A 54,080-nucleotide genomic window follows, 5' to 3' on the forward strand; every position below is an offset into this window, starting at 1 on the left:
CATCGGCGCGTCTCCTTGAGGTAGGTGGTACGGATCACGGTGGCCAGTTCCCAGGCGATCCGGCCGATACGGCGGGTGCCGATGACGGCGGTCACGTAGGCGTCGGCAGCGCCGAGCAGCAACAACGCGGTGTGACCGAGCAGGGCCATGGCCAGCATCAGCGCGGCCAGGGCGACCTGTAGGGCACGGCGGATACGGGCCTTCATCGGACTCTCCGGCGGGAGGCGCGCACGCCGTACCGACGCGACAGGCGCAACGCGGCAGATGACAGCGCGTAGGCGGTCACAACTCCGGCGGCGAACCCGCCGCCGAAGACGGTCACCGGCGGCAGGTCCGGCACGTCGCGGACCCACGCGGCCAGCGCCCACACGATCAGGCAGACCAGCGCGGCGCCGCGCCACCCGGACGTGCGGGCGCGCGGCCGGGCGGGGATGCGGCCGGTCATGGCCGCCGCCAGTAGGCCAGGATGAGCGCGCCGCCGGCGGCCACGGTCAACACCAGCCCGCACACGGTCAGCGCGACGGCGACGCCGAGCGGGACGGCGGGCAGGGCCAGGACGGCGGCCAGGGCCAGGGCGGCGCAGAACAGCGCGATGGCGGTCTTCACAGCACCCGCCCCCAGCAGTCCGGGCACCCCGGCCGGTCGCACATGGTCGCCGGGTCGTTCTGCCACGCGGCGAGCGCGTGTTCGATGCCGTCCGCCGCGCTCGGCGGCGGGCCGATGCCGCCGGTGTCGTTGTCGTGGGACATTGGTGATCCCTTCCTTCGCGGGTTGGGGCCGCCCCCGGGTACGGCTTCGCGGGCACAGGCCTGGGGGCGGGGTAGTGGGTCAGGACTTGGCCAGCCCTGTCAGGTACGCCCTGACCTGCTGCGCCTTGTCCTGGCCGATGCCGAGTTCGGCTTTGATGGCGCGTACTCCCGGCACGTCGCCGGTGATGACGTCGGGCAGGAAGCGGCTTGCGGCGCGGGTGGCGAGGGCTTCGGGTAGCGGCTCGGGTACGTACCCGGGGCTGTCGTGCGACAGGGGCGGCTCGGTGGTGTGGACCGTGGCCGTCACGTCGATGACCTCACCCCCGGCCCCGTTCCTGTCGTTGGCCGTGGTCGTGTCGTCGTCCGGCGGGCCGGTGTCCGGGCCTGTGCCTGCGGGCACCGGTGCGTGCGTGACGTCGCGGGCGAGCATGTGACCGAGCGCGGCGCCCATGCCGAGCACCAGCACCGGCAGGCAGGCCACCACGACCACCACGGCGGGCGGGGCATGCCGCAACTTCGCCGTCTCCAGCAGGTGATAGGCGATCTGGCCGAGCATGCCCAAAGCGAGCGAGCCCAGGGCCGACGTCTTGGCGAAACGGCGGGTGGACGGCGCGACATCAGCGGAGGTGAGCCACGCCGACAGGGCGAACGCCGCGTACGCCTCGACGCCGATCGGCAAGGTGATCGCGGTGTTCAGCTCGAAGTCCGTCAGCCCGGGCAGCAGCTTGACCATGCCGAAACCGGTCTTCTCACCCAGCCCGACCCAGCCTGACCAGGTGGCCACGGCGGCGGGCAGTGCCAGCAGCACCAGCGGCCAGCGTTTGATGCCGCCCGCCCGGCCGGGAGCATCCGGCGGCCGACGCGCCGCGCCCCCGGCGGGCGGTGTGGAAGCATGAGACCGCTCGGCGAAAGGCGGCGGTGCGGGATTCCGCGCCATCAGGACGTCACCCCCTTGCGGGAGTAGCCGCAGATGCGGACCTCGACCCCCCGGAAGGCGCCCGTGGCACACACGCGGGTGCCGCCGTCGTCCTCGCAGTCGGTCAGGGCCAGCTCCCACGCGCGGGCGTACTCGCGGACCTGTCCGGGGGTGTCGGCCGACCCGCGCAGCGTGCCCGGGTCGAAGGGGTGCAGCGTCCAGGAGATGCGCGGCAGGGCGCCGGTGGCCAGGATCGCGGCCAGCACGCGGGCGGCGGCGGCATCGGCCATCCGGTCCATGTCATCGGCGGTGACATCGCGCCAGCCGCCGAGATCGTCATCGTGGAACAGCGCTTGCAGGACCGAGCACGGGTAGGCCGCGTGCATCCGGTCCAGGACCTCACGCGTCTCGGTGAGCGTGGTGCCGGGCAGGTGCCCGAGGGTGGCGCCGTTGTCGTCGCGGATCGCCACGCGGAACGTACTCGGCGGCGAAACGTCGGCGGTGCCGGTGGGGATGACGGCCACCGGCAGGGAACGGGGGGTCATGCGGCCTCCTTGGCGCAGTCCAGGCAGGTCCCCAGGTGGCGGGGCAGTACGTAACCGGCGTCCCGGCCGCAGCCGGGGCAGGTGCGGCGGGCGGCGTTGGCCTTGCTCAGCGCGGCGCGCTGGGCCGGGCTCGGCGTGCGCTTGGGCAGCGCGAACCGCACGTCGTACAGGTAGGCGGCGCGCACGCCCGGCGCGCCGTGACGGCGCGAGCGCCACAGCACCTGCGCCTGCACGCCCTGACCGCCCGGCCGAAGCCCGGCGGCGGCCAGCTGGCGCATGGTGAGCAGATGCGGCGGCGACATCCGCCACGGGTAGGTGGGGACGCCATAGCGTGCCCCGGCCGGGTCCCAGAACGCGGCGCGGATCCGGCCCATCAGGCCACCTCACGCGGCGCGCACGCGGCAGCGTCGGCGGGGCCGGGCAGGGCGGCGATCTCGTCGGCGGTCAGCCCGGCCCACACCCCGGCGCCGGGGCGGACCGCGAGAGCGTGGAACAGGCAGGAGGCCCACACCGGGCACTCGGCGCAAACCTCGCGGGCGACCTGCACGCGCGCCGCGCGGTCCTGGTCGGACTCGGCGGTGAAGGCGTCGGGGCCGGTGTGCAACTCCGGATCGAACCGGCAGGCCGCATTGTCGGCCAGATGGCGCGGCAGGCCAGCCACGTTGCGAGCCAGGATGTTGACCAGCGCCCTGGGCGCGGCGCCGGGCGGTGTGAAAGCGTGGCGCATGGATCTCTCCTCGGGCAGGGGATGTGATCTGGAAAGGTCCCGGGCCGGTGTTGGTAACACCGGCCCGGGACGCGGGCGTAGCGGGGGATCAGTCGTCGCCGTTCGCGTGCGTCACAGCCAGGCGCACGCGAAGACGGGCGTTCCTAGTGGGCGGCGCCGACGCGGCCGGAGCCGCCGCAGGTGGGGCAGGTGTAGGAGACCTCCACCAGGCGCGGGTGACTGCCCGGCACCATTTCAACGGTCGTCTCGCGCACGGTGCCGTTGCCCTGGCACGGCGTGCAGTACTCAACGCGGCTCATCGCTTGCCACCCTTGCCCTGGTCGGCCTGGGCGGTGCGCTTCTGGGCGAGCAGCGTGTCGTACGCTTCCCGGCACCCGCCGGACTTCGCGCCCCACGCGGGCGGCTCGTCGTGCTGCCAGCCGGTCGGGGAGTCGGGCTCGGACTGGGCGTCCATCGTCTTTCGCGGCATGATGGGGGTACTCCTTTGTGATGGGAGTGGGGCGGCCCCGTGTCTTGGTGGATGGGGGGCCGCCCCGAATCGAACGGGTGGATGGAACGGTCAGGGCTGTACGTCCGGCCGGTGATCGCGCTCAGCGAGCCATGCGCGGATCTCCTCGGGAGTGTCGATACGGGCCGGGCGGCGGAAGCGCTCCTCTATACCGACAAGCAAGCGGGCAAGATCCACCGGATCGAAGTCCGGCAAGTCGTCGTCGTCCACGGTCGCCTCGTAGGGCATGGCGACCACTCCCTTCTACGGTGAAGTTCAGGAGTGAAGGCAGGGCCGTTCGCCCTGCGTGGCCGCCTTATTCGGCGCGAGGCGGCAAACACGGATGTGGGTCTCAAGCTTCAAGTGCGTTCGGCCCGTCGGCCGAAGCGGTCCTTGCGATGTCGACGCGCGATCCCGTCGGACCGCCTTCCGAGTAGTGCCGCGTTGGTGTACTAGTACGCAGAACATAGACGGTGTACTAGTACACCGTCAAGAGGGAGTGCCGGGGCGATTGTCATGCGTCATGCCAGGTGGACTAGGCTTATGGTGACCGGTGTACTAGAACGCCCGATTTGCCGGGAGAGGGGAACCGGATGTCGCCGAGCATTCAGCGCCAAGACCCGCCGTATGTGCAGGTCGTCACCCACATCCGCAACCAGATCCAGTCCGGCGAACTCAAGGATGGCGACGCTATCCCGTCTGCTCGCCGGATCGTTCGTGACTGGGGGATCTCATTGGCCACGGCCACGAAGGTCCTCGCCTCACTGCGCTCCGAGGGGCTTGTCAGGGCGGTGCCTGGAATCGGGACCGTCGTGACGGTGCTCAAGGAGCAGCACACTTCCGCGCGCGACCGCTTTCAAACGATTCGTCGTACCGGACGGATCTACCCGGCGAACGAAGCGGCTCGCATCAAGGCGTGTGAGGTGGTCAGCGCACCAGGTCAGGTAGCCGACGCGCTCGGATTGGAATCTGGTGCCAACGCCATCCGGCGCCACCGGATCACCATGAACACGGAGACGAACACGCCAGTGTCCGCATCTGTTTCGTGGTTCGATGCCGCCTTGGCTGAGCATGCACCCAGGTTGCTGACCGCCGAGCGTCTCATGCAGGGCACGCCGACCTACATAGCAGAGCAGACGGGACGAGTTGCCACCTCGGGACGTGACCAGCAGTGCGCCGCAGTAGCGACCGAGCAAGAGGCGGAGGACCTTGGTCTTCAGCCGGGGATGCCAGTTCTGAGGGGGCGGAACTGGTTGTATGACCAGGAAGGCGACGTCATCGAGTACGGCGAATCCGTGACTGTCTCGGGTCGCTGGTCTACGTACGAATACAGGCTCGCGGAAGATCAGGGAGCATAGTGAAGCTCATTCACTCCGGGAAGGTCCGGGATGTGTACGAGGATCGCGGCGACATCATCCTGGTGGCGTCGGACCGCGTGTCCGTCTACGACGTGATCCTTCCCACGCCGATCCCGGACAAGGGGAAGGTCCTCACGCAGCTTTCGCTGTGGTGGTTCGAGCAACTCGCGGACATCGTGCCGAACCATGTCGTCTCCGCCACCGACGTGCCGGCGGAGTTCGCCGGGCGCGCCGTACGATGCGCCAAGCTGAACATGGTGCAGGTCGAGTGCATCGCCCGCGGGTATCTCGCCGGTCTCGGGCTCAAGGAGTACGAACGCGATGGGGCCGTGTCGGGTGTGTCCCTGCCCGCTGGTCTGGTTGAGGGATCTCAACTCCCGGAGCCCATCTTCACCCCGACCACAAAGGCGGATATCGGGGCTCATGATGAGTTCATCACCTTGCGCGATGTAGTCGCTCAGGAAGGCGCAGAGGTAGCCGAAGATCTTCGCCGGATCACCCTTGATGTGTATGCGCGCGGAGCTGAGATCGCCCGGGAACGCGGCATCATCATCGCGGACACCAAGCTTGAGTTCGGCTGGGACGCGAACGGCGTGCTGACCCTGGGGGATGAAGTTTTGACTTCGGACTCGTCTCGCTTCTGGCCTCTGGAGGACTGGAATCCAGGGCGACCACAGTTCGCCTTTGACAAGCAGTTCGTCCGGGACTGGGCGGCCGGTACCGGATGGGACAAGAAGGCGCCGGCGCCCGAGGTGCCGCAGGCCATCGTTGACGCCACCCGCGCACGCTACATCGAAGCGTACGAACGCATCACCGAGAAGGCTTGGTAAAGGGGAGTTCTGATGAGTGGACAGCAGCACTACGACCCTTACCAGCTCATTCGCGAGGTCGGTTTCATGCTCAGTCATAACGGCCTGGAGGTGAATGAGTTGCCAGAGGGCAAGCTAGGGGAAGCCCTCGCCGGAGCCGGTCAACTCCTTCGGGCATATGGCATCACGCCGAGCATGGATGTCCGGGACACCTTCGATCGCCGTCTCCCGCCTTCCTGGTGAATCCCTGGATGCTCGCCAGCGGTCTGGTTGTGCCCGCCAAGGCGTGAGGACGGACGCCGTGAGTCACCTGAGACGGTTGGCGTCCTGCTCATAACCCAGAGGTCGCAGGTTCAAATCCTGCCCCGTCACGAGAGTAAACGCCCTCCGAGAGATGACTCTCGGAGGGCGTTTCGCATGTCTGGGAAACAGGGGCGAGAGAACGGCCTCAGGCTTGATCTTTGCCCAATTCTTGCCCAATAGAGAGGCTTCTAGATCGCGCTGTCGCCTTATGTGCAGCTCAGGGGCGTGATCCGCTCCTTTTGGCAAGCTGTCTTCTAATCCGACGGTCGGGGGTTCGAATCCCTCAGGGCGCGCAACCAATCCCACGCCGGTCGCACCCTGACCTTCTCCTTTCACGCCTGCGGCCCATTCCGGTGTCCTTCGCGGCACTGACGGCGGGCGAGTCGATCCCGGGCTGTCCCCCCGGAGGGGGGCGTTCGTCGGCTGGGTATGAGCGACAACTTTCCGGTCTTCCGCGTGGGCGGTGCGGCCGTGGCGACGTCGGGCTTCGGATCCGCGGCAGAGGGTGGGGCGCCCCGATGAACGTGCTTCTGTGGATCGTGCAGGCGCTGCTGGCCGCCTCGTTCGCCGCGTCGGGGCTGGCGAAGCTCACCCAGCCGAAGCCCGATCTGCCGGAGCCGCAGCGCCGTGGCGATCCCGCTGACGCCCAGCCCGACCACCAGAGCCCGGCGGCGACCACGGTGTGTCACGTCCATGGGTTCTCCGCGCGAAGGTGTTGGGAAAGGTCCGAACGACGAGCCGGCCGGGCGGGAGCGGTCGGCGTACGTCCCTCTCGCCCGGCGTGGATCACGGCCGTCAGCCCCACTGGCCCGGCGTGTAGTCGCCCGCCGGTTGCCGGGTGATGACGTTGAGCCGGTTCCAGGCGTTCATGAGGGCGATGTGGGACACGAGCGCGGCGAGTTGATCCTCGTCGTAGTGCGCGGAGGCGTTCGCCCAGGTCTGGTCGGGGACGCCGCCGGCGGCGTCCCCGACGCGGGTGCCCTGCTCGGCCAGTTCCAGGGCGGCCCGCTCGGCGTCGGTGAAGACCGTGGCCTCGCGCCACACCGCGACCAGGTTGAGCCGTGTCGGCGTCTCCCCGGCGTGCGCGGCGTCCTTGGTGTGCATGTCGACGCAGGCGCCGCAGCCGTTGATCTGGCTGATCCGCAGCGCCACCAGCTCCTGCGTCGAGGCGGGGAGACCCGAATCATGCACGATCTTGCTCGCCGAGACGAGGTACTTGCCGACCTTCGCGGCAACGGGGTTGTCCGCGTAGTAGAGGCGGGCTTCCATGGTGGGCTCCTTCTGCCGGTTTTGCAGTCACCCCATGGACGGCCCGCCCCGGCGTCACGGGACGGGCGCGAATGTGATCTGCGTCTCCCATGCCGCCCTTCGCGGGAACGCGTTTCGGAAATGGGCGCGCCGAGGCGTCCCTTCCGGGGCTGCTCGTTCGTCGGGAAAATGACAGTCCTATGACCTGGAGGTCGCGATGCAGTACGCCCTGCTGATCTATGCCGAACCCGGTTACCTGGAGGCGCTGCCGGAGGCGGAACGTGAGGCCGCGTACGAGGACCTGCTCGCGGTGAGCGTCGACGACCGGTTCGTCACCGGCGTCCGGCTCCAGCAGGTCGAGACGGCGACCTGTGTACGCGTGCACGGGGGGCGCACGCTGCTGACCGACGGCCCGTTCGCGGACACCAAGGAGGTGCTCGGCGGGTTCTGCGTGGTGGAGGCCGCCGACCTCGACGAGGCGCTGGAACTGGCGGCGCGCGTCCCCGCCGCGCGCTTCGGTGGCACGGTCGAGGTGAGGCCCCTGGAACGCAAGCGGGTGATGTGATTCCGATCGTGCTGGAGGACGTTTTCCGGGAGGAATGGGGCCGGGTGCTGGCCTCGCTGGTCGGCTTTCTCGGCGACTTCGATCGGGCCGAGGAGGCCGCGCAGGAGGCGTTCGCGGCGGCGGTGCGGCACTGGCCGGTGGCCGGCACACCGGACAAGCCGGGCGCGTGGCTGGTGACCACCGCCCGTAACCGCGCCATCGACCGGATCCGCAGGGAACGCACCCGGGCCGAGAAGATTCACCTGCTGGCGATACAGGAGCCGACCATGGACCCCTTCGACGACACCGCGATCAAGGACGAGCGGCTGGAGCTCATCTTCACCTGCTGCCACCCGGCGCTGCCGCTGGAGGGACAGGTGGCGCTCACGCTGCGGGCGCTCGGAGGGCTGGAGACCGCCGAGATCGCCCGCGCCTTCCTGGTGTCCGAGGAGACCATGAAGCGGCGCCTGACCCGGGCGAAGGCCAAGATCAAGGCGACCGGGATCAGGTTCGCGGTGCCCGACGCGCACCGGCTGCCCGACCGCCTGGACGCGGTGCTGGCCGTGCTCTATCTGATCTACAACGAAGGCTACCGGGGCCGCGTCGACCTCGCCGCCGAGGCCATCCGCCTGGGACGCGTGCTGGCCGGGCTGATGCCCGGGGAACCGGAGGCGTACGGGCTGCTGGCCCTGATGACGATCCACCACGCCCGGCGGCGGGCCAGGTTCTCCGGCGAGCGGGACGAGGACCTCGTACTGCTCGACGACCAGGACCGATCGCTGTGGGACCTGCGCCAGATCGACGAGGGACAGGCGGTGCTCGACATGGCGCTGGCGATGGGCGGGCGCGGCGCTTACGTGGTGCAGGCCGCGATCGCGTCGCTGCAGGCGCGGCGGCGCGTCGACTGGCCCCAGGTGGCCCGGCTGTACGGCCGGCTGTTCGAGCTCACCGGCTCGCCGGTGGTCGAGCTCAACCACGCGGTGGCGATCGCCCAGTCCGGCCGGCCCGCCGACGCGCTGCGCATCGTGGACGGCCTCGGCCTGGACGGTTACCTCTACTACCACTCCACCCGCGCCGACCTGCTGCGCCGTCTCGGCCGCCCGGCCGAGGCCAGGGCCGCCTACCGCCGGGCGCTCGGCCTGGCCACCTCCACGCCCGAGCGGCGATTCCTCAGCGGGCGGCTCGAACAGCTCTGAATCTCCGGCGCCGCGTTGTCCCCGGGGCGCTCGCCCGTTCGTCGCGTGGTCATGAGCGACAACCAAGGGGAAGGTCACATGTCAGCGGCCCGCAACAAGGAGATCCTCCGGCGCTTCCACGCCGCCATCAGCTCGGGCGACGAGCAGGTCATCGCCAAGACGATCGACGAGGTCATCGACCCCGACGTGCTGATCGGGACCCCGTTGCCACTCGGCAAGACGGGAAGGGAGGCGCTGAACGAGGTGCTCGTGACCCTCCATCGCGCCTTCCCCGACCTGCGCGTCGAGGTCGAGGACGTGATCGCCGAGGAGGACCGGGTCGTCACCAGGAACACCTGCACCGGCACGCACCTGGGCGACTACATGGGCCTGCCGCCCACCGGCAAGTCCGTCAGCTACAAGGAGGTCATCATCGCCCGTTTCACCAACGGCCGGATCGTCCAGACCTGGGCGGTCGTCGATGTCTTCTCACTGATGCGCCAGCTCGGCGCCATAGCGTCCTAGAAGGCCCCGAAGCACTTCACGAAACGCGGCGGCGACGTAAGGGGGCCAAACCGACCGGCCCCGCCAGCCGGTTGGGGCCGGTGAGCCGGGCCTGGGCCTGATGGCGGGAAACCTTCGGCTATCCACACCTTGGCGTGGTCGCTGGTCAGGTGGGGGTGTGGTCCCAGCGGTCCGACAGGAGGGCTGGGGCGGGGGTGTTGCCGGGGAGTTGGGAGTGGGTGGGGCGGAGGCCGTCCAGGGCGATGGTGATCGTTCGTTTTCTGGCCTCGCGGGCCGCGTCGAGGAGGTCGGTGCGGCCCTGGCGGTCGAGTTGCTCGATCAGGGGGGACTTGCCGAGCTGTTCGATCAGGAGGGAGATGTCCATGACCGCCGCGTCGGCCCTGAGCACACCCGCGCGGTGCGCCCGGTCTACCAGGCGCCGCAGCAGTTCGTCGGACCGGGTGAACTTGGCCGCCATCTCATCCGTGACGGCGATCGTCCCGGCCAGCGGCCCGAGTGAGCCGCCGCTGAACTCGACGCACGCGCCGATGTACGAGGCGAGCCCCTCCCACGGGTCGTCGTGCTCCAGCCCGTGTTCCGCGGCCCGGATCCACTGGTCGAGGGAGAGCGCGCACAGGTGCTGGAAGAGCTCGTCCTTGGACCGGTAGCGGCGGTAGAGGCTCGCGATGCCGACTCCGGCGCGGGCGGCGATCGCCGCCACGGACGCGTGCGCGCCGTCCACGGCCAGGACCTTCTTCGCGGCCTCCAGCAGGGCCTGGTCGTTGCGTTCCGCTTCTGCGTGCCTGGCGGCTTTGCGGGCCATGCCCCCACTGTAGCCGCCTTGCGAAGCGATTCACTCCGTTATAGCGTTCCCAAACGAAGTGTTTCTGTCCGTTTATGGGGGAGCGTCATGCGAGCAGTGGTGATGGAGGAGTTCGGCGGGCCGCGGGTCCTGAAGGTCCGGCAGGTGGCCGATCCGGTGCCCGGCCCGGGGCAGGTGGTCGTCGCCGTGGCGTACGCGAGCATCACGTTCGTCGAGACGCAGGTCCGCGCGGGCGACGGGCCGTTCGGCAGGCCGGCGCTTCCTCGCGTGCCCGGCAACGGCGTCGGCGGCCGTGTCGCCGCCGTGGGGCCCGGCGTGGATCCCGGCCTGGTCGGCACGGTCGTGGTCACCACCACGGGCGGCGAGGGCGGCTACGCCGAACGGGCACTGGCGCGGGCGGAAGACGCGGTTCCGGTGCCGGCGGGCCTGGCGCTCAGGGACGCGGTCGCGTTGCTGGCCGACGGGCGCACGGCTTTGCTGCTGCACCGGCAGGCGGACATCAAGCCGGGGGAGCGGGTCCTCGTGGAGGCCGCCGGCGGCGGCGTCGGCACCCTGCTGGTGCAGCTCGCCGCCGCGGCCGGCGCCCATGTGATCGGGGCCGCCGGGGGCGACGCCAAGGCCGAGCTGGTCACCTCCCTCGGCGCGGCCGCCTACGTCGACTACCGGCGCCCCGGCTGGCTGGAGCGCGTGCGCGAGGCGACCGGCGGCGCCGGGCTCGACCTCGTCTTCGACGGCGTCGGCGGCCGCATCGGCACCGAGGCGGTCGGAGAGCTGCGCGACGGCGGGCGTGTGAGCGCGTACGGCATGGCCGCCGGAGCCGACGCCGAACACGACGAAACCAGCCTCCGGTCCCGCTCCATCCAGGTCATCGGCCTCACCTCCGCGCCGACCCCGGCCCAGGCCCGCGCGCTCATCGCCGACGCGCTCGCCCTGGCCGCCGAAGGCGGGCTGCGACCGGTCATCGGCCAGACCTTCCCACTGGAGGAGGCCGCCGCCGCGCACCGGGCGATCGAGTCGCGCGCCACCTTCGGCAAGACCCTGCTCGTCCCCACCGGCCATGACGGCGACTGAGACCGAGGCCGGAGCGGGCGCCCGGGAGTGGATCGCGCTGGCGGTCCTCGGCGTCCCCGCCGTGCTGGTCATGATGAACATGTCGGTGCTCTACCTGGCGCTGCCCAGCCTGAGCGCCGAACTGGAACCCGACGGGCCCCAGTTGCTGTGGATCACCGACGTCTACGGGTTCATGGTCGCCGGATCGCTGGTCGCGATGGGGACGCTCGGCGACCGCCTCGGGCACCGCCGGCTGCTGCTCACCGGCGCCGTCGCCTTCACCTGCGCGTCCGTCGCGGCCGCCTACGTCCCGAGCGCGGAGGCGCTCATCGCGGCGCGGGCGGCCCAGGGCGTCGCCGCCGCCGCGCTCGCGCCCTCCTCACTGGCGCTGATCCGCGCCCTGTTCCACGACGCACGCCGGCGCGCCCTGGCGATCACGATCTGGATGCTGGCGTTCATGGGCGGCGGCGCGCTCGGCCCGCTGGTCGGCGGCGTGCTGCTGCAGTACTCCTGGTGGGGCGCGGTGTTCCTGCTCGCGGTCCCGGCGATGGCGTTGCTGCTGGTCACCGGCCCCTTCCTGATCCCCGAGCCGCGCGAGAGGACCGCCGGACGGCTGGACGCGGCCAGCGTGGCCCTGTCGCTGCTGACCCCGCTGACGATCGTGTACGGCGTCAAGGACCTCGCCGTCCACGGCCTCACCCCGCCCGGGGTAGCCGCCCTGCTCGCGGGGGCGGTGCTCGCCGCCGTCTTCGTGCGCCGCCAGCGACGGCTGCCCCACCCCCTCCTGGACCTGCGGCTCTTCGCCCTCCCCGCCTTCTCCGTGTCCGTCGCCGGCATGGTCGTCGTGGGGGTCGTGCTCTTCGGGACCAGCCTGCTGACCTCGCAGTACCTGCAACTCGTCCTCGGCCTGTCCCCGCTCGCGGCCGGGCTGTGGCAACTGCCCACCGCGATCGCCGGGACGGTGGTGGCCCTGGTCGTCTCCGGCCTCACCGGCCGGATCCGGCCCGTCGTCCTCATGAGTGCCGGGGCCGCGTTCGCGCTCATCGGCCCGGTCCTGCTCACGCAGGTGGACACCGATCCGGTCGTCCTGGTGGCCGGGTCCGTCTTCCTGTTCGCCGGACTGACCCCGTTCATGGCGCTCGGCACCGGCCTGATCGTCGCCGCCGCCCCGCCGGAACGCGCCGGAGCCGCGTCGGCGATCTCCGAGACCGGCGCCGAACTCGGGGGCGCGCTCGGCATCGCCGTACTCGGCGGCATCGCCACCGGCGTCTACGGCGGCCACCTGGCCCGCAACGCCCCCGAGGGCCTGCCCGTCGCGGTCGCCGAGGCCGCGCGCGAGACGTTGCCCGCCGCGCTCCGGGCGGCACGGCCGCTGCCCGAGGCCCTCGGCCGCCCGCTCGTCCAGGCCGCCCGCGACGCGTTCGCGCACAGCCTGCACGTGCACGCGCTCATCACGATCCCCCTGCTCGTCGCGCTCGCCGTGCTGACCCTTACCGTGCGGCGTACGACCACTCCGCCCGCCGACGCCCGCCGAAAGGACCACCGCCCGTGAACATCGAGGTGTACTTCGACCTGCTGTGCCCCTGGTGCTACATCGGCAAGCGACGCCTCTCCACCGCGCTGAAGGACCGGACGGACGCGCACGTCGTCTGGCGCAGCTTCGAACTCGACCCGGGCGGCGGCCGCACCCCGGGCCCGACCGCGGCGGAGGTCATCGCCCGGTATCAGAGCGATCCGGCCCGAGCCGCCGCACGCGTGGCGCTGATCCGGAGGCTCGGCCAGGCCGAAGGGCTCGAACTCAACCTGCACCTGGCCAGGCCGGTCAACTCCTTCGACGCCCACCGCCTGGTGCACCTCGCGGCGGACGAGGGCCGGGGCGACGCCGTACTGGAACGGCTCCTGCACGGCTACCACACCGAGGGCCGCGACCTCGCCGACCTGGACGTCCTGCGGACGCTGGCCGTCGAGGCCGGGCTCGCCCCGGGCTCCGTCGCCGACCTGCTGCAAGGCGACGCCTTCAGCGCCGAGGTACGGGCCGACGAGGACCGCGCCACGCGGACGGGCATCCGCGGCGTGCCCACCCTCGTGATCGACGGAGGGCCGCCGATGTCGGCGGTCCAGGATCCCGCCGCCCTGTCGGCCCTCCTCTCTATCTCGCCGGCGACTTCACGCTGGTGAAGAAGGGCAGGACCATGCGCTGCGCGGCGAGCACCGCCGCCGTCTGAGGCCGCGTCCGGGCGGTCTCAGACGGTCTTGCGGCGCTGGTAGTGGCGGGCGACGCGGACGCGGTTGCCGCAGCGGGCCGCCGAGCACCAGCGGCGGCGGGGGTGGGCGGGCAGGAAGAGCATGACGCAGTCGGCGGCCTCGCACTGGCGGATCTTGGCCACGTCCGGGTTCACCAGCAGGCCGGCCACCGCCTCGGCCAGCCAGGTGGTCAATCGGGAGCCGGGGGTGCCGTCGCGACGGCGGGCGGCCGTGATCGCCTCGCCGTTCCAGCTCAGCGCGCCGACGGCGGGGGCGGCGCGCTGAGCCTGGTTGAGGGCCTCCAGGTCGGCGGCCGGCGGCCGGGTACCGGCGCGGACGTGGTCGAGGACGCGCGCCGTGCGCTCGCGGAGGTCGCGCACGGCGGCCAGGTCGGCGGCGGTGAACTCGGCGTCGCGGAGGTCCCACGCGTCGGTGAACCGGTCGGCCTGCGAACCCAGCCAGGCGCGCAGGTGGCCGGGCGTGGTCAGCAGGTCGCCCGCGACCGGGCGGGTGTTGACCAGGTCCAGGGCAAGGGGTTCCCCGATCAGGGGGCCGGACTCGCTCATCCTCTAATGCTACATCGCCAAATTGACACATTAGATCGTCCGTGGCTATAACTAACGTGTCATCTATGGCGAAAGGCATTAGAAGTGGCGTTGCTCCAGGTCCCCCATACCGTTCACCAGCACCTCGACGTGGACGGTGTCCGCGTCTTCTATCGTGAGTCGTTGCCGAGGCGGTCCGATGTGCCGGTCATGCTGCTCCTGCACGGCTTCCCGTCCGCCTCGCACCAGTTTCGCCGTCTCATCGACGCGCTGGGCGGCGAGTATCGGCTTATCGCGCTCGACTACCCCGGTTTCGGGTACACCGAAGCCCCGGCCGACTTCACCTACTCCTTCGACCGGCTCGCCGACATCACCGAGGGCTTCGTCCGGAAGCTCGGCCTGACGAGCTTCGTGATGTACGTCTTCGACTTCGGCGCGCCCATCGGGTTCCGGCTCGCCGAGCGGCACCCCGAGTGGATCAAGGGCCTGGTCGTGCAGAACGGCAACGCCTACAAGGAGGGCCTGTCCGACGCGGCCCGCGACTTCATCGCGTTGCGCCCCGATCAGCCCGGCGCCGAGGACACCATCCGCGGGCTGCTCACCCTGCCCGGCACGCGCGGCCAGTACGAGACCGGCGTCGCCCACCCCGAACTCCTCGCTCCGGAGAGCTGGATCCTCGACCAGCACTTCCTCGACCTGCCGGGCCGCAAGGAGGCCCAGGTCGCGCTCGCCTTCGACTATCACTCCAACGTCGAGCGTTACGCCACCTGGCAGAAGTGGCTGCGCAAGCACACTCCGCCCACCCTCATCACCTGGGGTGGCGGCGACCCGTTCTTCACCGAAGCGGGCGCGTACGCCTACCGGCGCGACCTCCCCGACGCCCGAATCCACATCCTCGACACCGGCCACTTCGCCCTGGAAGAGGAGCTCCCGGGGATCGCCCCTCTGATCGCCGACTTCCTGGATCATGTGTGGGAGCGACCGTGAGCGGATCCGCTACCGTCACGTGCACGGACAGACGGTGAGGCGGCACTGAGGCGGCACTGAGGGAGCGCGTCTGATGGACTTCCGGTTCGACCGCGAGACCCAGGAGCTTCGCGAAGTCCTGCTGGACTTCATGGACGGTCACGTCTACCCGGCCGAGGCCGTCTTCCGCGACCAGCTCGCGGCGCTCCCGGACCGATGGTCGTGGGACTCGGTCCCGATCATGACCGAACTGCGCGCCGAGGCCCGGGCGCGCGGCCTGTGGAACCTGTTCCTGCCCGGTGACCACGGCGCGGGCCTGACCAACCTGCGATACGCGCCGCTGGCCGAGATCACCGGCCGGAGCGGGCACCTGGCCCCGGCGGCGCTCAACTGCGCCGCACCCGACACCGGCAACATGGAGCTTCTCGCGCGGTTCGGCACCGAGGCGCAGCGCCGCGAATGGCTGGAACCGCTGCTGGCCGGCGCCATTCGCTCGTCCTTCGCGATGACCGAACCCGGCGTGGCCTCCTCCGACGCCACGAACATCGCCACCAGGATCCGGCGGGACGGCGACGAATACGTGATCGACGGCCGCAAGTGGTGGATCACCGGGGCGATGAACCCGAACGCCCGGATCTTCATCGTGATGGGCAAGACCGACCCCGGCGGCGAGCGGCACCGGCAGCAGTCGATGATCCTGGTCCCGCGCGACACCCCCGGGCTGCGGGTGGAGCGGGCCATGGAGGTCTTCGGCTACGACGACCACGAGCACGGCGGGCACGCCGAGCTGACCTTCACCGGCGTACGCGTCCCCGCCGCCAACCTCATCGGCGGCGAGGGCGACGGGTTCGCCATCGCCCAGGCCCGGCTCGGCCCCGGCCGGATCCACCACTGCATGCGCGCCATCGGGCTCGCCGAGCGCGCGATCGAGCTGATGTGCGCGCGGGCGGACGACCGGGTCGCGTTCGGCCGGCCGCTGGCCGACCAGGGCGTGGTCCGTGACTGGATCGCCGAGTCGCGGGTCCGGGTCGAACAGCTCCGGCTGCTGGTTTTGAAGACGGCCTGGCTGATGGACACGGTCGGCAACAAGGGCGCCCACACCGAGATCCAGGCGATCAAGATCGCCACCCCCGCGGCGGTGCAGTGGATCCTGGACAAGGCCATCCAGGTGCACGGCGCGGCCGGGCTCTCGCAGGACTTCCCGCTGGCCGCCGCCTACGCGGCCGTCCGCACCCTGCGCTTCGCGGACGGCCCCGACGAGGTGCACAGGAACGCGCTGGCGCGCGCCGAACTACGCGACCAGCGCAGGGCACGAGGCGTGTCCCCGCGCTGACCGCCCCTTTGCCGCCTGTCACAGATCGGCGTGCTGTCCTGTCTTCAGACGGACCGTACGTTCTGAAGTGACAGGAGCGCGACGTTGCCACCAGCGGGTATCACGAGTCGCATTCGGGTGCGGATGAGCCCTCGGGCCATCGACGAGCCGCACCGGGCTTCTAGCCAGCTTGAGCTGCTGTTCGACCTGACCTTCGTGGTGGCGGTCGCCGCCGCCACCGCCCAGCTCGCGCACGGGATCGCCGAGGGGCACGGCCTCGCCGAGGTGGTGCCGTTCCTCCAGGTGTTCTTCGCCATCTGGTGGGCGTGGATGAACTTCACCTGGTTCGCCTCGTCCTACGACACCGACGACGTGCCGTACCGGCTGCTGACCATGGTGCAGATGGCCGGGGTGCTGGTGCTCGCCGCCGGGGTGCCCGTCGCCGCCGATCACTCCGACTACGGGATCATCACGCTCGGGTACCTGATCATGCGGGTCGGGCTCGTGGCGCAGTGGGTGCGGGCCGGGATCGAAGATCCGGCCGGACGGCGTACGGCGCTGCGGTACGCCGTGGGCATCACGGTCGCGCAACTGGGCTGGGTGCTGCGTTACTTCATCGCCGAGGCGGGCGTCCTGACCTGGACCTCCGGCCTGGTGTTCTTCTGCTGCCTGGTCGCCCTGGAACTCGCGGTGCCACGGTGGGCGGAACGCGCGCGGTCCACGAACTGGCACCCGTACCACATCGCCGAGCGCTACGGCCTGTTCACGATCATCCTGCTCGGGGAGAGCGTCCTGGCCGCGAGCCGGGGAGTGGCGGGAGCGCTCGAAGCGGGCCGGGTCGGCGGCCCCTTCGTGATCATCGCCGGGTCCGGCCTCGTCCTGCTGTTCGCCCTGTGGTGGCTCTACTTCCTGATCGAGGCGGGGGAGGGGCTCAGCAACCGCCGCCACCGGTCCTACCTGTGGGGATATGGGCATTACGGCATCTTCGTCACGCTGGCGGCGCTCGGCGCGGGGCTGGAGGTGGCGGTCGAGCAGAGCGGGCACGCCGTCGAGGCGTCGCCGTCGGCGCTCGGCTACGCGGTCGCCGTCCCGGTCGGGCTGTACGTCGTGCTGCTGTGGGTGGTGCACGCCATCGTGGCCGGCGAGCCGGTGCTCCACTTCGCCTCGGTGCTGGGCGGCGCCGTCGTCGTCCTGCTGCTGCCGCTCGCCGCCCCGTGGATCGGGGTGACCGGCGTGGTCGCGGCGATCGCGGCGCTCTGCGTGCTGCTCGTCGCCGTCACGATCACGACGGCCCGCGCACGCGGCGAGGTCATCCCCGACGGGTGAGGCCCGCCGGGCGGGCGGACGGCGAGGATGGATCAGCCCGCGCGGCCTCCCCGGCGTCCAAGCAGACCGTCCCGACCACGGAAGGCACACCATGAGCGAGCAGCCCGTCATCGTCCCGGTCCACGGGCCTTCGCCGAATCGGCGAGCTGGAACCGCGTCATCCACCGGATCCACGCCAGGGGGTACACCGCCGTCGCGGTGGCCAACCCGCTGCGCGGCGTGGAGGGCGACGCCGACTACGTGCGCGACGTGATCGGCGGCATCGGACGGCCGGTCGTCCTGGTCGGCCACTCCTACGGAGGCATGGTGATCACCCAGGCGGTTGGCGTCATCCTCACCACCGGACGGATCGGTGGTGAGGATGTTCCTGGGTGATCTCCTCGACCATCGCGCGAGGAATCTCGCGGTGGCTGTCACGGACCCGGGAGCTGCGCTGTCTTAGCTGGTGACCGAACGGCACACAGGGTGCTCGTGCGGACGGAAGGAACAGTGATGAAGATCGTCGTAGTCGGTGGGACCGGCCTGATCGGGTCGAAGGTGGTGAACAGACTGGCCGAGCAGGGGCATGACGCGGTGGTGGCGGCGCCGAGCACCGGCGTCGACACGCTCACCGGCGAAGGGCTGGCCGAGGCGGTGGCGGGCGCGCAGGTCGTGGTCGACGTGTCGAACTCGCCGTCGTTCGAGGCCGCCGCGGTGATGAAGTTCTTCGAGACCTCCACCGGGAACCTGCTCGCCGCGGAGGCGGAGGCCGGGGTCGGTCACCATGTCGCGGTCTCCGTGGTGGGCACGGAGCGGATGCCCGACAACGACTACTTCCGGGCGAAGATCGCCCAGGAGCGGCTGATCGAGGAGTCGCCGATCCCGTTCTCGCTGGTGCACGCGACGCAGTTCTTCGAGTTCGTCCGGCCCATCGCCGACGAGGCCACGGACGGCGACGTCGTGCGGATCCCGCCGGTGGCGTTCCAGCCCATCGCGGGCGACGAGGTCGCCGACGCCGTCGCCAGGGTCGCGGTGGGCACGCCGCTGAACGGCCGGATCGAGGTCGCCGGGCCGGACCGATACCGGATGGACGAGTTCTTCCGCGACGCGCTGGCCGGGTGGGGCGACCCCCGCCAGGTGGTCGCCGACCCGCACGCCCGCTACTTCGGCAGCGAGCCGGGCGAGCTGACGCTGGTGCCCGGTGACGGCGCCACCCTGGGCCGGATCGGCTACCGCGACTGGCCCGGCCGGGCCGCCACTGGCAGGTGATCCCCGATGTCCGCTGACGAGAAGCCGAGATCGACCGCCTGGCAGAGCGCGCCGACCGTGCCGCAGGAGGCCGAACCGCCGTTCATCCCACAGGGCGCGCACGTCATGACCGTGGTCGTCGAGTTCCCGCCGGGTACGGCCTGACGCGCGCCGCCACCGGGTGGTGACCGTTCTGTCGGTAGCGATCCCTACGGTGTGCGGCATGACGACGAATCCCCCGGACGGGGGCGCCTGGCCGCGCGTGCGTGCGGCCATCGCCCGAGGTCGCCTGGCCCGGCTCGCGAACACGGTGCTGACCCTGGACGAGGCCGAACGCCGTGCGGTCGCCGCCGAACTGCCCGGGCACATCGGCGCCGCCAGGCAGGCCCACCAGGAACGCGCCCGGCGCAGCCGCACCTGGAGCGACGGCGGGGAGTGGATCGAGCCCATGCGGGTCGCCGGCGCGGGGACGATCGGCGGGGCCGCGGCCGTCGCCACCTGGCTCTACCGGCGCGACTTCACCCGGTGGCGGCGCGGGCGCGACATCGCCCCGCTGCTGCAGGTGATCACCGCGCGCCCGCAGGAGTGGCAGGCCGACCTCGCCGTACGGCTGGCCCTGCGGCTGCGCGGCACCCCGGCCCAGGCCAGGGACGACAGCGTGCCGCTGGCCCTCGAACTGCTGCGCCGCACCGGAGTCGTCCCGCCCGAGCACGACCCCCTCGTAACCGCCTGGGTGTCCCAGCCGCCCGACCTGGCGAACGACCCGCTGACCCCCCACCTGGTGCCCCGGCTGTTCGAGGCCGAGGGCGTGGGCCGGGCGCTGCGCGAGGACACGCTCGAACCCCCCGCGTGGAACTCCGGCGGCCACACCTGGCTGGCCGCCCTGCGCGACGAGGTCGCCGCCGGACGGCTGGCCGCCGAGCCCCTCGTCGAAGGCTGCGTACGCCGCTTCCTGTACGGCGGAACCGGCCCCGACCTGCGCTTCTTCGTCCGCCTGCACGAGCTGCTCGCCCCCGAGCCGGACGGCGAGCACACCCGCGACTACCTGCGGCTGCTGCCCGCCGCGCCCGGCCCGGTGGCCGAGCTGGCGCTGCGGCGGCTGCGCGGCGCGGGCCGGCTGACCGGCGACGACGTCGAGGAGGCGGTGTCGGCGCTGCTGTTCCGCGCCGAGGGCAAACTGGTGCGGGCCGGGCTGACCCTGCTGGAACAGGCCGCCCGCGAGACCCCCGGCGACCTCGACCACCTGGCCGGGGCGCTCGGCTCGGCGTTCCTGTGCGAGTCGTACCAGGTGCGCGAGCGCGCGGTGCGGCTGGCCGTCAAGCACGCCGCGCGGTTCACGCCCGTCGGGGCCGAGGCCGTGCGGACGGCGGCCGAGGCGCTGCCCGCCGACCTGGCGGCACGGCTGTCCGAGGCGTACGGCGTGACGGCGGCGGAACCGGAGCAGGAGGCCGCCGACGCCTTCGAGCCCGGAGAACTGCCGCCGTTCGAGCCGCTCGCCCGCGACCCCTTCCCGCCACCGCTGACCGACCTGACCGCCACCTATGACCGGGTCGGCGACGGCGTCACCTTCGAACGGTGGCTCGACGCCTTCGTCCGCGACCCGTCCCCGCGCCCGTGCCCCGGCCAGGGCCGCATCTACCGGCGCCGGCACTGGAGTCGCCTGAAGGCGTGGACGGAGGCGCTGCTGCGCGAGGCCGCCGACCCCGGCGCGGAGCCGCCCCTTCCCGCACCCGAGCCGCCCCAGGTGGGCCAGGTGGGCCAGGTGGCCCAGCTGTGCGGCGTGCCGGTGATGGGCGTCGTCAGAAGATTTGTGGAGATCTCGCGGTATGAGAGGGGGGTACCCGGAGAGCAGGCGGGCGCGTCGGCCGACCGGCTGCCCGAACCCGGCTGGGTCTCCGCTCCCGTCCGCATCATGCTCGCGCGCTGCGCCGAGGTGCTCGCCGCGCTGAAGGCCGGGACGCTGCCGCCGTACCTGCTGGCCACCCCGACCCTGACCTCCGGCCACATCGACCCCGCCGTGCTGGTGGACCGCCTGGAGGGCTACGAGCGGGCCGGAGCCCTGGCCATGCCCGCAGACCTGGGGCAGGCACTGCTGCGGCTGCCGCGCGAGGCGGACCCGGAGGTGATCGGCCGCGCCGGGAGGCTGACCTCGGAGGCCGGTCTCGCGCTGGCGCGCTGGCTGGCCGACCGGCCGGAGCCGGAGACGCGCGTGGACTGGTCGCACGCGAACGGCAAGTACACGCACGACCGGCAGAAGGGCGAGCACGGCCCCCGGCTGCGTCCGCGTATCAAGGCCGAGCCGACGGGCTTCGCGATGCTGGACGAGCTGCTGTCCGATCCACCCTCGGCCACGGGCGACGACTACCGCGCCTACATGGAGTCCTGGCGGCTGACACTGCCCTCCGACCGCGAGGCCGTGGCCATGCACCTCATGCCGTACCTGCTGAACGTCTGGCCCCGGCCGGGCGGCTTCCACGAGTACGTGGCCGCGCTGTTCTCCCAGGACGGGCCGGTGGGCGAGGGGACGGCGCTGCTGATCGCCGTCCAGCTCACCGAGCACGGGATGTACGCCTGGCCGGAACGCGGCCTGCGGCTGCTGCTCGGCGCGGCGGCGACCGGCTGCCTGCCCGCCGCGGAAGTCGGGCGGCAGCTCGGGCTGTGCCTGCGCAGAGACGTGGCCAGGCTGCGCGACGTGCGCGCCGCGCTTGAGCAGTGCGCCGGGCAGGGCGCGCACCGCGAGGTGTGGCAGATCATGAGCGGGCTGCTGTCCGTCTACCTGCCGGGGCCGGACGAGCGGCCGAACACCTCCCACACCCAGGCGCTCGCGCTCGCGAGCGAGGCCGCCCACTGGGCGGGGGTGCGCGGCACCCTCCCCGCGATCGAGGAGGCGGCGGCCCGCAAGGGGACGAGCGGCTTCGTGCGCACCGCGCGTGCGCTGCACGAACGGCTGCTCGCCGTCTAGCATTTCGCGGGTGACCACCTTTGATGATCCTGACACGTTCGAACACCTGGACTTCTCGGCCCTGCCCCAGCGTCAGCAGCGGATACTGGCCACGATCCGGGACTGGGTGGTCAAGCACGGATACGCCCCGAGCACCAGCCAGATCGGCCGGGCGGTCGGGCTGCGCTCGTCCTCGTCGGTCTCCAGGCACCTGCGCAGCCTGGAGGAGAAGGGATTCCTCAGCCGGGGCACGGCGGTGACCCGCCCGATCGACGTGCGCCGGTTCCTGCGCGGCGCCGCGCAGGAACCGGCCGCCGACCTGGTGACCGTGCCCGTGGTCGGCGACATCGCCGCGGGCACGCCCATCCTGGCCGCCGAGCACCACGACGAGGCGATGACGCTGCCGCGCGGCCTCACCGGGCGCGGCACCGTGTTCGGCCTGCGGGTGCGCGGCGACTCCATGATCGACGCCGCGATCTGCGACGGCGACATCGTCGTGGTGCGGCAGCAGCCGGACGCGCAGTCCGGCCAGATCGTCGCCGCGATGATCGACGGCGAGGCCACGGTGAAGGTGTTCCGCAGGCGCGGCGGGCACATCCTGCTCGAACCGCGCAACCCCGCCTACGACGTCATCGACGGCGACGAGGCGGCGGTGCTCGGCATCGTGGTGTCCGTCCTGCGCAACGTGTGATCGATGTGTGAGCAGGGTGCGCGTGCTCGGGGTGAGTGTGAGCAGGGTGCGCGCGATCAGGGGGTTCGGTTCAGCTCGGCGAGGGTGATGAGGCCGTCGTCCAGGGCGCGGCCGATCAACTCGCTCTTGGTCCGGGCGGCCCGCCCCACGTTGGCGTACTTCACCCGCACCCGGGTGATGTAGGTGTCGACGGTCTTCACGGTGATGTTGAGCTTCGCCGCCACGAGTTCCTTGGACGCGGACACGAACCACGCCCGCAGCACCTCGGTCTCCCGCTGCGACAGGCGCGGGCGGCCGGGGGAGTCGTCGGCGATGAACGCGCCCGACAGCGAAGGGGTGGTATAGGGCTCGCCCCGGGCGGCGGCCCGGATGGCGGGGACCAGGTGCTCGGGGCCCTCGCGTTTGGTCAGGTAGGCCAGCGCGCCGAGGTCCACGCACTTCATCGCGGTCGCGTCGTCGGTGTGCTGGGAGTACACGATCACGCGGCGGCCGTTCTCGACCAGACGGCGCAGCTCGCCGAAGTCCGGGCGGCGCGGCACCAGCTCCAGATCGAAGATCACCACATCGGCCTCGGACCCGGGGCCCGTCCAGACCTCGCCGAGACGGTCGCCCGCGTCGATGAGCATGATCGGCGGCAGCGCCCGCGAGCACCAGGCCCACACCCCGGCGGCGATGGCCGCGTGGTCGTCGACGATCACCGCGGTGATCGGGTCGCCCGTCACGGAACCGGTTGCCATCGGACCTCCATCCAGGTCATGTCCCCGCCGGTCAGCGCCTCCACCTCGACACCGGGCACGGCCGGGCTCGGCAGGTCCACCGCGCCGCAGTCCGCGACGACGCTGACCGACACCAGCCCGGCGTCGCCCACGACGGTGACCCGCGCCCTGGAGGCCGCGGTGGCCAGCACGGTGAGCACCGCCTCGGTGAGGTCGCGCCGCACCGCCACCGGCAGTGCGGGCCACTTGCCGCGCGCGTCCAGCTCCACGGCGACGCCCTTGCGGTCCGCCACGTCGGCGCAGTGCCGCAGCTCGTGCATCAGGGGCTCGGCGACGGCGTCGGTCTCGGCGAAAAGCCTGCGCATCCGCGCCGCCTCGATCGCGCAGGCTCGCTGCACCGCGGCATCGTCGGCGCGCAGCGAGCCGTCGGCGAACCCTTCGAGCAGCGGGACCGTGGTCGCCGACAGCTCGGTGAACCGCTGCCGCCTGCGGCGGTGCGACTCCGCCGCGACGGCCGCCGCCACCCGCACGCGTTCGATCTCACGCCGGGAGGCGTCCGCCGCCGCGCCCAGGTCACGCAGCACGGCGGCCCCCACGGCCAGGCACAAGGGGAACCCGACCACGCTCATCGAACCCGTGGCGAACCGGGTGAGCGCGTCCCCGGTCGGCTCGTCGAACAGGAACAGGTGCAGCAGGGCCACGCCCTCATGGGCGAGCAGGAACGCCACCGAGATCCGCAGCGGGCGGTCGAGCAGGACGACGAGGCCCACCCAGTTGGCCGCGCCGAAGATCCAGTCCACGGTCGTCGAGGTCTGCCCGTCGGGCAGCGTCGTGTACGACAGCACCGACACGGCCAGCACCACGGCGATGGCGGGCCCGCGCAGCCGGCCCCACGGCCGTCCCCGCAGCAGCAGGACGCCCTCGCCCGCCAGCACCGCCCCGAGCACCGCCAGGGCGAACACCTGAGGGCGGACCGACGGGTAGGCGTCCAGATGGCTGATCATGTTGGCGGCGCCGAGACCGAGCACGATCACGGCGGCGATCAGCAGCGTGGAGGTCCGGAGGCCGCGCCCCAGGTGGGCGCGTGCCTGCTCGCCGGTGGTGTCGTTCATGGGATCGGGTGGCCGGTGTCGTCGGCGGGGGCCTGCCAGTCCAGCCGTACGACCGTGCCCTTGCCCTCGGCCGAGCTGACCGTGGCGGTCGCGCCCACGCGGCTCATCCTGCCGTGCACGGACTCGCGCAGGCCGCGCCGCGTGTCCGGTACATCCGCCGGCGAGAACCCCCGCCCCTGGTCGATCACGTCGAGCCGCAGCGCCGCGGAGTCGCCGCGCAGCCGGACGGTCGCCGCCGTCGTGCCGGAGTGACGGCGCACGTTGGTGAGGGCCTCCCTGGCCGCGTCGGCGATCGCCCTGGCGACCGGGAACGGCAGCCGCAGCCGCGTGGGGGCGTCGAACTCCACGGTCAGGTGCGCCGCGTCGAGGTCGTCGCGGAGCAGCCGCACGAGATCGGCGTGCCGAGGCGCGGGCTCGCTCCCGCCGCGCAGGGTCGCCAGGTCGCGTCGCGCCTGCGGGGCCAGCCAGGCCGCGTCCGAGCCGACCTGCCCGGTGCCGACCATCAGCAGGGTGGTCGCCGCCGTGTCGTGCAGCGAGTTCACCAGCTCGCGTTCCTCGGCGCGGACCCCTGCGGCCACCAGGGCCTCGGCGCGCGACCGCGCGGCCAGCTCCGCCATCCGGTCGGCCCGGTCCGCGGCCCGGTGCAGGAGCGTCCACGCCGCCCTGGACAGCGCCGCCGCGGGCAGCGCCCACGCCTGCGACCTGACCACGATCGGGTCGGCGTCCAGCGCCACCAGGACGGCCACCGCCCCGCCACTCACCGTGAGCGCCGCGGCGGCGCCGGTCCACAGCGAGGTGTGCCACTGGCAGGTGACACAGGCGAAGATGACCAGCAGCCGCAGCCACCCGGTGTTCGTGTGCGCCAGCGCGTCCGTCCAGGACACCCCGGCGTGCAGCAGCAACAGCACCCCCACGTCCAGCGCCACCGGCGCGGACCCCGTGCCCTTACGCAGCCACCACGCGTAACCACACGTCCAGACCGCCGCACCGGCGGCCATCACGACGGTCCCCGCCAGATGCTCGGGAGGAGGCCGCAACACGGCGATCGCACAGATCGGAACCAGCGTCACCAGCCGCACGGTCGCGGCATACCGCCGCCCGAACCGCACCAGCAACCGCGCCGCCCCTTCGGCCACCCGGTCACCTCACCACACCCGTCCACCCACACTCCGTGATCCGCAAGCCTAACGGCCCCTCACCCGTCCGACGAAGACTGCATCATCACCACCCACCGTCCCCCTTCGCCATAGGGCCACCGCCGCGGTTCGATCGAGAGGGGCCCCGGTGGCACTCGGCGTCACCCTTGCGGCGTGGCCCTGAACGCCCGGCCCACGCCGCCGTGCTCTCACCGTCGATATTCGGCCGCGCCATCGCCGCCTTCCCCGGAGGCGCTCTCCCGGAGAGAGCCGGCGCGCGCCGTCGTTCCGGTCTGGGTGGGGACGGCATGCGGTGTCGTCCTTGTGGCCTGGTGTGGGATAGGCCACGCGGCTGAGGTACGCCGTCGGCGACCGGCCCGTTTTGGCCGGTGCCGTCGCGGGATTGGGTGCCGGGTGGGGTTACTTGAGGGCGGGGACGAACGTCTTGGCGAGGCGTTCTAGGGCTTTGCGGGTGAGGGTGGGGTCGAAGGTGGGTTCCTGGTAGCCCTTGGCTTGGGTGAGGCCGCCGCCGGTGGTGGTGCCTCGGAAGGTGAAGTCGATGGTGTGGTCGCCGGAGAGGACCTTGATCAGGAGTTCTTTTCTGGGGCGGTCGTCCTCGGGGTCGGCGTCGGGCTTGGTGCTGGTGGAGAGGACGGCGAAGGCCTTTTCGCCGAGGCCCGTGATGTTCTGGCGGGGTTCGTAGCCGACCTGGATGTTGGCGTCGCCGATGCCGCCCTGGGCCAGGTAGCGGTCGTACTGGCGGGTGGCGCGGTCGTACTGGAAGCGGGAGCCGAGTTCGCCGTCGCCCCAGTCGACGACGTGGATCTGGAGCTGGCCGCCCCGGCTGGTGTACTCCTGGCCGGGCTTGTGGTCGACCGGCTCGCTGATGCTCCAGGTGCAGGTGTTCTGCTTGATCCGCCCGTCGCGGCTGTCGACGGCGGGGCCGTCCGCCTCGGGGAAGAAGGCCGCCTCGACGTCGCGGACGCTGACGATGCCGCACGGGCCGGCGAGCTTCACCTTGTCGGCGTCCTTTGCCATCTCGGCGGTGACGAGTTCGGCGACCTTGCCCGCCGCGTCGCGGGTCTCGTCGCCGGTCGGGTACTTGGCGCCGGTGCGGTTGGCGCCGCCGTACGCGACCTGGATGAGCCAGGGGCCCTGCCGGACGAACACCGTGGTGTGCAGGCCGCTGTGGCCGATCGAGCTCTGGCTGTAGGACGCGTCGCCGTAGCCGAGTTGCCGTGGTTCGCCGAACGACGAGCCGGTGGTCCTGCCGTCGACGCGCTTGCCGTCCCGGATGTTGACCCGGCGGTCGTGGCCCTTGCGGTCGTCGTCGAAGCGCTTGCGGGCGTACTCGGCCGCGCCCTGGGTCTCGGTGCTCTTGGCCTCGACCGAGATGGTCAGCGTGCGGTGGCCGAAGGCGCCGCCGCCGACGTCCATCTTGCTGTTGTTCCAGCTACAGGCGGCCCGCTTCTCGGTGCGGGTGGCCGCGCGGGTGGAGGCGTCCTTGCCGCCGTACTTCCCGTCGGTGACCAGGGGCTTGCGCAGGCCGTCGGGGACGACGGCGCAGAGCTGGTCGCCGCTGATCGGCCGTAGTTTGACCGCCTCGGGCTTCGGCGTGGGCGACCGGGCCAGGTTGCGCCTGCCGTACGCGGAGAGCGGGGGCGGGCCGGAGTCGTCGCCGTTGAGCAACACCCATCCGGTGATCCCGCCCGCCAGCACGACGCAGACCGCCACGATGGTGATGATCAGCGGTGTCTTCGAACCGCCGCGCCGGGGCGGTCGCGGTGGCTGCGGTGGGCCCCACGGGCCTCCAGGGCCTGCCGGCCCACCCGGACCGCCGGGCGTTCCTCCTCCGGGTGGCATCGGCGGATGGCCGGGTTGGCCGGGTTGGCCTGGCCGGCCCGGCCATCCCGGGCCTTGGGGTGGGAATCCTTGAGGTGGCGGGCCCTGCTGAGGTCTCTGGTAGGGGCCGCCCGGGACTGGGCCGTGAGAAGGCGGAAACGGATTGGACATCTGCATGGTCTCGGGTGGCCTCAGCGATCGCCGCCGCTCGTCTCCGGGACCGGCGAGCGCGGCGGGCGTGCCGCCCCTGGGCCCTTCGTGATGCGGATGGAAGAGCCTCGCCCGCGAATCGTGTCCGCCTCGATGGCCGGGATGCCGTTTCTCATGTCCTCCGCCTAGCCCCGTGGAAGGAATGGAGTACCCGCCGTCCCCCTGGCCGACGGGTACCGCGCGGCAGGACGTGCGTGGCCCGCTGTGTCCGCGCCGCGGCTGGTAACGAGCCTACGGAGGACGGCGGCGCGGGGGTGTCAGGCGAACACCCGACAACGAGGTCACGGTTCGATCGCGGACAGCCGCTTTACGGATCGCCGAAAGTAGTCCACGATCACACCGAGGAGGGGACGGAGACAACACGATTTCGATAGGGGAATCATGCGAATCGGCACTAGAGCCTTGGGGGCGGTCCTCCTCACCCTCGGCATCTTCACCGTGACGTTACTCGTCGCCGCGCTGGCGATCGGCTCGGGCGGTGGCACCGCCCTGGCAGCCGCTCCGGCGCGGGACGTCGCCGTCGCCAAGGCTCCTGGGAAGGCGGCGGCAGCGGCGGTGGCGGGCGACACGAAGGCGCCGTCCCGTCCGGTCGGGCTGCGGCCCTGCCCGGTCCCGCTGGTGCCGGACGGCATCGGCTACGCCTCCATCTGCTGGAACGCCTCCAGCGACGACACGGGCGTGGTCGGATACGACCTCTACCGCCTGGAGGTCGGCGGGTTCGTCTACGCCAGCACGACGGTCGGCACCGTCGGCGGCTTCTCCGGTGAGCTGCGCAAGCTCTACACCATGTACGTCGTGGCCAGGGACGCCGCGGGCAACGTCAGCCCGCCGTCGAACCTGATCACGGTGCCCGCGGTGATCGGGATGAGCCCGACCTCCACCCCGACGCCTCCGCCCGGCGACAAGGTGCCCCCGTCCAAGCCCACCGGCCTGCAGGACGCCTGCCTGCAGGACTACCACGGCGTCACGTTCTGCTGGCCGCCCTCCACCGACAACGTGGCGGTGACCGCGTACGACGTTTATCGCGAGACCGCGACGAGCTGGCTGAAGGTCGGCACGCTGCCCGCCTCAAACTTCCTGAACTTCACCGAGGCCGGTCTGGTCACCGGGCAGCGCTACAACTACATCGTGGTCGCCAGGGACGAGGCGGGCAACCTCAGCATGCCGTCCGACCCGCTGTCGGCGCTCTCCAGGGAGGGCATGCCCACCCCGACACCGGGTGAGTCGTGCACTGTGACGTACCGCGCCAACTCGTGGAGCTCGACGCTGAACACCGAGATCACCGTGCGCAACACCGGCGTCGCCGCCATCGACGGCTGGACGCTGACGGTCGACTACCCGACCTCGACGCTGCGCCTCGCCTCGGGGTGGTCCGCCGACTGGACCCAGGACGGCGCGCGGTTCAGCGCCAAGAACAAGAGCTGGAACAAGGTCCTCGCGCCCGGCGGCTCGACCCAGGTCGGGTTCACCGCCTCCTTCGGCGGCGCGCTGCCCGCCCCGCTGAGCTTCGCGCTCAACGGCAGGGCCTGCACCACCCGCTGACCACCCCCGGCCGACTAGGAGGCGAGTGGGGGAGCTCCCGCCCAGTGCGGGAGCGGCTCGCACCGCCTCCGCCACTCCGTGGGGCCGGGGGAGATCCCGGGGCCGGCGGCGACGACCGCCGTGGCTACGGCCACCGCGACGGCCCCGGCCACCGCCTCCGGATTCGCGTGGGTGACCAGCGCCGACAGCGCGGCCTGGCGCACCACCTCGGCGAGGTCGCCCGCGAGCCAGGCGCCGAGCGGCGCCACCCGCATCCCGGCGCCGTTGCCCCACGACCCCGCGCCCTCGAACGGCTCGGCCGAGAGCGTCCGCCAGTCGCCGCCTTCGCGGATGAGGCGGAGCATCCGGTTGGTTGCCGGGCCGTAGCCCCGGTCGAAGTCGTGCCGGGCGGCGAAGCTCGCTGCCAGCACGTGCAGGGAGGCCGTGGCGCGGGTGAGAGGAGTGGTGGGCGTCCCCCTCATTGAACCCCGCCCCCGAAGGGGCGGGGCCCGATTCCGCGCCGCGTCAGCGGGAGTTCTTGCGGAAGAAGTTGAGCAGCGCGGGGTTGTAGATGTCGGAACGTTCCCAGTGGGGCTGGTGGCCGCATTCGTTGACCACGAGCGTGTCCACCCGGGGCAGGTGGTCGGCCAGCATCCGCTGCACGCTCGGCGGGCTGTAGAGGTCGCTGTCGCCCCAGGCCAGCAGGGTCGGGACGCGGAGCCGTTCGAGGTCGGGCCAAGTCGGCGCGTTCTCGTAGCGCTGGAAGATCGTCTTGTTCACGGACCGGTGGTGCAGGTCCAGCCACACGCGGACGCCGTCGGGGTTGGCGGCCCGGTAGGTCGGGCCCAGTTCGATGAAGTCGGGCGGCATGGCGGAGAAGCCCGCCGGCCGCAGCCGGGTCAGCGTCTCCCGGTACGCCGGTTCGGCGAGGCCGGTCAGGCTGCCGGAGATCACCATGCTGCGCAGGCGCTCGGGGTACGACAGGGCGAAGTCCAGCAGGTAGCCGCCTCCGGCCGCCACGCCGACGCCGTGGAAGCGGTTCACTCCCAGGTGATCGAGGAGCCGCCGCAGATCCTCGGTTCCGCTGCCGGGGTCGGCGTCCGGGCCGTTCTCCGACCGGTAGTGGCCGCGCCGCGAGTACGCGATCACCCGGTATCCCCGCTTGGCGAAGTACGGCTGCTGGTACGGCCAGCTCTCCGCGCTGCCGGTGGCCGGGTGCAGGAAGACGATGGGCGCTCCGGATCCTCCGGTGTCCCAGTACCAAAGGCGCACGTCGGGCAGTGAGACGGTCCCCTCGGTCGCGTTCACCTGCGACGGGACCGGGATCAGCGGCAACGGGCTGTCGGGGCGGGGGATGTTCACACCTCCCATCGTGCTCGCCGCGGCGGCCTCGCCGCCCATGGCGAGTACCGCGCTTCCGGCCGCCAGCGCGGTGCCCGCGCCGAGCAGCCTTCTGCGGCCGATGTTCTGGTTCTTGTTCGTGTCAGGGGTCATGGCTGCTGGTGGCCTCCAGTCCAGACATGTTTCGCCCACAGGTGCGCGCATCGTGGCACGCGGGCGACAAAGGGAATCTGGCCTCGTGGTGAGCAGGGGGTTCGAGGTCGGCCTGGGTGTCGCCGAGCGAAGCGTGCAAGAACCGGGGCGTAGGGGGTGCAACGGACCCGGGTGATCGGAGTCTACGTAATGTCCACCCAAAACGGTATAGTTCAGACCGTCCAAAATGGAGTATGTGCCGAGCGTGCGCGAATCGCCCGCGGAGCGGGCAGAGCCGGTGGAGCGAGTACGGCTAGCGGAGCCGCACCGGCAAGGTCAGCGGCCCGCGCACGGTCAGGCTGGAGCGCCACTCCAGCCGCTCGGGATCGACGGCGAGCGCCATTCCCGGGAACTCCCGGATCAGCGCCCCGATGGCGATACGCCCCTCCAGCCGGGCCAGGGCGGCCCCGAGGCAGTAGTGCGCGCCGTGCCCGAAGCTCAGATGGGCGTTGTCCGCGCGCCCCAGGTCGAGCGCGTCCGCGTCGGCGAAGGCCGCCGCGTCACGGTTCGCCGACGACAGCGCCACGAGCACCGGCTGCCCCGCCGGGATGACGGTGTCTCCCACCTCCACAGGCGTCAGCGTGAACCGCCAGGTGGAGAACTCGGCCGGGCTGTCGTAGCGGAGCAGTTCCTCCACGGCCGTCTCCAGCGCCTCAGGACGGCCGCGCAGCCGCGCGAGCTGCCCCGGGTGACGCAGCAGCGCCAGCACGCCGTTGCCGATCAGGTTGATCGTCGTCTCGTATCCCGCCACGAGCAGCAGGAAGACGTAGGCCAGGACCTCGTCGCGGGAAGGTTCCGCCGCGTGCGCCAGCGTGCTGATCACGTCGTCGCCGGGCTCGCGGCGCTTGTCCTCGATGAGGCCGCCGATGTGACCCGCCAGCGCGCGCAGCGCCTCGCCCCGCGTCATGTCGCCGTCCGGATCGGACGACACGACGGCGTCGCACCAGCGCCCGAAGTCTCCCCGGCGGCCGGGCGGAATGCCGAGGATCTCGCAGATCACGGTGGCTTGCAGGGGCTTGGCGTACCGCGCGATCAGGTCGGCCTCGCCCGCGCCGGCCAGGCCGCGCAGCAGGCTCGCCACGGCCTCCTCGATGACCTCGCCGATCGCGCCCAGCCGGCGGTGGTGGAAGAAGCGGGACACTACGGACCGCAGCCGGGTGTGCTCGGGAGGGTCGAGCGTCAGCAAATGCGAGCCCAGCCCCGAGCGGTCCTCCAGCGGACGGCCCCGCCCTGCCTCCTGCCAGTCGGCGGGCGCGTTGCCCGGATCCTTGCTCAGCCGGGGATCGGACAGCACCAGCCGGGCGTCCTCATAACGGGTGACGAGCCAGGCGTACAGCCCGCTGTCGAAACGCACGAAACGCACCGGGTGCGAACGGCGCAGCCCGGCGTAGTAGGGGTAAGGATCGGCCACGAAGCCCGGCCCGGCGGGCAGGAGATCGTCGGAGGGCATTCGGTGTCTCCCGTCGTCGATGTCACCGCCGCCGGTTCTCTGGTATCGAGGATACGGCGGCGATCAACGGCGTGCCGGGAGCGGCGGCGCGCGGGTGCTGGTGGAATGTGTCGTGCGACGGGCGGGGGAGGAGGACGCATGGCGGATACGCGCGCCGGGCGGGCGGCGGCGGTCCTGTCGGCGCCGCTGATCGTGATCCCCGCGCTGATCGTGACGGGCGTCTTCCTGTACGGCGTGCCGTACCTCGGCCTGGCGGCCGACCTCGTGCCGTGGCACGCCACGTGGATCCTGGCCCTCCCGCTCGCCGGAGCCGTGCTCGCCCTGTACGGCGGGCGCCCCGGCCGTCTCCGCGCCGGCCTGCTCGTGCTGGCGGCGCTGACCCTCGCCGGGACGCTGGTGATCATCGCCCGGATGTCGGCCGCCCTCGATCGCGCGGGAGCCGGGCTCGGCCCGCTCGACGCGTTCACCGTCGGAACGGAGCCCGCAGCCGTTCCGGACGCCGTGGTCGGCTACTCCTCCTACCAGGGCGCCCCGCTCTTACTGAGCGTCTACCGTCCGGCGGGCGCGCGTCCAGGCCGGGCCGCCCCCGTGCTGGTCTACCTCCACGGCGGCGGCTGGATCGCGGGCTCGCACGCCGACCGCGCCGCCGACCTGCGCTGGTTCGCCGACCGGGGCTGGCTGACGGTCAGCGTCGGCTACACGCTCTCCACCCCCGCCCGCCATCTGTGGAACGTCACCCAGGGCCAGATCGGCTGCGCGCTGGCGTGGGTGGCCCGGCACGCGCGGGAGTACGGCGGCGATCCGGCCAGGCTGTCGATGACCGGCGACTCGGCGGGCGGCAACCTGGCGATCAACGCCGCTTACATGGCCGCCACGGGGCGGTCGCCGTCGTCATGCGGCGGCCGGGTCCCACGGGTCGCCGCCGTGTCCGCGCTCTACCCGGTGGCTGACCCCGCCGGGTTCTTCGACAACGGCGATCCCGTGCGCGGGCCCGACGCCCGGCTGATGGCCGCCGCCTACACGGGCGGTTCGCCGCGCCGTTTCCCCGAGCGGTACCGCGCCATCGCCTCCGCCACGTACCTGAGCCGCGAGGCCCCGCCCACGTTGCTGATCGTCGGCGGGTCCGACCGCCTGGTGCCGCCCGAGGGCGCCTACCGTCTCGCCGGGGAGGCCCGGCGGCTCGGCGTGAACGCCGAGCTGGTGCGCGTGCCGTACGCCGGTCACGGCTTCGACGCGCCCCCGGACGGCATGGGCAGGAAGGCCTACCGGCGGCTCACCGCCGCCTGGCTGCGCGACCACGGACAGGCTCCCTGAGCACGTGAGCGCCGGCTGCGTAGAATTCCGCTGGAACGGGGACGGTGGTCGTGGCACGCAGAAGAGGCAACCCGCTGGCGCTGGCGGTGCTGGCGACCCTGCTCGAACGCCCGATGCACCCCTACGAGCTGGCCTCTACGCTGCGGTCGCGCCGCAAGGAGGACAGCATCCGGCTCAACTACGGGTCGCTGTACTCCGTGGTGCAGAACATTGAGCGCGCGGGCCTGATCGAGGCCCAGGAGACGACCCGCGAGGGCAGGCGGCCCGAGCGCACGGTCTACGCGATCACCGAGTCCGGGCGGCTGGAGCTGTTCGACTGGCTCGGCGAGCTGCTGTCCACTCCGGCGAAGGAGTACACCAACTTCGAGGCCGGGCTGTCGCTGATGGGCGTGATGCCGCCGGAGGAGGTCGCCCGGCTGCTCGACGAGCGCGCGGGCCGGCTCAGGGAGGGCCTGCGCACCTGGGAGACCTTCAAGGAGATGACCGCAGAGCAGGGGCTCGCCCGGGTCTACGTGATCGAGTTGGAGTACAGGGCGATCCTGCAGCGGGCCGAGCTCGACTGGATCATCACGGTCGTGGCCGAGATCCGCGCGGGGTCGCTGGACGGGCTCGGCGACTGGCGCGAGTACGAGGAACGTTTCGGGCGCGGCGGGTTCCCCATCGTCACCGACGACCCCGGTTCCGGACAGGGGCACCCCGGTCCCGGCTGAGGTCATGGCCTTTTCACCCGCTCGCGAGGCCTTTCTGGTCTACCATTCTGGCCATGCTGCCCGGCACCGCGCCTCCCGCCGAACGGGAGATCGCGCTGCGCGGCGGTGAGATCACCGATGGCGTGGTGCGGGTGGGCGGCACCGTGCGCAGGCCGGTCGGACCTTCCGCCCCCGCGATCCACGCGCTGCTGCGTCACCTGCCCTCCGCCGGGTTCGACCGGGCACCGCGGTTCCTCGGCCTCGACGAACGGGGCAGGGAGATCCTCACCTTCATCCCCGGTGAGGCGGCCACCCGCCCGCTGCCCGCCCACGCGGTCGGCGACGACTCGCTGGTGGCGCTGGCCCGCCTGCTACGCCGCTTCCACGACGCCTCGGCCGGCTTCCCGGCGGAGGCGTACTCGTGGGGGCCGGGGTCCAACGACGACCTGCCGCCCGAGGTCGTCGGGCACTGCGACGTCACGCCCGACAACGTGGTGTTCCGGGGCGGCCTGCCGTACGCGCTGATCGACTTCGACCTGGCCAGGCCCACCACCCGGCTCTTCGACGTGGTGACCACGCTGCGGCACTGGGCCCCCGTCGCCGACCCGGTCGATCGCGACCCGCTGCAGCGCGGGCTCGACGTGGGCGCGCGGCTGCGGCTGTTCTGCGACGAGTACGGCGTGCCCCGCCGCGACCGGCGGCGGCTGCTCGACCTCGCCCGGCTCCGCTTCGACCGCTCCTACGCGAACATGCGCCTGCGCGCCGTCACCGACGGCGGCGCCTGGGCCCGGATGTGGGCCCAGGGCGCGGGCGAGCGCATCCGCAGGGCCCGCGCCTGGCTCGACGCCCACGAGGACGAGATCCAGGCCCGGCTCCGCTGACCGGCCCGCGTGGGGCGGGCGAACTGAGTGAATGCCGATAAATGGCATCATGTGCGACGTGAAACTCGCCTGCGGCGCCTTCGACGCGACGGCGGCCGGGATCGCCCTCGGGGTCGCGCTCGACACCCTCATCGGCGATCCACGGCGCGGCCACCCCGTCGCCCTGTTCGGCCGGGCCGCCGCCGCCCTGGAGGACCGCCTGTACGGCGACGCGCGCCCCAACGGCGCCGCGCACACGCTGATCTGCGTCGGCGCGGTCGCCGCCCTCGGCGCCGCCGCCCACCGCGCGACGCGGGCGAGACCGGCGGCCAGGGCCGCCGTGACCGCCGCCGCCACCTGGGCGGTGCTCGGCGGCACGACCCTCGGACGGGAGGGCGAGGCGCTGGCCCGCTCCCTGGAAAGCGGCGACCTCGAAGCCGCCCGGCGGCGGCTGCCGCACCTGGTCGGGCGCGACCCGAGCGGCCTGTCCGCCGACGAGATCGCCCGCGCCGTCGTCGAGTCGGTCGCCGAGAACACCTCCGACGCCGTGGTCGCCCCGCTGGTGTGGGGAGCCGTCGGGGGCGTCCCGGGGCTGCTCGCCTACCGCGCGATCAACACGCTGGACGCCATGGTCGGGCACCGTTCGCCGAGATACGCCCGCTTCGGCTGGGCCGCCGCCCGCCTCGACGACGCCGCCAACCTGGTCCCCGCCCGCCTGACCGGCCTGCTCGCCGCCGCCTGCGCGCCCCTGGCCGGGGGATCGGCCCGGCGCGCGGCCCGGACGCTGCGCCGCGACGGCCACCGCCACCCCAGCCCCAACGCCGGACGCTGCGAGGCCGCCTTCGCGGGCGCGCTGGGCCTCACCCTCGGCGGGCGCAACGTCTACCACGGGCGCGCCGAGGACCGGCCGGAACTCGGTGACGGCGACCGGCCACGGGTGCGCGACATCCGCAGGGCCGTCCGCCTGGCCAGGGCCGTTTCCCTGTCGGCCGCCGCCATCGCGGTCGCCGGGCGGGCCGTCCTGGCGCGGGCCGGGAGCGGCCGATGAGCGGCGCGCTGCTGGTGGCGGGCACCACCTCCGACGCGGGCAAGAGCGTGGTAACCGCCGGGATCTGCCGCTGGCTGGCCAGGCAGGGGGTCAGGGTCGCGCCGTACAAGGCGCAGAACATGTCGCTCAACTCTTTCGTGACCCCGCAGGGCGCGGAGATCGGCCGCGCGCAGGCCGTCCAGGCGGCGGCCTGCGGGCTGGACCCGCACGCCGACATGAACCCGATCCTCCTCAAACCGGGCAGCGACCGGCGCAGCCAGGTGGTCGTGCTCGGCACCCCGCTCACCGACGTGGACGCCCTGGAGTACGGCGCGCTGAAGGACCGCCTGCGCCAGATCGCGCTGGAGTCGCTGGAGCGCCTGCGCGCCGCCTACGACGTGGTGATCTGCGAGGGCGCGGGCAGTCCCACCGAGATCAACCTGCGGCGCGGCGACATCGCCAACATGGGCCTGGCCCGCGCGGCCGGGCTGCCCGTGCTGGTCGTCGGCGACATCGACCGGGGCGGGGTGTTCGCCGCCCTGTACGGCACGCTCGCCCTGCTCGACGCCGGGGACCAGGCGCTGATCTCCGGGTTCGTGATCAACAAGTTCCGGGGCGCGCCCGAACTGCTCGCCCCCGGCCTGGACACGCTGCGCGAGCTGACCGGACGCCCGGTCCACGGGGTGCTGCCCTGGCTCGACGGGCTCTGGATGGACGTCGAGGACTCCCTGGCACTCGGCTCGCGCGACCGGGTGACGTCGGGCCCGCCGTACGGCATGCAGTCGCTGCGCGTCGCCGTCGTGCGCCTGCCCCGCATCTCCAACTTCACCGACCTGGACGCCCTGGCCTGCGAGCCCGGCGTGCTCGTGCGATTCGTCACCGACCCGGCCGAGATCGCCGACGCCGACCTGGTCGTGCTGCCCGGATCCCGGGCCACCGTCACGGACCTGCGCTGGATGCGCGAACGCGGCCTGGACCGGGCGGTGGCCGAGGTCGCCGCCAGGGGCGGCCCGGTGCTCGGCGTCTGCGGCGGCTACCAGATGCTCGCCAGGCGGATCACCGACCGGGTCGAGTCGGGCGCGGGCACGGTGCCCGGCCTCGGCCTGCTCCCCGCGACCGTGGAGTTCGCCGCGGCCAAGACCCTCGGCACCCCGGTCGGCGAGGCGTACGGTCACCCGGTGCGCGCCTACGAGATCCACCACGGCACGGTGACCCCCGACGACGGCGCCGAGCAGTTCCTCGACGGCTGCCGCGCGGGCGGCGTGTTCGGCACCACCTGGCACGGCGCGCTGGAGAACGACGCCTTCCGCCGGGCGTTCCTGGCCGAGGCCGCCTCGCTGGCGGGCCGCGACTTCACCCCCGCCCCCGGAGTGTCCTTCGCCGAGATCCGCGAACGCCGCCTGGACGCCCTCGGCGACCTGGTCGAGCATCACCTCGACACGGCGGCGCTGACCCGCCTGATCGAGGACGGCCCGCCCGCGGGGCTTCCCGTCCTGCCGCCGGGGGGGACAATGGGCTCATGAGGTTGCTCCTGCTCCCTTTCCTGGTCGTCCTCATCGCGGCCGTCGTCCTCGGCTGCATGCTCGTCGCGCGTTGGCTGTCCGCCAGGGCCGCACCCGCCGTCCCGCCCGCCGACGATCCCCGCGAGATCCTCAAGCGCCGCTACGCGGCGGGCGAGATCGACGAGGACGAGTACCTGCGCCGGATGTCGGGGCTGTCACAGGACTGGTGATCCCGCCGTCGTTGCCGGAAGCGGGCAACGAGCCGCGGCCCAACTGTCGCGTTCCGGCCCGTGCCCGCCAGGTCGCACCGGAGCACCATTCGGAGCATGACAGTAGTGGTGTCGACCGAAGGGTTGACCAAGTATTACCGGTCCGGCCGGCGTGCCAGACGCGGGCTGGAGGACCTCGATCTGGAGATCAGGGCCGGTGAGGTGTTCGGCTACCTGGGCCCCAACGGCGCGGGAAAGACGACCACGATCCGGCTGCTGCTGGACATCATCCGGCCGACCAGGGGCACCGCGCGGGTGCTGGGCGCCGACCCGCGCGACCACCGGGTGCGGGCCAGGATCGGCTACCTGCCGGGCGAGCTGGCGCTGGAAGGGCGCGAACGCGCGGGAGACTACCTGGCCTTCCTGGCCAGGATGCGCGGCGGCGTCCGGCTGGGCCGGATCACCGAGCTGGCCGAACGCCTGGAGGCCGACCTGTCGGTGTCGATGGGCAGGCTCTCCAAGGGCAACCGCCAGAAGATCGGGCTCATCCAGGCGTTCATGCACGAGCCCGACTTCCTCATCCTCGACGAGCCGACCGGCGGCCTCGACCCGCTGGTGCAGCAGGAGTTCCTGAGCATGGTCCGCGAGGTCCGCTCCTCCGGCCGCACCGTGCTGATGTCCTCGCACGTGCTCGCGGAGGTGGAGGACGTCTCCGACCGGGTGGGCATCGTCCGCGACGGACGGCTGGTCGCCGTCGAGGACGTCGGCGCGCTGCGGGAGAAGGCCGTCCGCAGGGTGGAGTTCCACTTCGACGCCGAGGTGCCCCGCGAGGCGTTCGAGGGACTGCCCGGAGTGCGCGACCTGCGGGTCACCGGGGCCGCCGTGCGCTGCACGATCGACGGACGGCCGGACGCGCTGATCAAGGCGGCGGCGCGGTTCACCGTGGTGCACATGGCGAGCGCGGAGCCCGACCTCGAAGAGATCTTCCTGACCTACTACAGCGACGAGGAGGGACGCCATGCTCGTCATCGTGTCGAGGAGCCTGCGTGAGAGCCGCCGGGCGCTGATCGGCTGGACGGTCGGCGTCAGCGTGTTCCTCTCCGTCTACCTGTTCGCCGCCTACCCCTCCCTGGTGGGCGATCCGTCGCTGGCCGGGCAGATGGCGCGGGTCAAGTTCCCCGGCGCGATGCGCGACCTGATGGGTGGGCTGGCCGACTTCACCACCGCCGCCGGATACCTGCAGACCCTGATCTACCAGCTCTTCGGGCCGATGCTGTTCATCGGCTGCGCCACCGGGCTGGCCAACCGGGCGATCGCCGGGCCGGAGGAGTCGGGCACCCTGGAGCTGACCATGGCCCTGCCGCTCACCCGCGGGCGCCTGGTCGCCGAACGGCTGGCCGCGATGGCGCTGGGCCTGCTCGCCATGGCCGCGGTCACCCTGCTGGTGGCCTGGGCCGCGGTGGTGTCCAACGGCATGAACGTGCCCTTCGGCCGGCTCCTGGCCGCGCACCTCGGGGTGTACCTGGTCGCGCTGCTGTGCGGCACGCTGTGCCTGCTGGCGGGGGCCGCCACCGGCAGCAAGGGGATCGCGCTGTCGGTCGTCGGAGTGGCCGCCGTCGGCGGTTACGTCGTCGAGACCCTCGGCAAGCAGGTGCCGGTGCTCGAATGGGCGCGGTGGATCTCGCCGTTCCACTACTACCTGGAGGGCCGCCCGATCCACGACGGCCTGCCGGTGGTGGACTATCTTGTGCTGCTCGGGGCGACGGCCGTACTGGCGGTGGGCGCGATCCTCGCGTTCGACCGGCGAGATGTGGGAGTGTGAGGGCCCCGCACGGGGGCGTGACCATGGAGACCGACGTACTCGCCCGGGTGGGCGAGACCACCGGAGTGCCCGCCGAGCTGTTACGCGGGCACCTGACGGCGCTGGCGCAGGCGGCGGCCACCGGGCGGCTGCCGGACCGGCGCGCGCTGGACGACTGCCGGGCCAGCGGCGGGCGGGCCGCCGAGCAGGGCGTCGCGATGCACGTCCTGGTCGAGGCCGCGCTGCTGGCGGCGGAACTGGTCCCGGAACTGGCCGCCGAAAGCACGCTGCCCGCGCTGCGTCGTACCGTGTCGGCGCTGCTGTCCGGGTACCGCGACGCCCAGCGTGACGCGCTGCGGCGGGAGGAGGACGCGCGCCGGGAGTTCGTGGACGACCTCCTGCAGGGCCGGGCCGAACGGCTGGCCGAGCGTGCCGAGTACTTCGGCCTGCGGCTGGCCGAGGACTACGCGGTGGCCGTCGCCAAACCGGCCGGCGGCCCGATGCGTCCCGGCGACCCGCTGGCCGCGCGCGTCGAACGCGACCTGATCGCCCGGTTCGGCTCGTACAACATCCTGGTCGCGATCCGCGACGGCCTGCTGGTGTGCGTGGCGCCCGGCTCGCTCGCGGCGGCGGCCGGGGAGTTCACCTACCACGTGCGCACCGGGTTCGCCGACGGCTGGCGCGTGGGCCTGGGCCGCCCGCAGCGCGGCCCCGGCGGTGTCGTCGCCTCCTTCCGCGAGGCGGTCAACGCGGTGGAGCTGGGAGAGCGGCTGGGCCTGCGGGTCTCCGTGCTGAAGGCCGCCGACCTGCTGGTCTTCCCAGTGCTGCTGCGCGACCGGTCGGCGATCGAGGACCTGGTGGGCTCGGTGCTCAGCCCGCTGCTCACCGCCAGGGGCGGCCCCGAGCCGCTGCTGGCGACTCTGGAGGCGGTGTTCGCCTCGCAGGGCAACCAGACCGCCGCCGCGCGCCGGCTGGGCCTCAGCACCCGGGCCGTGACCTACCGGCTGGAACGTGTGCGCAGGCTGACCGGCTACTCGCCGGACGACCCGACCCAGCGGTTCACGCTGGAGACCGCCGTGCTCGGCGCGCGGCTGCTGCGCTGGCCCGACGAGAACGGGCGGTGAGGCCGCGCGCCGAAAGGGGGCCTTCAGGGGCGCGGCACCAGCAGCAGCTTGCCCGTGGTGCGGCGGGCCGCCAGGGCCTCGTGCGCCGAGGCGGCCTCGGCCAGCGGGTAGCGTTCGGAGACCTCGATCCGCAGCTCGCCAGAGGCCACCCAGCCGAACACGTCGCTCGCCCGCCACAGCAGTTCCTCGCGGGTGGCGGTGTAGTCGTTCAGGGTGGGCCGGGTGAGGAACAGCGAGCCCCCGTTGTGCAGGCGCATCGGATCGACCGGCGGGACGGGACCGCTGGCCGCGCCGTACAGGGCCATCATGCCCCTGGGGCGCAGGCTGGCCAGGCTGTCGTCGAAGGTGGCCGCGCCGACGCCGTCGTAGACGACGTGCACGCCCGGGCCGGTGAGGTCGCGGACCGCGTCGGCGAACCCCTCGTAGCGCAGCACGGTGTCGGCCCCCGCCGCGCGGGCGATCTTCGCCTTCTCGTCGGTGGACACGGTGCCGATCACGTTGGCCCCGCGCAGCTTGGCCATCTGGGTGAGCAGCAGGCCCATCCCGCCCGCGGCCGCGTGGACCAGCACGTCGTCACCGGGCTTGACCTGGTGCACCGAGTGGGTGAGATAGTGCGCGGTCATGCCCTGCAACGGCACGGCCGCGGCCACGGTGAGGTCCAGCCCGTCGGGCACCGGCAGCGCCTGCGCGACCGGCACGGTCAGCAGTTCGGCGTAGCTGCCCAGCACGCCCGCCCAGGCCACCCGGTCACCGGGGGCGAACTCGGTGACGCCCTCGCCCGCCGCCAGCACGATCCCGGCCCCCTCGCGGCCGGGCACGAACGGCAGCGGCAGGGAGTACTGGCCGCTCCGCTGGTAGATGTCGATGAAGTTCACCCCGGCGGCGGCCACCCGGACCAGGAGCCTGCCCGCGCCGGGCTCGGGGTCGGGGTGGTCGGTGTGCCGGAGCACTTCCGGCCCGCCGGTGGCGGAGATCACTATGGCTCGCATCTCATGGCCTCCTCGATCTTCTCGACCGGTGGTGGTCAAGGGCTGTCGGTAGTGCTCTCGCTGTTCTGGCCGTTCTCGCCGTTCCCAGTGTCCCCGGCGGGCCAGCCGTCCATGGCGAAATTGTCGAACGACGCGCGGAGTGTCGCGGTGCCGTGCTCGCCGACCCGGGCGAGCACGCCGCCCGCGCCGTCCCGGACCTTCCTGATCCGCGCCTGGCCGCCGGTTTCGACCGCGATCACCGCCGCCGTGCAGAACCTGCGGACCCGCCCGGCGGCGTCGGCCTCGCGGCGGAACCGCATCCGGAACTGCTCGTGCCTGCTGTACTCGGGATTGATCACCTTGACGGCCGCCTGCCGGCCCGTGGCGTCCTCGCCCAGGTACACGGTGCCCATCCCGCCGCGCCCGAGTCGCGCGGTCAGCCGGTACCGGCCGATCTGCGGTGGATCGTTCGGATCGAGGTCGTCCACGCTGCCCCAACCAGTCTGTGATCGCGGTGTGACTGCAAATGAGGTGGATCAGCCTACCGATGTCTGACTTGCGTTCGGCAGCGTAAGAACATATGTTCGAGATAGCACCCGCCTTCCCCCGGGTGGCTCACGAGGAAGCAGCCGGAGCCACAAGGGAGAGCAAGCGCCTTGAGCAGACTCTACGGCGACCCTATCGAGGTGTGGACCCGCGAAGGGGAACCGAGCCAGTTCGTCTGGCGAGACCGCCTCTACGTCGTCCGCCGGGTCCTCGACCACTGGGTGGTCGCCCGCGAGTGGTGGAAGACCTCCGAGAGCGACCCCGGCGAACGCCGGTTCTGGCGGGTCGAGGCGGGGTCGGGAGACCAGGCGGGCACCTACGAGCTGCGCTACGACACCGCCGCCGACGGCTGGCTGCTGATCAGGGCGTGGGACTGATGTTCGCCCACCTGCACGTGGCCTCCGCCTACTCGCTGCGCTACGGCACCGCCTTTCCCCGGGCGCTGGTCCGGCGGGCAGCCGAGACGGGCATGGACATCCTGGCGCTGACCGACCGCGACGGCCTGTACGGCGCGATCAAGCACGCCCAGGCGTGCCTGGCCGCGAACGTCCATCCCGTCATCGGCGCGGACCTCTCCCTCGCCGGCGAGGCGGGAGGCCGCCGGGAGTCCGGCCCGAGGGTCACCGTCCTGGCGCTCTCCGGCGGCTGGGGACGGTTGTGCCGGCTGGTCACCGCCGCCCACTACGCGGGCGAGCGCGGCGAGCCCGAGGTGGACCGCGAGACGGTCGGGGCGCACGCCGACGGCCTGGTGGTGATGCTCGGCCCCGCCTCCGACGTGGGCCGCGCGGTGGCCGCCCGCCGCGACGACCTGGCCGCGGAACTGCTGCGCCGCTGGCGCGCGGTGGCCCCCGACCTGGTGATCGAGGTGGTCGACCAGTACGGCTACCGCGAGGCGAACACCGCCGCCCGGATGCTCGGCCTGGCCGACTCGGCGGGCGTGCCCGTCGTGCTCAGCAACGCCGTGCGCCACCTCGACCCCGCCGACTACCAGGTCGGCGACGTCCTCGACGCGGCACGCCAGCTCGTTCCCCTGCACCCCCGCCACCTCCCGCACTCCGCCTCCCACGCCTACCTCAAGAGCCCAGAGGAGATGGCCCACGTCGCCGCCCGGATCTGCGGCGGCGACGGCGAGCGGGCCGCCCGCCTGCTGGCGGTCACCCGCCAGGTCGCCGAGCGGTGCGTCCTGGACCCGATGGACCTGCTGGTGCTGGAGAGCGACGAACCCGACCTGCACCTGCCCGAGATCGGCAGAGACCCGGTGCCGCTGCTGCGCAACCGCTGCGCCGACGGCCTGCGACTGCGCGGCCTGGACCGTTCCAGGGCGGCCAGGCGCAGGCTCGCCGACGAGCTCGACATCATCGAGCGCAAGCGGCTGTCCGGCTACTTCATCGCGGTCGCCGGGATCACCGACATGATCCGCGGCATGGGCGTGCGCTGCGCGATCCGCGGCTCCGGCGCGGGCAGCCTGGTCAACTACCTGATCGGGATCGGCGAGGTCGATCCGATCGAGCACAACCTGCTCATGGAGCGCTTCCTGTCCGAGGGCAGGGTCGGGCTCCCCGACATCGACGTGGACGTGGAGTCCGCCCGCCGTCTCGACTGCTACCGGGCCATCTACGAGCGGTACGGCGAGGCGCGGGTCGCCTGTGTGTCGATGATGGAGACCTACCGCGCCCGCAGCGCGATCAGAGACGTGGGCGGGGCCATGGGCCTGCCGCCGCACGAGATCGACGTGATCGCCAAGGCGTTCCCGCACGTGCGGGCCAGGCAGATCCGCGCCGCCCTGTCCGACCTGCCGGAGCTGCGCGACAGCGGGCTGAACGACCGGGCCCTGGCCACCGTGTTCCGGCTCGCGGAGAAGCTCGACGGGCTGCCCAGGCACATCGCCCTGCACCCGTGCGGGGTGCTGGTCGGCAACGCCGGGCTGCGCGACCGCACGCCGGTCGAGCGGAGCCTGCTGGAATTCCCGATGTCGCAGTTCGACAAGGACGACGTGGAGGAGGCGGGGATGCTCAAGCTCGACGTGCTGGGCGTCCGGATGCAGTCCGCCATGGCGTACACGCTGTCGGAGGTCGAGCGGGTGGACGGCGCCGAGGTCGCGCTCGACGCCGTCCCGCACGACGACACCGGCACCTACGACCTGATCGCCACCGGCCGCACCATCGGCTGCTTCCAGATCGAGTCGCCCGGCCAGCGCGAACTGGTGGCCAAGCTGGTGCCCCGCACCATGCACGACCTGATCGTGGACATCTCGCTGTTCCGGCCGGGGCCGGTCAACTCCGACATGGTCACCCCCTACCTGGAGACCAGGCACGGCTGGAGGCCGGTCGCCTACCCCCACGACGACCTGCGCCCGGCGCTCGCCGAGACCAACGGCGTGGTCATCTTCCACGAGCAGATCCTGCTGATCGTGGACGTCATGACCGGCTGCGGGCTGTCCATGGCGGAGAAGATCCGCCGCACCCTCGACACCCCCGAGGGACGCGCCAGGGTCCAGGTGTGGTGGGAGCTGAACGTGCGGCCCGAGTACTCCAGGGAGACCGTCGAGCGGGCCTGGCAGGTGCTCGACGCGTTCGGCGCCTTCGGGTTCTGCAAGGCGCACGCGGCGGCGTTCGCGCTGCCCACCTACCAGTCGGCCTGGCTCAAGCGGCACCACACGGCCGCCTTCTTCGCCGGGGTCCTCACCCACGAGCCCGGGATGTACCCGCAGCGGGTCATCCTGGACGAGGCCCGTCAGTGCGGGGTCGCGGTGCTGCCGCTCGACGTCAACCGCTCGGGGAAGGACTGGCTGGTCGAGCGGGTCGGCCCCCGCTCCGACGCGTCTCCGCCGCCCCCGCCCCCGCCCCCGCCGCCGCCCGGCGCGGACGGCCCGGCGCGGATCCGCGTCCGCCCGGACGGCCTCACGCCGCCCGCGCGCAAGGTCCCCGAGCCCGCGTGGGTCGGCGAGATGGGCCGCGGGTACGGCCTGCGGGTGCCCTTCTCGGCGGTCAAGGGGGTCAGCGACGCCGAGGTTACCCGGATCGTCGCCGGCCAGCCGTACACCTCGCTGGCCGACTTCTGGGACCGCGCCCGCCCCTCACGGCCGATCGCGGAGCGGATCGTCCAGGTCGGCGGCCTGGACGCGGTCCACGCCCTGCGCCCTGGCGGCCCCAGGTGGCGGCCGGGCGAGCTGACCAGGCGCGACCTGATCGCCCAGGTCGGCGTGCTCGAACGCGCCCCCGTCCCGGGCCTGACGGTGGGCGCGGGCACCGTGCAGCTCCCGCTGGGGTTCACCGAGCACATCGTGCCGGGGGAGCTGCCGGAGATGACCGAGAGCGAGATGGTCGAGGCGGAGCTGGAGATCCTCGGCATGGACGTCAGCCGTCACGTGATCAGCTTCCACGACGAACTGCTCGACGCGATCGGGGTGGTCAGGTCGGCGGAGCTGCTCTCCCTGCGCAACGGCGCGGAGGTGCTGGTCGCCGGGGTCAAGGTGGCCACGCAGACCCCGGCGGTGCGGTCGGGGCAGCGGGTCATCTTCACCACGCTGGACGACTCGACCGGGCCGGTCGACCTGACGCTGTTCGAGTCGGTGCAGGGGCACTGCGCGGCGACCGTCTTCGGGTCGTGGCTGCTGGTCGCCCGGGGCGTGGTCCGGCGGACCGGGCCGAGGGCGGTGTCGCTGCGCGCGCTGGACTGCTGGAACCTGCTCGACCTGGACCGGGTGTGGAGGGAGGAGGGGCTCGCGGGCGTGCGGGCGCTGCTCTCGTCCGCCCCGGCGGGGGCGGGAGGCGTCGGCGGGCGCCGGATCGAGTACGCCAACGGCTTCCGGCTCTCGCCGTACGCGGACATCGGGCCCGCGCCCGGGGTCAAGGAGCCGCCGCGCCGCCTGTGGCACGCCAGCGGCGGCAGCTCCGGCCCCGACCCGACCCGGCGGAGCGCCTAGTCTCCGGCGGGGCGCGCCCGGAAGGCCACCGGCTGCGGCGAGCGCCCGCCGTTCAGCGGCCGGAGCCTGATCACGCGCCCCATGGTGGCCCGGTCCTCGCCGTGCGCGGCCCGGCGGCGGCGGGGGCGCGGGCGGAACCTCGCCGCCTGGAGCCTGCTGACCTCGCGCACCGTGGCCGCGCACAGCAGCGCGGCCAGCGTGAACGCGGCGAAGTGGGCGAAGCCGATGCCGGTCAGGCCGGGCAGCCCGGCGAACCCGGAGGCGGTGACGGCCAGCGCGCCCAGCCAGGAGGCCCACCACGCGGCCAGCAGGATCAGCCAGCGGCGGCGCCCCGTCGCCGGCCGCCGCGCGCCGCGCCGGGCGTTTCGCCAGACGCGGTCCACGAGCAGCGGCGGGACGGCCAGGTTGAGCACCGGCACCAGCCAGCTCACCAGCACCCCGCCCGCCCGGCGGGCGCCGGGCGAACTCGCCCGCATGGCGCGGACCAGCCAGGTCAGGTAGGCGCAGGCGGCGGCGAGCGCGGTGGCGCCCACCGCGAGCACGAGCACCGCGAAGACCGTGACCGCGCCCACGAGGGCCTGCCGGCCCGGGGAGTCGGCCCCGGCGTCGAGCAGGGCGAGCTGCCGGGACAGCCGCTCGCCGCGGATCGCCTCGAAGGCCACCAGAGCGGCCAGTGCGACGACATGGGCCAAAAGCGCGGTGTAGACGGCCAGGGCCGCCCTTTGCGGTGGTGAGGTGGCGACGCGCATGGATCTCTCCCCCCGGCATGCGCTGAAGGACCTTGTCTTTCTTCTATCCCGTCCGTCACCTCGCTAATCCGCGCCGGGGGGCGGCGCGTGCGAGTGGCCCCTTCCGGTCAGCCCACGACGCCGGACTCCCAGGCCCAGGCCGCGACCTCCACCCGGTTCCGCACGCCCAGCTTGCTCTGGATGCTGGCCATGTGGGTCTTGACCGTGGACAGCGACACGAACAGCTCGGCGCCCACCTCGTGGTTGGTGCGGCCCCTGGCGACCAGGCGCACGACGTCGAGCTCCCGCTCGGTCAGCGGCTCGTGGGCGGGCCGTCCGGCGTTGCGGACCGGCCGGGAGAGGTGTTCGAGCAGCCGCACCGTGATCGACGGCGACACCAGCGCGTCGCCCACGGCCGCCGCCCGGACCGCCTCGATCAGCAGCGCCGGGCCGCTGTCCTTGAGCAGGAACCCGCAGGCCCCCGAGCGGAGCGCGCCGTAGACGTACTCGTCGAGGTCGAACGTGGTGACGATGACCACGCGGATCGGGTTCTCCACCCCGGGACCGGCCAGCAGCCTGGTGACCTCCAGGCCGTCGAGGCGGGGCATCCGGATGTCGAGCAGGCACACGTCGGGGCGCAGCCGCCGCGCGTGCTCCACCGCCTCGGCCCCGTCGGCCACGGCGGCGACCACCTCCAAGTCCGGCTGGGCGTCCAGGATCATCTGGAAGCCGGTTCGTACCAGCGCCTGGTCGTCGGCGATCAGCACCCGTGTCGTCACCGGACAATTGTGCTGGACGCGGGAGACCGGCCGCACATCGCCGCTCTCATCGGTCATTCCGGGCGACCGCGTGTCGGTACGGGCTGAGCTGGGAAATCTATACCTGTGAAGAAGATCGTCGGATGGCTCTTGTGCGCCGGTGCACTGCTACTCGCCGGAGCCGCTCCAATGCGCAGCGTGCCCGCTGACGCCGGAGCCAAGCCGCGGCCCAACATCATCCTGGTGGTGGCCGACGACCTGGAGGCGAGCGACCTGAGCGCCTTCCCCAACATCTACAGCCAGCTCGTGCGCCAGGGCACGGCCTTCGAGCGCTACTTCGTGACCGACTCCTGGTGTTGCCCGTCGCGGGCCTCGATCCTGCGCTCGCAGTACGTGCACAGCCACGGTGTCTACACCAACACCGCGCCCGAGGGCGGCTTCGGCAGGTTCCACGCCTCCGGGCTGGAGAGCTCCACGATCGGCACCTGGCTGAAGGCCGCCGGATACCGCACCGCGCTGATGGGGAAGTACCTCAACCACTATCCCGGCCGCGCCGTGCCGCCGACCTACGTGCCGCCCGGCTGGGACGAGTGGCACGTGCCGGTCCGGCGGCTCTACGCCGAGTACGGCTACACGCTCAACGAGAACGGCACGCTGCGCGCCTACGGCCACGAGGCCGCCGACTACTTGTCCGACGTGCTCGCCGCCAAGGCCGCGGCGTTCGTGTCGGATCCCCGCCAGCCGTTCTTCCTCTACCTGGCCCCGATCGGGCCGCACCAGCCCGCCAACCCGGCGCCCCGGCACGCCGACGCCTTCGCGGACGCGCAGGCGCCACGCCCGCCCAGCTTCGACCAGGCGAACGTGGAGGCCGAGCCGGAGTGGCTGCGCGCGGTGCCCAGGCTCCGCGACGGCCAGGTGGCCAGGATCGACGAGAGGTACCGCACCAGGATGCGGTCCATGCTGGGCGTGGACGACCTGGTGGGCACGGTGGTGGGGGCGCTCGGCCGGTCGGGACGGCTGGCCGACACCTACCTGTTCTTCACCTCGGACAACGGCTTCCACCTCGGCACGCACCGGCTGGCGCTGGGCAAGACCACCCCGTTCGAGGAGAGCATCCGGGTGCCACTGGTGGCGCGCGGGCCGGGCATCGCGGCCGGGCGGACGGTCACCGCGATGGCCGCCACGGTCGATCTCGGGCCGACGTTCGCCGAACTGGCGGGCACCCGCGCGCCCGACTTCGCGGAGGGCCGCTCGCTGGTGCCGGTGCTGACCGGCGGGACGCCGTCGCAGTGGCGCAAGAACGTGCTCGTGGAGTTCTATCGGCCGCCGGGCTGGACGCCGGTGCCGGGGGAGGCGCCGCCGTACCGGGCACTGCGCACGGCCGACCACACCTACGTGGAGTACGCGCGCGGCGAGCGGCAGCTCTACGACCTGACCGCCGACCCCTACCAGTTGGACAACGTGGTGGGCCGCACGCCCGCCGAAGTGGTCGACCGGCTGGCGCGGACCCTGCACGAGATGGCGGTCTGCTCGGGGGCTTCGTGCCGGGTCGCCGACACCCGGTAGAGGGGCCGCTGGATCTGGGGCTGGATCTGCGGCTAGGTCTGGGGATAGGTGCGGGCGAGGTGCCCGGCGACCGCCGCGCGGGCCGCCTCGCCGTCGCCCTCGGCGATCGCCCGGTAGATCTCCCGATGGTCGGCCATCAGGCCGCCGGTGCCGCCGAGCCGCTCGACCGCCTCCACCGCGAACCCGGTGGCGGCGGCGCGCAGCGCGCGCATCGTGGCCGACATGAGCCGGTTGCCGGACAACCCGGCGACGGCCAGGTGGAACGCGGTGTCGTGGGTGACGAACTCCTCGACCGAGCCGGCGGCCTCCATGCCCGCCAGCGCGTCGCGCAGCCCGGAGAGGTCGCCGGGGGCCGCACGGCCCGCGCCGTGCGCGGCGGCCCACTGCTCGATCATAGAGCGGGTCTCGACGACCTCGCGCAGGGACAGCCCGGCCAGGCCCAGGTGCAGCCGCAGCAGGTCGGCCAGCGCGATCTCCGGCCGGGAGACCAGCACCGCCCCGGCGTCGGGCCCGCTGCCGGTCTGGGCGGACACCACGCCGAGGGTCGAGAGGACGCGCATCGCCTCGCGGATCGAGGAGCGGCCGACGCCGAGCTGCTCGGCCAGCCGGCGCTCGCCGGGCAGGCGGTCTCCGGCGGTGAGGCCCTCCTCGGCGATGCGCGTCTCGATCGCGGCGAGCACGTCTTCGAAGGCGCGGGTGCGGCGGATCGGGCGCCACCCGCCGGTGAGGTCGTCTTGTGTCCCCATGTGGTCAGACCATACTGTGGTCAGACCACAAGCGAAAGGTGGGGTACGCGGTGCGGGTCGCCCTGTTCGTCACGTGTGTCAACGACACGCTGTTCCCCCAGACCGGCAAGGCGGTGGTGTCGCTGCTCCGCCGCCTGGGCTGCGACGTCGAGTTCCCGCAGGCCCAGACCTGCTGCGGGCAAATGCACCTGAACACCGGATACAAGGACGAGGGCACCCGGCTGGCGCGGCGCTTCGTGCGCGCCTTCTCCCCCTACGACGCGGTGGTGGTGCCGTCCGGGTCGTGCGCGGCCATGGTCCGCGAGCAGTACCCGCGGCTGGCCCCACCGGGAGAGCCCGCGCGGGCGGTGGCCGAGACCGTGCCGAAGGTCTTCGACCTGTCCGAGTTCCTCATCGACGTCCTCGGCGTCACCGACGTCGGGGCCTACTTCCCGCACCGGGTCACCTACCACCCGACCTGCCACTCGCTGCGCGGGCTGCGCCTCGGCGACCGGCCCGCCCGGCTGCTGTCCCAGGTACGCGGCCTCGACCTGGTGCCGCTGCCCGCGGCCGACCAGTGCTGCGGCTTCGGCGGCACATTCGCGGTCAAGAACCCCGCCGTATCGGCCGCGATGTGCGCCGACAAGGTTCGCGCGGTGCTCGACAGCGGGGCCGAGGTGCTGTGCGCGGCCGACAACTCGTGCCTGATGCACATCGGCGGCGCGCTGAACCGCCAGGGGGCCGGGGTCAGGGTCGTGCACCTGGCGGAGATCCTGGCCGCCACCGAAGGGGCGGTGCGGGCATGACCGCCGCCTTCCTCGGGATGCCCGCGTTCCCGGCGGGCTCGGCGCGTGCCGTACGCGACTCCCAGCTCCGCCACAACCTGCGCAAGGCCACCGGCACGATCCGCGGCAAGCGCGCCGCCGTGGTGGGCGAGGTGCCCGACTGGGCCGAGCTGCGCGCCGCCGGAAAGGCGATCAAGGACCACACGCTGCGCCACCTCGACACCTACCTGCTGCGGATGGAGGAGGCCGTCACCCGCGCCGGGGGGCAGGTCCACTGGGCGGAAGACGCCGCGGAGGCCAACCGCATCGTGGCCCGGCTGGTCGAGGCCACCGGCGAGACCGAGGTCGTCAAGGTCAAGTCGATGGCCACCCAGGAGATCGGCCTCAACGAGGCCCTCGCCGCCCGGGGGATCACCGCCTACGAAACCGACCTCGCCGAGCTGATCGTGCAGCTCGGCGACGACCTGCCATCGCACATCCTGGTCCCCGCGATCCACCGCAACCGCGCGGAGATCCGGGAGATCTTCCTGTCCACGATGGCCCGCTGGGGCCGTCCCGCCCCGGCCGACCTCACCGACGAGCCCCGCGCGCTGGCCGAGGCCGCCCGGCTCCACCTGCGCGAGCGGTTCCTCTCCAGCAAGGTGGCGATCTCCGGGGCCAACTTCATGGTCGCCGAGACCGGCACGCTCGTCGTGCTGGAGTCCGAGGGGAACGGCCGGATGTGCCTCACCCTCCCCGAGACGCTGATCAGCGTGGTGGGCATCGAGAAGCTGGTGCCGTCCTGGCGCGACCTGGAGGTCTTCCTGCAGCTCCTGCCGCGCAGCTCGACCGGCGAGCGGATGAACCCCTACACCTCCACCTGGACGGGCGCGGCGGAGGGCCAGACCTTCCACCTGGTGCTGCTCGACAACGGCCGCTCGCGGGTGCTCGCCGACGAGATCGGCCGCCAGGCGCTGCGCTGCATCCGCTGCTCGGCCTGCCTCAACGTCTGCCCCGTCTACGAGCGGGCCGGCGGCCACGCCTACGGCTCGGTCTATCCCGGCCCGATCGGCGCCATCCTCACCCCGCAGCTTCGCGGCATGGGCTCCGAACTCGACCGCTCGCTGCCCTACGCCTCCACCCTGTGCGGGGCATGCTACGACGCTTGCCCGGTGGCCATCGACATCCCCGAGGTGCTGGTCCACCTGCGCGCCGAGGCCCCGCACCCGCCCGCCGAGCGAGCCGGCATGCGCGCCGCCGGGTGGGTCCTCGACCGTCCCATCCGCCTGGCCAAGGCCCAGCGGCTGGCCTCCCGCCTGCGCGGCCTGGTGCCCAGGCGGCTGCCGGGCCCGCTGGGCGCCTGGACCAACACCCGCGACCTGCCCGACATCCCCGCCGAGTCGTTCCGCGACTGGTGGGCCCGCACCGGCGGAGGCCGCCGATGAGCGCCAGAGACCGCATCCTCGGGCGTGTCCGCGCCGCCGTGCGCGACGCCCCCGACCCTCCGGTCGAGCGCGGCTACCGCACCGCCTCGGCCGAGTCTCCGGGCGATCTGGTCACCCGGTTCGCCGAGCGGGTCGACGACTATCGGGCGATCGTCCGCCTCGTCTCCGAGGAAGAGGCCCCGGCGGCGATCGGCGCGGCGCTGGCCGAGCGCGGCGTGGCCCGTCTCGTGGTGCCCGGCGGCCTGCCGGAGCCGTGGGCGCGGGCCGTACCGGTGGGGGCGGCCCTGCCCGACGACCCGCCGCTGAGCGCCGTCGGCCTCGACGCCGCCGACGGAGTGATCACCGGATGCGCGGTGGCCGTCGCCGAGACCGGCACGATCGTCCTCGACGCCGGGCCCGGCCAGGGGCGCAGGGCGCTCACCCTGGTCCCCGACTACCACCTGTGCCTGGTGCGGGCCGGGCAGATCGTGCGCGGCGTGCCCGAGGCCGTCGCCGCGCTCGACCCCGCGCGCCCGCTGACCTGGATCAGCGGGCCGTCGGCGACCAGCGACATCGAACTCGACCGGGTCGAGGGCGTGCACGGCCCGCGCACCCTGGAAGTGCTGATCGTCGGCTAGCGCGGGTCGCCAGGCCGCCGGTCAGAAGCGCAGCACCGCGGCCACCTCGGTGCCCAGGTCGTCACGGGCGGCGAACCAGAGGTCCGCGTCGGTGGTCGCGGCGGCCCTGACCAGCGCGGCGTCGGCGCGCTCGCGCACCGGGTCGGGCACGCCGTACTTCGCCAGCTCCTCCTTGGTGAGCGCGAGCTGAGGTCCCTCCCGGCCGATCCACATCTGGCCGTCCGGGGGCGAGTCGGCGGCGAGCAGCAGCACCTCCACCCGGCCGTCGCGCAGCGCGGCGGCCGGGTCGTCCAGGCCGCGCGCCGACGGGCCGGCGCCGTAGCGGTCGAGCAGCCCGCCGAGCTCGCGCTCCCCCCAGGCGTCCACCGCCGCCTCGGCCTCGGCCTCGAACGGCGCCGGATCGGCGCCCTCGGCACGGCTGCCGCGCTCGGCCACCACCACGCGTGCCGAGGCCTCCGCGCCCAGGTGATCGAGCAGCATCGCCCGCGACCTCGGCTCGCCCGCGACCACGACGAGCTCGGCCCCGATCCTGCGGACCTCCTCGTCCACCTCGGCGGCCACCGCCATCGCGTTGCGCTCCCAGGTCTCCTCCACGCTGCGTTCGTAGCGCTTCTGCGACCAGCCGCCCTGCGCGGTCTTGGTCAGCGGCCACTCCTGGGCGTGCACCGCCGTCCGGCGCGGCGACCCGGGACCGATCACGATGACGTCGGCCCCCGTGTGGTCGATGATCACCCGCAGTTGCGGGACGCTCTCCCCGCGCTGCGCGAGCAGCGGCATGACGTGCGGCAGGGCCGACCAGGTGGCGATCGGCAGGGCCGGCGGATCCGACATCGCCTCGTCGTGGGCGACATCGCCGTCGACGGCGAACACCGCGAGCCCCGGCGCGGCCTCCTCTGGGTCGGTCACGACCTCCTCGATGGCGTCGAGGTCGTCGTCGTGGGTGTGCTCCCTGGCGAGTTTGCGGCGAATGTCACGCCAGCGCAGCTCGACCTCCTCCGCCCCCACCTCGGTCGTCCGGCTCGCGTCCAGATAAACCGAGGCGAAGGGCCCGGAATGGTCATACATCTGCCGGATTACCTGGAGTTTCATCTCACATTTCCTCCGGGTTTCACGAACGGCGGGCCTCGACCCCCAGGCCGAGCGCCTGAGCCACCTCGGACACGTTGGCGTACTGCATCTCGGGCAGATCGGCCACGGCCTTCAGGACGGCGTCGGGCGCGCCCGAGCGCTCCGCGTGGGCCAGCAGCGCCCTGCGGTCGGCGGGGAAGCGGGCGCCGCTCAGCCACTTGGCCAGGTTGCTGCGCCGTTCGACGTCGGCGGGGCTGATCCCGGCCGCGGTGCCGGGCTCGTGGTCGGGCGGCCGCCGAGGTGGCGCGAGGTCCCTCTCACCGGGGCGCTCGGTGGGCTCCGGCTCCTTCCACTCCTCCGCGTGCGTGGCGCCGCCGCCGCGTACGATGCCCTCGCTCTCGTGCTTCTGCTGGTCGTCCAGGCGTGGGCCGTGT

Annotated in this window: 61 protein-coding genes (1 of these 61 running past the window's edge); 33 read left to right on the top strand and 28 right to left on the bottom strand. The window is 72.6% G+C overall.

Features of this window, described 5'->3' with window-relative positions:
• The 11 genes from P3X83_RS39135 to P3X83_RS39185 all read right to left on the bottom strand — a co-directional run.
• Positions 1-206: hypothetical protein (locus P3X83_RS39135; RefSeq protein ID WP_277310454.1), on the bottom strand; the 206-nt coding region annotated here is incomplete at its 3' end.
• Positions 203-445, bottom strand: coding sequence for a hypothetical protein (locus P3X83_RS39140; protein ID WP_277310455.1), 243 nt, complete (start codon positions 443-445; stop codon positions 203-205). The genes P3X83_RS39140 and P3X83_RS39135, both read right to left, overlap by 4 nt.
• Entirely contained in the window at positions 442-606 is a 165-nt protein-coding gene (locus tag P3X83_RS39145) for a hypothetical protein (protein ID WP_277310456.1), read from the bottom strand. The genes P3X83_RS39140 and P3X83_RS39145 overlap by 4 nt, the downstream gene beginning before the upstream one ends.
• Positions 603-749 (bottom strand): hypothetical protein, encoded by a 147-nt coding sequence (locus P3X83_RS39150; RefSeq protein WP_277310457.1) that lies wholly within the window; start codon positions 747-749, stop codon positions 603-605. The genes P3X83_RS39145 and P3X83_RS39150 overlap by 4 nt, the downstream gene beginning before the upstream one ends.
• Positions 750-828: 79 nt before the next feature.
• Positions 829-1,686 (bottom strand): hypothetical protein, encoded by an 858-nt coding sequence (locus P3X83_RS39155; protein WP_277310458.1) that lies wholly within the window; start codon positions 1,684-1,686, stop codon positions 829-831.
• Complete coding sequence (locus tag P3X83_RS39160) at positions 1,686-2,210, bottom strand: hypothetical protein (protein WP_277310459.1); 525 nt, start codon at positions 2,208-2,210, stop codon at positions 1,686-1,688. Before P3X83_RS39160 ends, P3X83_RS39155 begins: the two co-directional genes overlap by 1 nt.
• Positions 2,207-2,584 (bottom strand): RRQRL motif-containing zinc-binding protein, encoded by a 378-nt coding sequence (locus P3X83_RS39165; protein ID WP_277310460.1) that lies wholly within the window; start codon positions 2,582-2,584, stop codon positions 2,207-2,209. Before P3X83_RS39165 ends, P3X83_RS39160 begins: the two co-directional genes overlap by 4 nt.
• Positions 2,584-2,937 (bottom strand): WhiB family transcriptional regulator, encoded by a 354-nt coding sequence (locus tag P3X83_RS39170; RefSeq protein ID WP_277310462.1) that lies wholly within the window; start codon positions 2,935-2,937, stop codon positions 2,584-2,586. Before P3X83_RS39170 ends, P3X83_RS39165 begins: the two co-directional genes overlap by 1 nt.
• A 143-nt stretch (positions 2,938-3,080) precedes the next feature.
• The gene (locus P3X83_RS39175; protein ID WP_277310463.1) at positions 3,081-3,236 is read right to left on the bottom strand and encodes a hypothetical protein; all 156 of its coding nucleotides are present in this window, start codon (positions 3,234-3,236) and stop codon (positions 3,081-3,083) included.
• On the bottom strand, positions 3,233-3,406 hold the full coding sequence (locus P3X83_RS39180; protein ID WP_277310464.1) for a hypothetical protein: 174 nt from the start codon (positions 3,404-3,406) through the stop codon (positions 3,233-3,235). Before P3X83_RS39180 ends, P3X83_RS39175 begins: the two co-directional genes overlap by 4 nt.
• 90 nt (positions 3,407-3,496) lie before the next feature.
• On the bottom strand, positions 3,497-3,673 hold the full coding sequence (locus P3X83_RS39185; protein ID WP_277310465.1) for a hypothetical protein: 177 nt from the start codon (positions 3,671-3,673) through the stop codon (positions 3,497-3,499).
• Positions 3,674-4,017: 344 nt separating this feature from the next.
• Here P3X83_RS39185 and P3X83_RS39190 point away from each other — a divergent pair, with 344 nt between their 5' ends.
• From P3X83_RS39190 to P3X83_RS39200, 3 genes are read left to right on the top strand one after another with little or no spacing between them, the layout of a single operon-like run.
• Positions 4,018-4,782: a GntR family transcriptional regulator gene (locus P3X83_RS39190; protein WP_277310466.1), complete on the top strand. Its 765-nt coding sequence runs from the start codon at positions 4,018-4,020 to the stop codon at positions 4,780-4,782.
• On the top strand, positions 4,782-5,612 hold the full coding sequence (locus P3X83_RS39195) for a phosphoribosylaminoimidazolesuccinocarboxamide synthase (protein ID WP_277310467.1): 831 nt from the start codon (positions 4,782-4,784) through the stop codon (positions 5,610-5,612). The genes P3X83_RS39190 and P3X83_RS39195 overlap by 1 nt, the downstream gene beginning before the upstream one ends.
• 12 nt (positions 5,613-5,624) lie before the next feature.
• Positions 5,625-5,834, top strand: a complete 210-nt coding sequence (locus P3X83_RS39200; protein ID WP_277310468.1) for a hypothetical protein — start codon at positions 5,625-5,627, stop codon at positions 5,832-5,834.
• Between the two features lie 855 nt (positions 5,835-6,689).
• On the opposite strand, the gene P3X83_RS39205 is transcribed toward P3X83_RS39200, so the two are convergent.
• On the bottom strand, positions 6,690-7,163 hold the full coding sequence (locus tag P3X83_RS39205) for a carboxymuconolactone decarboxylase family protein (RefSeq protein WP_277310469.1): 474 nt from the start codon (positions 7,161-7,163) through the stop codon (positions 6,690-6,692).
• A 196-nt stretch (positions 7,164-7,359) separates the two neighbouring features.
• Here P3X83_RS39205 and P3X83_RS39210 point away from each other — a divergent pair, with 196 nt between their 5' ends.
• The 3 genes from P3X83_RS39210 (at position 7,360) to P3X83_RS39220 (ending at position 9,386) form a co-directional block, all read left to right on the top strand.
• Positions 7,360-7,707 carry a YciI family protein gene (locus P3X83_RS39210; RefSeq protein ID WP_277310470.1) on the top strand — a complete coding sequence of 116 codons (348 nt, stop codon included), beginning with the start codon at positions 7,360-7,362 and terminating at the stop codon, positions 7,705-7,707.
• Between the two features lie 8 nt (positions 7,708-7,715).
• Positions 7,716-8,882 (top strand): sigma-70 family RNA polymerase sigma factor, encoded by a 1,167-nt coding sequence (locus P3X83_RS39215; RefSeq protein WP_277310471.1) that lies wholly within the window; start codon positions 7,716-7,718, stop codon positions 8,880-8,882.
• Between the two features lie 78 nt (positions 8,883-8,960).
• Positions 8,961-9,386, top strand: coding sequence for an ester cyclase (locus P3X83_RS39220; RefSeq protein ID WP_277310472.1), 426 nt, complete (start codon positions 8,961-8,963; stop codon positions 9,384-9,386).
• 145 nt (positions 9,387-9,531) lie between these two features.
• On the opposite strand, the gene P3X83_RS39225 is transcribed toward P3X83_RS39220, so the two are convergent.
• Positions 9,532-10,188 (bottom strand): TetR family transcriptional regulator, encoded by a 657-nt coding sequence (locus P3X83_RS39225; RefSeq protein ID WP_277310473.1) that lies wholly within the window; start codon positions 10,186-10,188, stop codon positions 9,532-9,534.
• Between the two features lie 87 nt (positions 10,189-10,275).
• Here P3X83_RS39225 and P3X83_RS39230 point away from each other — a divergent pair, with 87 nt between their 5' ends.
• Genes P3X83_RS39230 through P3X83_RS39240 form a run of 3 tightly spaced genes read left to right on the top strand, consistent with a single transcriptional unit; the run spans position 10,276 to position 13,416 of the window.
• On the top strand, positions 10,276-11,259 hold the full coding sequence (locus P3X83_RS39230; protein ID WP_277310474.1) for a zinc-binding dehydrogenase: 984 nt from the start codon (positions 10,276-10,278) through the stop codon (positions 11,257-11,259).
• Entirely contained in the window at positions 11,246-12,790 is a 1,545-nt protein-coding gene (locus P3X83_RS39235; protein ID WP_277310475.1) for an MFS transporter, read from the top strand. The genes P3X83_RS39230 and P3X83_RS39235 overlap by 14 nt, the downstream gene beginning before the upstream one ends.
• Positions 12,787-13,416: a DsbA family oxidoreductase gene (locus P3X83_RS39240; RefSeq protein ID WP_277310476.1), complete on the top strand. Its 630-nt coding sequence runs from the start codon at positions 12,787-12,789 to the stop codon at positions 13,414-13,416. The genes P3X83_RS39235 and P3X83_RS39240 overlap by 4 nt, the downstream gene beginning before the upstream one ends.
• 65 nt (positions 13,417-13,481) lie before the next feature.
• Here the strand turns inward: P3X83_RS39240 and P3X83_RS39245 are convergent, their stop codons facing one another.
• A complete protein-coding gene (locus P3X83_RS39245; protein WP_277310477.1) occupies positions 13,482-14,048 on the bottom strand; it encodes an ABATE domain-containing protein in 567 nt (188 codons plus the stop codon).
• Between the two features lie 84 nt (positions 14,049-14,132).
• Between P3X83_RS39245 and P3X83_RS39250 the strand changes: the two genes are divergently transcribed.
• The 8 genes from P3X83_RS39250 (at position 14,133) to lexA (ending at position 22,490) form a co-directional block, all read left to right on the top strand.
• Positions 14,133-15,014, top strand: a complete 882-nt coding sequence (locus P3X83_RS39250; protein WP_277310478.1) for an alpha/beta hydrolase — start codon at positions 14,133-14,135, stop codon at positions 15,012-15,014.
• A gap of 73 nt (positions 15,015-15,087) precedes the next feature.
• Complete coding sequence (locus P3X83_RS39255; protein WP_277310479.1) at positions 15,088-16,326, top strand: acyl-CoA dehydrogenase family protein; 1,239 nt, start codon at positions 15,088-15,090, stop codon at positions 16,324-16,326.
• Between the two features lie 123 nt (positions 16,327-16,449).
• The gene (locus P3X83_RS39260) at positions 16,450-17,631 is read left to right on the top strand and encodes a low temperature requirement protein A (protein ID WP_277310480.1); all 1,182 of its coding nucleotides are present in this window, start codon (positions 16,450-16,452) and stop codon (positions 17,629-17,631) included.
• A gap of 27 nt (positions 17,632-17,658) precedes the next feature.
• Positions 17,659-18,006: an alpha/beta hydrolase gene (locus P3X83_RS43400; RefSeq protein WP_346742785.1), complete on the top strand. Its 348-nt coding sequence runs from the start codon at positions 17,659-17,661 to the stop codon at positions 18,004-18,006.
• Positions 18,007-18,123: 117 nt separating this feature from the next.
• Positions 18,124-18,879 (top strand): SDR family oxidoreductase, encoded by a 756-nt coding sequence (locus tag P3X83_RS39270; protein ID WP_277310482.1) that lies wholly within the window; start codon positions 18,124-18,126, stop codon positions 18,877-18,879.
• 6 nt (positions 18,880-18,885) lie between these two features.
• Positions 18,886-19,023, top strand: a complete 138-nt coding sequence (locus tag P3X83_RS39275) for a hypothetical protein (RefSeq protein ID WP_277310483.1) — start codon at positions 18,886-18,888, stop codon at positions 19,021-19,023.
• Positions 19,024-19,081: 58 nt separating this feature from the next.
• Positions 19,082-21,820 carry a DUF6493 family protein gene (locus P3X83_RS39280; RefSeq protein ID WP_277310484.1) on the top strand — a complete coding sequence of 913 codons (2,739 nt, stop codon included), beginning with the start codon at positions 19,082-19,084 and terminating at the stop codon, positions 21,818-21,820.
• A 10-nt stretch (positions 21,821-21,830) separates the two neighbouring features.
• Positions 21,831-22,490 carry a transcriptional repressor LexA gene (gene lexA, locus P3X83_RS39285; protein ID WP_277310485.1) on the top strand — a complete coding sequence of 220 codons (660 nt, stop codon included), beginning with the start codon at positions 21,831-21,833 and terminating at the stop codon, positions 22,488-22,490.
• A gap of 56 nt (positions 22,491-22,546) precedes the next feature.
• On the opposite strand, the gene P3X83_RS39290 is transcribed toward lexA, so the two are convergent.
• The 4 genes from P3X83_RS39290 to P3X83_RS39305 all read right to left on the bottom strand — a co-directional run bounded on the left by P3X83_RS39290 (position 22,547) and on the right by P3X83_RS39305 (position 27,188).
• Positions 22,547-23,227 carry a response regulator transcription factor gene (locus tag P3X83_RS39290; RefSeq protein ID WP_277310486.1) on the bottom strand — a complete coding sequence of 227 codons (681 nt, stop codon included), beginning with the start codon at positions 23,225-23,227 and terminating at the stop codon, positions 22,547-22,549.
• The gene (locus P3X83_RS39295) at positions 23,209-24,318 is read right to left on the bottom strand and encodes a hypothetical protein (RefSeq protein WP_277310487.1); all 1,110 of its coding nucleotides are present in this window, start codon (positions 24,316-24,318) and stop codon (positions 23,209-23,211) included. Before P3X83_RS39295 ends, P3X83_RS39290 begins: the two co-directional genes overlap by 19 nt.
• Positions 24,315-25,454: a sensor histidine kinase gene (locus tag P3X83_RS39300; protein ID WP_277310488.1), complete on the bottom strand. Its 1,140-nt coding sequence runs from the start codon at positions 25,452-25,454 to the stop codon at positions 24,315-24,317. The genes P3X83_RS39295 and P3X83_RS39300 overlap by 4 nt, the downstream gene beginning before the upstream one ends.
• A gap of 420 nt (positions 25,455-25,874) precedes the next feature.
• A complete protein-coding gene (locus tag P3X83_RS39305) occupies positions 25,875-27,188 on the bottom strand; it encodes a hypothetical protein (protein ID WP_277310489.1) in 1,314 nt (437 codons plus the stop codon).
• A gap of 699 nt (positions 27,189-27,887) precedes the next feature.
• Here P3X83_RS39305 and P3X83_RS39310 point away from each other — a divergent pair.
• Positions 27,888-29,048, top strand: a complete 1,161-nt coding sequence (locus P3X83_RS39310; protein WP_277310490.1) for a cellulose binding domain-containing protein — start codon at positions 27,888-27,890, stop codon at positions 29,046-29,048.
• A gap of 14 nt (positions 29,049-29,062) precedes the next feature.
• Here P3X83_RS39310 and P3X83_RS39315 read toward each other — a convergent pair whose 3' ends face one another.
• The 3 genes from P3X83_RS39315 to P3X83_RS39325 all read right to left on the bottom strand — a co-directional run bounded on the left by P3X83_RS39315 (position 29,063) and on the right by P3X83_RS39325 (position 32,010).
• Entirely contained in the window at positions 29,063-29,509 is a 447-nt protein-coding gene (locus P3X83_RS39315) for an ADP-ribosylglycohydrolase family protein (RefSeq protein WP_346742786.1), read from the bottom strand.
• Positions 29,510-29,552: 43 nt separating this feature from the next.
• The gene (locus P3X83_RS39320; RefSeq protein ID WP_277310491.1) at positions 29,553-30,521 is read right to left on the bottom strand and encodes an alpha/beta hydrolase; all 969 of its coding nucleotides are present in this window, start codon (positions 30,519-30,521) and stop codon (positions 29,553-29,555) included.
• Between the two features lie 292 nt (positions 30,522-30,813).
• Entirely contained in the window at positions 30,814-32,010 is a 1,197-nt protein-coding gene (locus tag P3X83_RS39325) for a cytochrome P450 (protein ID WP_277310492.1), read from the bottom strand.
• Positions 32,011-32,148: 138 nt separating this feature from the next.
• Here P3X83_RS39325 and P3X83_RS39330 point away from each other — a divergent pair, with 138 nt between their 5' ends.
• The 9 genes from P3X83_RS39330 to P3X83_RS39370 all read left to right on the top strand — a co-directional run bounded on the left by P3X83_RS39330 (position 32,149) and on the right by P3X83_RS39370 (position 40,536).
• Positions 32,149-33,324, top strand: coding sequence for an alpha/beta hydrolase (locus tag P3X83_RS39330; protein ID WP_277310494.1), 1,176 nt, complete (start codon positions 32,149-32,151; stop codon positions 33,322-33,324).
• A gap of 50 nt (positions 33,325-33,374) precedes the next feature.
• Positions 33,375-34,034, top strand: coding sequence for a PadR family transcriptional regulator (locus P3X83_RS39335; RefSeq protein WP_277310495.1), 660 nt, complete (start codon positions 33,375-33,377; stop codon positions 34,032-34,034).
• 53 nt (positions 34,035-34,087) lie between these two features.
• Positions 34,088-34,894 carry a phosphotransferase gene (locus tag P3X83_RS39340; RefSeq protein WP_277310496.1) on the top strand — a complete coding sequence of 269 codons (807 nt, stop codon included), beginning with the start codon at positions 34,088-34,090 and terminating at the stop codon, positions 34,892-34,894.
• A gap of 58 nt (positions 34,895-34,952) precedes the next feature.
• Positions 34,953-35,921 (top strand): cobalamin biosynthesis protein, encoded by a 969-nt coding sequence (locus P3X83_RS39345; protein WP_277310497.1) that lies wholly within the window; start codon positions 34,953-34,955, stop codon positions 35,919-35,921.
• Positions 35,918-37,423 (top strand): cobyric acid synthase, encoded by a 1,506-nt coding sequence (locus P3X83_RS39350; protein ID WP_277310499.1) that lies wholly within the window; start codon positions 35,918-35,920, stop codon positions 37,421-37,423. The genes P3X83_RS39345 and P3X83_RS39350 overlap by 4 nt, the downstream gene beginning before the upstream one ends.
• A complete protein-coding gene (locus P3X83_RS39355; protein ID WP_277310500.1) occupies positions 37,420-37,632 on the top strand; it encodes an SHOCT domain-containing protein in 213 nt (70 codons plus the stop codon). Before P3X83_RS39350 ends, P3X83_RS39355 begins: the two co-directional genes overlap by 4 nt.
• A 96-nt stretch (positions 37,633-37,728) precedes the next feature.
• A complete protein-coding gene (locus P3X83_RS39360) occupies positions 37,729-38,661 on the top strand; it encodes an ABC transporter ATP-binding protein (RefSeq protein ID WP_277310501.1) in 933 nt (310 codons plus the stop codon).
• Positions 38,630-39,433 (top strand): ABC transporter permease subunit, encoded by an 804-nt coding sequence (locus P3X83_RS39365; RefSeq protein ID WP_277310502.1) that lies wholly within the window; start codon positions 38,630-38,632, stop codon positions 39,431-39,433. The genes P3X83_RS39360 and P3X83_RS39365 overlap by 32 nt, the downstream gene beginning before the upstream one ends.
• Before the next feature lie 23 nt (positions 39,434-39,456).
• Complete coding sequence (locus P3X83_RS39370) at positions 39,457-40,536, top strand: helix-turn-helix domain-containing protein (protein ID WP_277310503.1); 1,080 nt, start codon at positions 39,457-39,459, stop codon at positions 40,534-40,536.
• Positions 40,537-40,559: 23 nt separating this feature from the next.
• Here P3X83_RS39370 and P3X83_RS39375 read toward each other — a convergent pair whose 3' ends face one another.
• On the bottom strand, positions 40,560-41,525 hold the full coding sequence (locus P3X83_RS39375) for a quinone oxidoreductase (RefSeq protein ID WP_277310504.1): 966 nt from the start codon (positions 41,523-41,525) through the stop codon (positions 40,560-40,562).
• 35 nt (positions 41,526-41,560) lie between these two features.
• Entirely contained in the window at positions 41,561-41,992 is a 432-nt protein-coding gene (locus tag P3X83_RS39380) for a hypothetical protein (protein ID WP_277310505.1), read from the bottom strand.
• 168 nt (positions 41,993-42,160) lie between these two features.
• Here P3X83_RS39380 and P3X83_RS39385 point away from each other — a divergent pair, with 168 nt between their 5' ends.
• Both P3X83_RS39385 and dnaE read left to right on the top strand, forming a co-directional pair.
• The gene (locus P3X83_RS39385; RefSeq protein ID WP_277310506.1) at positions 42,161-42,427 is read left to right on the top strand and encodes a DUF6504 family protein; all 267 of its coding nucleotides are present in this window, start codon (positions 42,161-42,163) and stop codon (positions 42,425-42,427) included.
• The gene (gene dnaE / locus P3X83_RS39390; RefSeq protein WP_277310524.1) at positions 42,427-45,975 is read left to right on the top strand and encodes a DNA polymerase III subunit alpha; all 3,549 of its coding nucleotides are present in this window, start codon (positions 42,427-42,429) and stop codon (positions 45,973-45,975) included. Before P3X83_RS39385 ends, dnaE begins: the two co-directional genes overlap by 1 nt.
• Here dnaE and P3X83_RS39395 read toward each other — a convergent pair.
• On the bottom strand, positions 45,972-46,724 hold the full coding sequence (locus tag P3X83_RS39395; protein ID WP_277310507.1) for a DUF4328 domain-containing protein: 753 nt from the start codon (positions 46,722-46,724) through the stop codon (positions 45,972-45,974). The two genes, dnaE and P3X83_RS39395, sit on opposite strands and share 4 nt — an antisense overlap.
• A gap of 107 nt (positions 46,725-46,831) precedes the next feature.
• On the bottom strand, positions 46,832-47,482 hold the full coding sequence (locus tag P3X83_RS39400; RefSeq protein WP_277310508.1) for a response regulator transcription factor: 651 nt from the start codon (positions 47,480-47,482) through the stop codon (positions 46,832-46,834).
• A 177-nt stretch (positions 47,483-47,659) separates the two neighbouring features.
• Between P3X83_RS39400 and P3X83_RS39405 the strand changes: the two genes are divergently transcribed.
• On the top strand, positions 47,660-49,027 hold the full coding sequence (locus P3X83_RS39405; RefSeq protein WP_277310509.1) for a sulfatase: 1,368 nt from the start codon (positions 47,660-47,662) through the stop codon (positions 49,025-49,027).
• A gap of 32 nt (positions 49,028-49,059) precedes the next feature.
• On the opposite strand, the gene P3X83_RS39410 is transcribed toward P3X83_RS39405, so the two are convergent.
• Complete coding sequence (locus P3X83_RS39410) at positions 49,060-49,773, bottom strand: FCD domain-containing protein (protein WP_277310510.1); 714 nt, start codon at positions 49,771-49,773, stop codon at positions 49,060-49,062.
• Between the two features lie 50 nt (positions 49,774-49,823).
• On the opposite strand from P3X83_RS39410, the gene P3X83_RS39415 reads away from it, so the two are divergent.
• From P3X83_RS39415 to P3X83_RS39425, 3 genes are read left to right on the top strand one after another with little or no spacing between them, the layout of a single operon-like run.
• Positions 49,824-50,558, top strand: coding sequence for a (Fe-S)-binding protein (locus tag P3X83_RS39415; RefSeq protein ID WP_277310511.1), 735 nt, complete (start codon positions 49,824-49,826; stop codon positions 50,556-50,558).
• Positions 50,555-51,961, top strand: a complete 1,407-nt coding sequence (locus P3X83_RS39420; RefSeq protein WP_277310512.1) for a lactate utilization protein B — start codon at positions 50,555-50,557, stop codon at positions 51,959-51,961. Before P3X83_RS39415 ends, P3X83_RS39420 begins: the two co-directional genes overlap by 4 nt.
• Positions 51,958-52,578, top strand: a complete 621-nt coding sequence (locus P3X83_RS39425) for an LUD domain-containing protein (protein WP_277310513.1) — start codon at positions 51,958-51,960, stop codon at positions 52,576-52,578. Before P3X83_RS39420 ends, P3X83_RS39425 begins: the two co-directional genes overlap by 4 nt.
• A gap of 21 nt (positions 52,579-52,599) precedes the next feature.
• Here P3X83_RS39425 and P3X83_RS39430 read toward each other — a convergent pair whose 3' ends face one another.
• Both P3X83_RS39430 and P3X83_RS39435 read right to left on the bottom strand, forming a co-directional pair.
• Positions 52,600-53,667 carry a Vms1/Ankzf1 family peptidyl-tRNA hydrolase gene (locus P3X83_RS39430; protein ID WP_277310514.1) on the bottom strand — a complete coding sequence of 356 codons (1,068 nt, stop codon included), beginning with the start codon at positions 53,665-53,667 and terminating at the stop codon, positions 52,600-52,602.
• Between the two features lie 19 nt (positions 53,668-53,686).
• Positions 53,687-54,080, bottom strand: the 3' portion of a protein-coding gene (locus tag P3X83_RS39435) for a DUF2795 domain-containing protein (protein ID WP_277310515.1). It continues 20 nt past the right edge of the window; only the last 394 of its 414 coding nucleotides appear in the window; its start codon lies off the right edge, out of view — the gene reads right to left on this strand; its stop codon occupies positions 53,687-53,689.

It is taken from the genome of Spongiactinospora sp. TRM90649, assembly GCF_029382225.1.
Lineage (GTDB): Bacteria > Actinomycetota > Actinomycetes > Streptosporangiales > Streptosporangiaceae > Spongiactinospora.

Bases quoted from the DNA above. Each gene is read 5' to 3' on its own strand.
- P3X83_RS39140 (WP_277310455.1), bottom strand. From the start codon at position 445: ATGACCGGCCGCATCCCCGCCCGGCCGCGCGCCCGCACGTCCGGGTGG.
- P3X83_RS39150 (WP_277310457.1), bottom strand. From the start codon at position 749: ATGTCCCACGACAACGACACCGGCGGCATCGGCCCGCCGCCGAGCGCG.
- P3X83_RS39155 (WP_277310458.1), bottom strand. From the start codon at position 1,686: ATGGCGCGGAATCCCGCACCGCCGCCTTTCGCCGAGCGGTCTCATGCT.
- P3X83_RS39160 (WP_277310459.1), bottom strand. From the start codon at position 2,210: ATGACCCCCCGTTCCCTGCCGGTGGCCGTCATCCCCACCGGCACCGCC.
- P3X83_RS39165 (WP_277310460.1), bottom strand. From the start codon at position 2,584: ATGGGCCGGATCCGCGCCGCGTTCTGGGACCCGGCCGGGGCACGCTAT.
- P3X83_RS39170 (WP_277310462.1), bottom strand. From the start codon at position 2,937: ATGCGCCACGCTTTCACACCGCCCGGCGCCGCGCCCAGGGCGCTGGTC.
- P3X83_RS39175 (WP_277310463.1), bottom strand. From the start codon at position 3,236: ATGAGCCGCGTTGAGTACTGCACGCCGTGCCAGGGCAACGGCACCGTG.
- P3X83_RS39180 (WP_277310464.1), bottom strand. From the start codon at position 3,406: ATGCCGCGAAAGACGATGGACGCCCAGTCCGAGCCCGACTCCCCGACC.
- P3X83_RS39185 (WP_277310465.1), bottom strand. From the start codon at position 3,673: ATGCCCTACGAGGCGACCGTGGACGACGACGACTTGCCGGACTTCGAT.
- P3X83_RS39190 (WP_277310466.1), top strand. From the start codon at position 4,018: ATGTCGCCGAGCATTCAGCGCCAAGACCCGCCGTATGTGCAGGTCGTC.
- P3X83_RS39200 (WP_277310468.1), top strand. From the start codon at position 5,625: ATGAGTGGACAGCAGCACTACGACCCTTACCAGCTCATTCGCGAGGTC.
- P3X83_RS39205 (WP_277310469.1), bottom strand. From the start codon at position 7,163: ATGGAAGCCCGCCTCTACTACGCGGACAACCCCGTTGCCGCGAAGGTC.
- P3X83_RS39210 (WP_277310470.1), top strand. From the start codon at position 7,360: ATGCAGTACGCCCTGCTGATCTATGCCGAACCCGGTTACCTGGAGGCG.
- P3X83_RS39220 (WP_277310472.1), top strand. From the start codon at position 8,961: ATGTCAGCGGCCCGCAACAAGGAGATCCTCCGGCGCTTCCACGCCGCC.
- P3X83_RS39225 (WP_277310473.1), bottom strand. From the start codon at position 10,188: ATGGCCCGCAAAGCCGCCAGGCACGCAGAAGCGGAACGCAACGACCAG.
- P3X83_RS39230 (WP_277310474.1), top strand. From the start codon at position 10,276: ATGCGAGCAGTGGTGATGGAGGAGTTCGGCGGGCCGCGGGTCCTGAAG.
- P3X83_RS39235 (WP_277310475.1), top strand. From the start codon at position 11,246: ATGACGGCGACTGAGACCGAGGCCGGAGCGGGCGCCCGGGAGTGGATC.
- P3X83_RS39245 (WP_277310477.1), bottom strand. From the start codon at position 14,048: ATGAGCGAGTCCGGCCCCCTGATCGGGGAACCCCTTGCCCTGGACCTG.
- P3X83_RS39255 (WP_277310479.1), top strand. From the start codon at position 15,088: ATGGACTTCCGGTTCGACCGCGAGACCCAGGAGCTTCGCGAAGTCCTG.
- P3X83_RS39260 (WP_277310480.1), top strand. From the start codon at position 16,450: ATGAGCCCTCGGGCCATCGACGAGCCGCACCGGGCTTCTAGCCAGCTT.
- P3X83_RS43400 (WP_346742785.1), top strand. From the start codon at position 17,659: ATGGATCAGCCCGCGCGGCCTCCCCGGCGTCCAAGCAGACCGTCCCGA.
- P3X83_RS39270 (WP_277310482.1), top strand. From the start codon at position 18,124: ATGAAGATCGTCGTAGTCGGTGGGACCGGCCTGATCGGGTCGAAGGTG.
- P3X83_RS39275 (WP_277310483.1), top strand. From the start codon at position 18,886: ATGTCCGCTGACGAGAAGCCGAGATCGACCGCCTGGCAGAGCGCGCCG.
- P3X83_RS39280 (WP_277310484.1), top strand. From the start codon at position 19,082: ATGACGACGAATCCCCCGGACGGGGGCGCCTGGCCGCGCGTGCGTGCG.
- P3X83_RS39290 (WP_277310486.1), bottom strand. From the start codon at position 23,227: ATGGCAACCGGTTCCGTGACGGGCGACCCGATCACCGCGGTGATCGTC.
- P3X83_RS39295 (WP_277310487.1), bottom strand. From the start codon at position 24,318: ATGAACGACACCACCGGCGAGCAGGCACGCGCCCACCTGGGGCGCGGC.
- P3X83_RS39310 (WP_277310490.1), top strand. From the start codon at position 27,888: ATGCGAATCGGCACTAGAGCCTTGGGGGCGGTCCTCCTCACCCTCGGC.
- P3X83_RS39315 (WP_346742786.1), bottom strand. From the start codon at position 29,509: ATGAGGGGGACGCCCACCACTCCTCTCACCCGCGCCACGGCCTCCCTG.
- P3X83_RS39320 (WP_277310491.1), bottom strand. From the start codon at position 30,521: ATGACCCCTGACACGAACAAGAACCAGAACATCGGCCGCAGAAGGCTG.
- P3X83_RS39325 (WP_277310492.1), bottom strand. From the start codon at position 32,010: ATGCCCTCCGACGATCTCCTGCCCGCCGGGCCGGGCTTCGTGGCCGAT.
- P3X83_RS39330 (WP_277310494.1), top strand. From the start codon at position 32,149: ATGGCGGATACGCGCGCCGGGCGGGCGGCGGCGGTCCTGTCGGCGCCG.
- P3X83_RS39340 (WP_277310496.1), top strand. From the start codon at position 34,088: ATGCTGCCCGGCACCGCGCCTCCCGCCGAACGGGAGATCGCGCTGCGC.
- P3X83_RS39350 (WP_277310499.1), top strand. From the start codon at position 35,918: ATGAGCGGCGCGCTGCTGGTGGCGGGCACCACCTCCGACGCGGGCAAG.
- P3X83_RS39355 (WP_277310500.1), top strand. From the start codon at position 37,420: ATGAGGTTGCTCCTGCTCCCTTTCCTGGTCGTCCTCATCGCGGCCGTC.
- P3X83_RS39360 (WP_277310501.1), top strand. From the start codon at position 37,729: ATGACAGTAGTGGTGTCGACCGAAGGGTTGACCAAGTATTACCGGTCC.
- P3X83_RS39365 (WP_277310502.1), top strand. From the start codon at position 38,630: ATGCTCGTCATCGTGTCGAGGAGCCTGCGTGAGAGCCGCCGGGCGCTG.
- P3X83_RS39370 (WP_277310503.1), top strand. From the start codon at position 39,457: ATGGAGACCGACGTACTCGCCCGGGTGGGCGAGACCACCGGAGTGCCC.
- P3X83_RS39375 (WP_277310504.1), bottom strand. From the start codon at position 41,525: ATGCGAGCCATAGTGATCTCCGCCACCGGCGGGCCGGAAGTGCTCCGG.
- dnaE (WP_277310524.1), top strand. From the start codon at position 42,427: ATGTTCGCCCACCTGCACGTGGCCTCCGCCTACTCGCTGCGCTACGGC.
- P3X83_RS39395 (WP_277310507.1), bottom strand. From the start codon at position 46,724: ATGCGCGTCGCCACCTCACCACCGCAAAGGGCGGCCCTGGCCGTCTAC.
- P3X83_RS39410 (WP_277310510.1), bottom strand. From the start codon at position 49,773: ATGGGGACACAAGACGACCTCACCGGCGGGTGGCGCCCGATCCGCCGC.
- P3X83_RS39420 (WP_277310512.1), top strand. From the start codon at position 50,555: ATGACCGCCGCCTTCCTCGGGATGCCCGCGTTCCCGGCGGGCTCGGCG.
- P3X83_RS39425 (WP_277310513.1), top strand. From the start codon at position 51,958: ATGAGCGCCAGAGACCGCATCCTCGGGCGTGTCCGCGCCGCCGTGCGC.
- P3X83_RS39430 (WP_277310514.1), bottom strand. From the start codon at position 53,667: ATGAAACTCCAGGTAATCCGGCAGATGTATGACCATTCCGGGCCCTTC.